The sequence below is a fragment of the Streptomyces sp. NPDC019937 genome (assembly GCF_040631655.1).
Classification (GTDB): domain Bacteria; phylum Actinomycetota; class Actinomycetes; order Streptomycetales; family Streptomycetaceae; genus Streptomyces.
This window is the reverse complement of the sequence record NZ_JBEYAL010000005.1, coordinates 170,534-227,184: the sequence shown is the minus strand read 5'-3', so window position 1 is coordinate 227,184 and position 56,651 is coordinate 170,534. Positions and strand designations below refer to the sequence as shown.

The 56,651-nt window shown below is 71.3% G+C and carries 51 protein-coding genes and 1 pseudogene (2 of these 52 running past the window's edge); 24 read left to right on the top strand and 28 right to left on the bottom strand.

The genetic code is table 11. The features are described from left to right. From ABZ562_RS06775 to iolC, 9 genes are all read right to left on the bottom strand, one after another. Positions 1–1,551 carry the 5' portion of an AAA family ATPase gene (locus ABZ562_RS06775; protein WP_361474940.1) on the bottom strand. Its footprint begins 1,272 nt before the window's first position, so the window shows 1,551 of its 2,823 coding nt (coding positions 1–1,551); it begins with the start codon at positions 1,549–1,551; its stop codon lies beyond the left edge, outside the window. 121 nt (positions 1,552–1,672) lie between these two features. Beyond that, on the bottom strand, positions 1,673–2,434 hold the full coding sequence (locus ABZ562_RS06770) for an alpha/beta fold hydrolase (protein WP_361474986.1): 762 nt from the start codon (positions 2,432–2,434) through the stop codon (positions 1,673–1,675). Between the two features lie 134 nt (positions 2,435–2,568). Beyond that, positions 2,569–4,689 (bottom strand): FUSC family protein, encoded by a 2,121-nt coding sequence (locus tag ABZ562_RS06765; protein WP_361474938.1) that lies wholly within the window; start codon positions 4,687–4,689, stop codon positions 2,569–2,571. Positions 4,690–4,772: 83 nt separating this feature from the next. Next, complete coding sequence (locus ABZ562_RS06760) at positions 4,773–5,237, bottom strand: hypothetical protein (RefSeq protein ID WP_361474936.1); 465 nt, start codon at positions 5,235–5,237, stop codon at positions 4,773–4,775. A gap of 147 nt (positions 5,238–5,384) precedes the next feature. After that, positions 5,385–6,881 (bottom strand): CoA-acylating methylmalonate-semialdehyde dehydrogenase, encoded by a 1,497-nt coding sequence (locus tag ABZ562_RS06755; protein WP_361474934.1) that lies wholly within the window; start codon positions 6,879–6,881, stop codon positions 5,385–5,387. 27 nt (positions 6,882–6,908) lie between these two features. Beyond that, entirely contained in the window at positions 6,909–8,786 is a 1,878-nt protein-coding gene (gene iolD / locus ABZ562_RS06750) for a 3D-(3,5/4)-trihydroxycyclohexane-1,2-dione acylhydrolase (decyclizing) (protein ID WP_361474932.1), read from the bottom strand. Further along, positions 8,783–9,697, bottom strand: coding sequence for a 5-deoxy-glucuronate isomerase (gene iolB / locus ABZ562_RS06745; RefSeq protein ID WP_361474930.1), 915 nt, complete (start codon positions 9,695–9,697; stop codon positions 8,783–8,785). Before iolB ends, iolD begins: the two co-directional genes overlap by 4 nt. Positions 9,698–9,730: 33 nt before the next feature. Further along, a complete protein-coding gene (locus ABZ562_RS06740) occupies positions 9,731–10,609 on the bottom strand; it encodes a hypothetical protein (protein WP_009717808.1) in 879 nt (292 codons plus the stop codon). A 43-nt stretch (positions 10,610–10,652) separates the two neighbouring features. Further along, the gene (iolC, locus tag ABZ562_RS06735) at positions 10,653–11,600 is read right to left on the bottom strand and encodes a 5-dehydro-2-deoxygluconokinase (protein WP_361474928.1); all 948 of its coding nucleotides are present in this window, start codon (positions 11,598–11,600) and stop codon (positions 10,653–10,655) included. A gap of 291 nt (positions 11,601–11,891) precedes the next feature. Between iolC and ABZ562_RS06730 the strand changes: the two genes are divergently transcribed. The 8 genes from ABZ562_RS06730 to ABZ562_RS06695 all read left to right on the top strand — a co-directional run bounded on the left by ABZ562_RS06730 (position 11,892) and on the right by ABZ562_RS06695 (position 19,442). Further along, the gene (locus tag ABZ562_RS06730) at positions 11,892–12,902 is read left to right on the top strand and encodes a sugar ABC transporter substrate-binding protein (protein WP_361474926.1); all 1,011 of its coding nucleotides are present in this window, start codon (positions 11,892–11,894) and stop codon (positions 12,900–12,902) included. A gap of 7 nt (positions 12,903–12,909) precedes the next feature. After that, positions 12,910–13,980: an ABC transporter permease gene (locus ABZ562_RS06725; RefSeq protein WP_361474924.1), complete on the top strand. Its 1,071-nt coding sequence runs from the start codon at positions 12,910–12,912 to the stop codon at positions 13,978–13,980. A 5-nt stretch (positions 13,981–13,985) separates the two neighbouring features. Further along, positions 13,986–14,858, top strand: coding sequence for an ATP-binding cassette domain-containing protein (locus ABZ562_RS06720; RefSeq protein ID WP_361474922.1), 873 nt, complete (start codon positions 13,986–13,988; stop codon positions 14,856–14,858). Positions 14,859–15,043: 185 nt separating this feature from the next. Next, positions 15,044–15,964 (top strand): sugar phosphate isomerase/epimerase, encoded by a 921-nt coding sequence (locus ABZ562_RS06715; RefSeq protein ID WP_361474920.1) that lies wholly within the window; start codon positions 15,044–15,046, stop codon positions 15,962–15,964. 85 nt (positions 15,965–16,049) lie between these two features. Further along, entirely contained in the window at positions 16,050–17,069 is a 1,020-nt protein-coding gene (locus ABZ562_RS06710) for a Gfo/Idh/MocA family oxidoreductase (RefSeq protein WP_361474918.1), read from the top strand. Positions 17,070–17,164: 95 nt separating this feature from the next. Next, positions 17,165–18,022, top strand: a complete 858-nt coding sequence (locus tag ABZ562_RS06705; RefSeq protein ID WP_361474916.1) for a sugar phosphate isomerase/epimerase — start codon at positions 17,165–17,167, stop codon at positions 18,020–18,022. Positions 18,023–18,056: 34 nt separating this feature from the next. Continuing rightward, a complete protein-coding gene (locus ABZ562_RS06700) occupies positions 18,057–19,079 on the top strand; it encodes a Gfo/Idh/MocA family oxidoreductase (RefSeq protein ID WP_361474914.1) in 1,023 nt (340 codons plus the stop codon). Between the two features lie 150 nt (positions 19,080–19,229). Then, positions 19,230–19,442, top strand: a complete 213-nt coding sequence (locus tag ABZ562_RS06695) for a MerR family transcriptional regulator (RefSeq protein ID WP_361474912.1) — start codon at positions 19,230–19,232, stop codon at positions 19,440–19,442. A gap of 34 nt (positions 19,443–19,476) precedes the next feature. On the opposite strand, the gene ABZ562_RS06690 is transcribed toward ABZ562_RS06695, so the two are convergent. Beyond that, positions 19,477–21,849: an MMPL family transporter gene (locus tag ABZ562_RS06690; RefSeq protein WP_361474910.1), complete on the bottom strand. Its 2,373-nt coding sequence runs from the start codon at positions 21,847–21,849 to the stop codon at positions 19,477–19,479. Positions 21,850–22,016: 167 nt separating this feature from the next. On the opposite strand from ABZ562_RS06690, the gene ABZ562_RS06685 reads away from it, so the two are divergent. The 3 genes from ABZ562_RS06685 to ABZ562_RS06675 all read left to right on the top strand — a co-directional run bounded on the left by ABZ562_RS06685 (position 22,017) and on the right by ABZ562_RS06675 (position 25,310). Continuing rightward, positions 22,017–22,667, top strand: a complete 651-nt coding sequence (locus ABZ562_RS06685; protein WP_361474908.1) for a TetR/AcrR family transcriptional regulator — start codon at positions 22,017–22,019, stop codon at positions 22,665–22,667. 139 nt (positions 22,668–22,806) lie between these two features. Next, positions 22,807–23,028, top strand: a complete 222-nt coding sequence (locus tag ABZ562_RS06680; RefSeq protein WP_361474906.1) for a cation transporter — start codon at positions 22,807–22,809, stop codon at positions 23,026–23,028. Beyond that, positions 23,025–25,310, top strand: a complete 2,286-nt coding sequence (locus ABZ562_RS06675; protein WP_361474904.1) for a heavy metal translocating P-type ATPase — start codon at positions 23,025–23,027, stop codon at positions 25,308–25,310. The genes ABZ562_RS06680 and ABZ562_RS06675 overlap by 4 nt, the downstream gene beginning before the upstream one ends. A 408-nt stretch (positions 25,311–25,718) precedes the next feature. Here the strand turns inward: ABZ562_RS06675 and ABZ562_RS06670 are convergent, their stop codons facing one another. Both ABZ562_RS06670 and ABZ562_RS06665 read right to left on the bottom strand, forming a co-directional pair. After that, the gene (locus ABZ562_RS06670) at positions 25,719–27,008 is read right to left on the bottom strand and encodes a citrate synthase (RefSeq protein ID WP_361474902.1); all 1,290 of its coding nucleotides are present in this window, start codon (positions 27,006–27,008) and stop codon (positions 25,719–25,721) included. Between the two features lie 186 nt (positions 27,009–27,194). Continuing rightward, positions 27,195–29,402, bottom strand: coding sequence for an ATP-dependent RecD-like DNA helicase (locus tag ABZ562_RS06665; RefSeq protein ID WP_361474900.1), 2,208 nt, complete (start codon positions 29,400–29,402; stop codon positions 27,195–27,197). Between the two features lie 209 nt (positions 29,403–29,611). On the opposite strand from ABZ562_RS06665, the gene ABZ562_RS06660 reads away from it, so the two are divergent. From ABZ562_RS06660 to rbsD, 5 genes are all read left to right on the top strand, one after another. After that, complete coding sequence (locus ABZ562_RS06660) at positions 29,612–30,628, top strand: LacI family DNA-binding transcriptional regulator (RefSeq protein ID WP_361474898.1); 1,017 nt, start codon at positions 29,612–29,614, stop codon at positions 30,626–30,628. After that, positions 30,625–32,244, top strand: coding sequence for a sugar ABC transporter ATP-binding protein (locus ABZ562_RS06655; protein ID WP_361474896.1), 1,620 nt, complete (start codon positions 30,625–30,627; stop codon positions 32,242–32,244). Before ABZ562_RS06660 ends, ABZ562_RS06655 begins: the two co-directional genes overlap by 4 nt. Next, positions 32,234–34,183, top strand: coding sequence for a substrate-binding domain-containing protein (locus ABZ562_RS06650; protein WP_361474894.1), 1,950 nt, complete (start codon positions 32,234–32,236; stop codon positions 34,181–34,183). Before ABZ562_RS06655 ends, ABZ562_RS06650 begins: the two co-directional genes overlap by 11 nt. A 158-nt stretch (positions 34,184–34,341) precedes the next feature. Then, positions 34,342–35,268: a ribokinase gene (locus tag ABZ562_RS06645; protein ID WP_361474892.1), complete on the top strand. Its 927-nt coding sequence runs from the start codon at positions 34,342–34,344 to the stop codon at positions 35,266–35,268. Then, on the top strand, positions 35,265–35,663 hold the full coding sequence (gene rbsD, locus ABZ562_RS06640) for a D-ribose pyranase (protein WP_361474890.1): 399 nt from the start codon (positions 35,265–35,267) through the stop codon (positions 35,661–35,663). The genes ABZ562_RS06645 and rbsD overlap by 4 nt, the downstream gene beginning before the upstream one ends. Before the next feature lie 159 nt (positions 35,664–35,822). Here rbsD and ABZ562_RS06635 read toward each other — a convergent pair whose 3' ends face one another. Further along, a complete protein-coding gene (locus ABZ562_RS06635; protein ID WP_361474888.1) occupies positions 35,823–36,989 on the bottom strand; it encodes a serine hydrolase domain-containing protein in 1,167 nt (388 codons plus the stop codon). Positions 36,990–37,250: 261 nt separating this feature from the next. On the opposite strand from ABZ562_RS06635, the gene ABZ562_RS06630 reads away from it, so the two are divergent. From ABZ562_RS06630 to ABZ562_RS06615, 4 genes are all read left to right on the top strand, one after another. Then, complete coding sequence (locus ABZ562_RS06630) at positions 37,251–37,694, top strand: hypothetical protein (protein ID WP_361474886.1); 444 nt, start codon at positions 37,251–37,253, stop codon at positions 37,692–37,694. 71 nt (positions 37,695–37,765) lie between these two features. Then, complete coding sequence (locus tag ABZ562_RS06625; RefSeq protein ID WP_361474884.1) at positions 37,766–38,416, top strand: sigma-70 family RNA polymerase sigma factor; 651 nt, start codon at positions 37,766–37,768, stop codon at positions 38,414–38,416. After that, entirely contained in the window at positions 38,413–38,760 is a 348-nt protein-coding gene (locus tag ABZ562_RS06620) for a hypothetical protein (protein WP_361474882.1), read from the top strand. The genes ABZ562_RS06625 and ABZ562_RS06620 overlap by 4 nt, the downstream gene beginning before the upstream one ends. A 102-nt stretch (positions 38,761–38,862) precedes the next feature. Further along, complete coding sequence (locus ABZ562_RS06615) at positions 38,863–39,231, top strand: signal peptidase I (RefSeq protein WP_361474880.1); 369 nt, start codon at positions 38,863–38,865, stop codon at positions 39,229–39,231. Between the two features lie 44 nt (positions 39,232–39,275). On the opposite strand, the gene ABZ562_RS06610 is transcribed toward ABZ562_RS06615, so the two are convergent. From ABZ562_RS06610 to ABZ562_RS06560, 11 genes are all read right to left on the bottom strand, one after another. After that, positions 39,276–40,106 carry a sugar phosphate isomerase/epimerase family protein gene (locus tag ABZ562_RS06610; protein WP_361474878.1) on the bottom strand — a complete coding sequence of 277 codons (831 nt, stop codon included), beginning with the start codon at positions 40,104–40,106 and terminating at the stop codon, positions 39,276–39,278. After that, positions 40,103–41,260, bottom strand: coding sequence for a dihydrodipicolinate synthase family protein (locus ABZ562_RS06605; RefSeq protein ID WP_361474876.1), 1,158 nt, complete (start codon positions 41,258–41,260; stop codon positions 40,103–40,105). The genes ABZ562_RS06610 and ABZ562_RS06605 overlap by 4 nt, the downstream gene beginning before the upstream one ends. Next, positions 41,257–42,417, bottom strand: a complete 1,161-nt coding sequence (locus ABZ562_RS06600) for a Gfo/Idh/MocA family oxidoreductase (protein WP_361474874.1) — start codon at positions 42,415–42,417, stop codon at positions 41,257–41,259. The genes ABZ562_RS06605 and ABZ562_RS06600 overlap by 4 nt, the downstream gene beginning before the upstream one ends. Before the next feature lie 161 nt (positions 42,418–42,578). Further along, the gene (locus ABZ562_RS06595; protein ID WP_361474872.1) at positions 42,579–44,372 is read right to left on the bottom strand and encodes a hypothetical protein; all 1,794 of its coding nucleotides are present in this window, start codon (positions 44,370–44,372) and stop codon (positions 42,579–42,581) included. Further along, positions 44,369–44,956 (bottom strand): hypothetical protein, encoded by a 588-nt coding sequence (locus tag ABZ562_RS06590; protein ID WP_361474870.1) that lies wholly within the window; start codon positions 44,954–44,956, stop codon positions 44,369–44,371. Before ABZ562_RS06590 ends, ABZ562_RS06595 begins: the two co-directional genes overlap by 4 nt. Before the next feature lie 6 nt (positions 44,957–44,962). Beyond that, on the bottom strand, positions 44,963–45,838 hold the full coding sequence (locus ABZ562_RS06585) for a carbohydrate ABC transporter permease (RefSeq protein ID WP_361474868.1): 876 nt from the start codon (positions 45,836–45,838) through the stop codon (positions 44,963–44,965). Then, positions 45,835–46,797 carry a sugar ABC transporter permease gene (locus tag ABZ562_RS06580; RefSeq protein ID WP_361474866.1) on the bottom strand — a complete coding sequence of 321 codons (963 nt, stop codon included), beginning with the start codon at positions 46,795–46,797 and terminating at the stop codon, positions 45,835–45,837. The genes ABZ562_RS06585 and ABZ562_RS06580 overlap by 4 nt, the downstream gene beginning before the upstream one ends. Further along, the gene (locus ABZ562_RS06575) at positions 46,794–48,083 is read right to left on the bottom strand and encodes an ABC transporter substrate-binding protein (protein WP_361474864.1); all 1,290 of its coding nucleotides are present in this window, start codon (positions 48,081–48,083) and stop codon (positions 46,794–46,796) included. The genes ABZ562_RS06580 and ABZ562_RS06575 overlap by 4 nt, the downstream gene beginning before the upstream one ends. A 64-nt stretch (positions 48,084–48,147) precedes the next feature. Then, a complete protein-coding gene (locus ABZ562_RS06570) occupies positions 48,148–48,897 on the bottom strand; it encodes a cupin (RefSeq protein WP_361474984.1) in 750 nt (249 codons plus the stop codon). 5 nt (positions 48,898–48,902) lie between these two features. Further along, positions 48,903–49,868, bottom strand: coding sequence for a PmoA family protein (locus ABZ562_RS06565; RefSeq protein ID WP_361474862.1), 966 nt, complete (start codon positions 49,866–49,868; stop codon positions 48,903–48,905). Positions 49,869–49,875: 7 nt separating this feature from the next. Then, positions 49,876–51,042: a Gfo/Idh/MocA family oxidoreductase gene (locus tag ABZ562_RS06560; RefSeq protein ID WP_361474860.1), complete on the bottom strand. Its 1,167-nt coding sequence runs from the start codon at positions 51,040–51,042 to the stop codon at positions 49,876–49,878. 224 nt (positions 51,043–51,266) lie between these two features. On the opposite strand from ABZ562_RS06560, the gene ABZ562_RS06555 reads away from it, so the two are divergent. Then, entirely contained in the window at positions 51,267–52,325 is a 1,059-nt protein-coding gene (locus tag ABZ562_RS06555; protein ID WP_361474858.1) for a LacI family DNA-binding transcriptional regulator, read from the top strand. Between the two features lie 16 nt (positions 52,326–52,341). Next, positions 52,342–52,824 (top strand): annotated as a pseudogene (locus tag ABZ562_RS06550) (GNAT family N-acetyltransferase); the annotation flags it as partial. Here the strand turns inward: ABZ562_RS06550 and ABZ562_RS06545 are convergent. Then, a complete protein-coding gene (locus ABZ562_RS06545) occupies positions 52,821–53,528 on the bottom strand; it encodes a lytic polysaccharide monooxygenase (RefSeq protein WP_361474856.1) in 708 nt (235 codons plus the stop codon). The pseudogene ABZ562_RS06550 and the gene ABZ562_RS06545 sit on opposite strands and share 4 nt — an antisense overlap. A gap of 214 nt (positions 53,529–53,742) precedes the next feature. Here ABZ562_RS06545 and ABZ562_RS06540 point away from each other — a divergent pair, with 214 nt between their 5' ends. Together ABZ562_RS06540 and ABZ562_RS06535 are read left to right on the top strand one after the other, a co-directional pair. Further along, the gene (locus ABZ562_RS06540; protein ID WP_361474854.1) at positions 53,743–54,084 is read left to right on the top strand and encodes a type II toxin-antitoxin system RelE/ParE family toxin; all 342 of its coding nucleotides are present in this window, start codon (positions 53,743–53,745) and stop codon (positions 54,082–54,084) included. After that, positions 54,081–54,425, top strand: a complete 345-nt coding sequence (locus tag ABZ562_RS06535) for a helix-turn-helix transcriptional regulator (RefSeq protein WP_361474852.1) — start codon at positions 54,081–54,083, stop codon at positions 54,423–54,425. Before ABZ562_RS06540 ends, ABZ562_RS06535 begins: the two co-directional genes overlap by 4 nt. Positions 54,426–54,451: 26 nt before the next feature. Here ABZ562_RS06535 and ABZ562_RS06530 read toward each other — a convergent pair whose 3' ends face one another. The 3 genes from ABZ562_RS06530 to ABZ562_RS06520 all read right to left on the bottom strand — a co-directional run. After that, positions 54,452–54,922 (bottom strand): GNAT family N-acetyltransferase, encoded by a 471-nt coding sequence (locus ABZ562_RS06530; protein ID WP_361474850.1) that lies wholly within the window; start codon positions 54,920–54,922, stop codon positions 54,452–54,454. 123 nt (positions 54,923–55,045) lie between these two features. Continuing rightward, complete coding sequence (locus tag ABZ562_RS06525; protein ID WP_361474848.1) at positions 55,046–55,837, bottom strand: ABC transporter permease; 792 nt, start codon at positions 55,835–55,837, stop codon at positions 55,046–55,048. Further along, on the bottom strand, positions 55,834–56,651 hold the 3' portion of the coding sequence (locus tag ABZ562_RS06520) for an ATP-binding cassette domain-containing protein (protein ID WP_361474846.1). Its footprint extends 145 nt past the window's final position; the window shows 818 of its 963 coding nt (coding positions 146–963); its start codon lies beyond the right edge, outside the window; its stop codon occupies positions 55,834–55,836. The genes ABZ562_RS06525 and ABZ562_RS06520 overlap by 4 nt, the downstream gene beginning before the upstream one ends.

Below are 56,651 nucleotides of genomic sequence, written 5' to 3'. Positions count from 1 at the left end.
GCCGAGGGTGGGGAGGCGGTCGCGCAGCGGCGGGCTGAGCATCGTCAGCCACTGGACGGAGGCCGAGAGGGCGGCGCACATCGCGGGGTCGCCGCCGTCGCCGGCGCCGGGGCCCGCCGTGCGGCTCAGCGCGGTGACGGCGTCGGCGGCCGCGTCCAGCCGCCCCGACCAGGCGAGGTAGGAGGTGATGGGGGCGATGTCGCGCGGGGCGAGCCAGCCCTTCTCGGCCTCCTCGGTGAGCGAGGGCAGATACCCTTCCGCGACGGCCGGGCCGACCCGCCAGGCGACGCTGACGAGCCGCGCCTTGAGGGCGGTGCGCGTGGGTCCGGGCTCACACGCGCGGTGGGCGTGTTCGAGGCAGCGGAGCGCGACGTCGAGTTCCTTCTGCACCAGCGCGTATTCGGCGGCCTCGCGCAGCACCGGAACGGTCCAGGGCTCGCCGTCCTGGCGGGCGCGGACCAGGTGGCGGGCGACGTCGAGCGCGGAGGCGCCGTCGGCGTGCAGCAGCCGGGCGGCCCGGGTGTGCAGGTCGTGGCGTACGGCGGCGGGCGCCGCGTCGAGCACGGCGGTACGGGCCACCTCGTCGCGGAACCGGCCGTGCTCCAGGACGGCGCATTCGTGGAGGTCCTGGACGCCCTGTTCGACGGTGCCGACGCTCAGGTCGAGCAGGCCGCTCAGCAGCCGGGGGGACCGGGCGTCGCCGAGGACGGCGACACCGTGGGCGATCGTCGCCACATCGGGCTCGCCGCGGTACAGACAGCCGATGACGGCCTGGGCGAACGCCTCGCCGGGCGTGGGGCGTTGCAGCGCCTCGCCGTGGTCGCCGCCGGCCCGCCAGTCGTCCAGCAGGGCGCGCAGCAGCAGCGGGTTGCCGCCGGAGAGGCGGTGGCATTCGGGGGCGAGCCGGGAGGCGACGGTGGCGGACAGGGTGTTCGACAGCGCCTCGGCGACGCCCGCCTCGGTGAGCATGTGCAGCCGCATGCGCACGCAGTTGGGCTGGCGGAGCAGTTCGGCGTGGAAGGTGAGCTGCCGCTGGCGCAGCCGGGGGGATTCGGTGAGGACGATGAGCACCCTCGCCTGGCGGACCCGGCGGGCGAGGTGGAGCAGGAATTGCAGGGAATGGTCGTCGCCGCAGTGCACATCGTCGACGGCGATCACGAGGGTGCGTTCGTCGACCAGCCGCAGCAGCACCGAGGAAATCTGGGACATCACATGCATGCGCGCCGCGGCGGTGCTCTCCGGACCGATACCGGAAAGCAGGGCGACCGCCTCGGCTCGGACTTCCGGGGGCATGGCGGCGTTATCGAAGATCTTCCGGAGAATGCCGAAGGGCAGGTCGCGTTCGGCCCGCGAACCGGTCACTTCGAGGAGCAACGCGCCGCTGTCGATCGCGTGTTCGGCAAAGCTGTCCAGCAGCCGGGTCTTACCGCTGGCCACCGCGCCGCTGATGAGCGCCAGCCGGCCCCTGCCCTGCGTCGCGCCGTGCAGCATTTCGCGCAGGACGGAGAGACGGCTCTCCCATTCGAAAAGGTTTGCGGGCACAGAATTCATCCCCCGATGACGCATCACCTCATGCCCTCGGCCGGTGGTGCCGAGGGCAGAAAGGCGACGTGTGGCATTTCGTTTTGCGTTGCGATCGTGCTGACGAACCGCCCCCCGGGCGAGGACCGGGTCAGGGCCTCGGTGCCGAAAGCGCCTCGGACAGCAGACTCGTAATCTCCGCTTGATGGTTGGCCAAGAAGAAATGACCGCCGGGGAACACCCGGATGTCGAACGCGCCGGTGGTGTGCGCCCGCCACGCCTCCGCCTCCTCCAGGCTGGTCCTGGGGTCGCTGTCGCCGGTCAGCACGGTGATCGGCGCGCGGACGGCGGCGCCCGGCTCGGAGCGGTAGGTCTCGATCGCCTTGTAGTCGCCGCGGATCGCGGGCATCACCATGCGCAGGATTTCCTCGTCCCCGAGGACCCGGGCGTCGGTGCCGCTGAGCACCTTCATTTCGCGCACGATGCCGTCGTCGTCACGGCGGTGCACATTCTCGTCCCGGTAACGGGACGGCGCCCGGCGGCCCGACGCGAAGAGGGCGACCGGGGAGAACTCCGGGTCCGCCGCCTCCAGTCGGCGCGTCACCTCGAACGCGAGTACGGCGCCCATGCTGTGGCCGAAGAAGGCGATCGGCAGATCGAGCCAGGGCTTCAACTCCGCGGCGATGGCGTCCGCGTACTCGCCGATGTTTTCGATCCGCGGGTCAAGACGCCGGTCCTGACGCCCCGGATACTGCAGCGAGAGGACGTCGATGTCCGGCGAAAGCGCCTGGGACACCGGGAAGAAGAACGATGCCGAACCCCCGGCGTGCGGCAGACAGACCAGCCGCACACGGCTGTCGGGTGCCGGATGAAATCGTCGTATCCAGACGCTGTCTTCTCGCTGAGCACCCATGTACGTGAAAAGTCTTTCCCTCATCAGCTTCGCCGTCGCGAACAGCCGCTCAACACACCCGCACGCTTCGGAAGACGAGTCGGAACAGGCTGCCCCTAAATGTTCTAACACGACAATTGATGTAGGGGGCACCCCTAATGTGAGGGGTCACCCCCACGGGTGGGGTCCTGGAGCGCGGGCTGCTGCCGCGCGCCCCCAGCGAGCGCCTGCGCCAGGTCGTCCAGCGCCTCCACCAACAGGTCGGCGCTGCGCACCGCCACCCCCTGCCGCTCCCCGGCGCGCTCCTGCCAGTGCTCCAGCGACTCCTGTACGGCGGTCCAGTCCAGCGGCCGCCGCTCCCGTATCGCGTCCACGGCCTTCGGGACCGCCGTCCGCAGCGCCGCCGCGAACTCCTCGGCCTCCTTCGACGGGGCCGCGTCACGGTCCGGCAGATGCGCCTCCAGCAGCATCGTGACCCGGCCCGTGGTGGACAGCGCGGTCTGCGCCGCCTGTGCCGCCCGGCGGCCGAGACCGCGGTGGCGCACCGGTTCCCGGCGGGCCCGGGCCTCCAGCTGCTCGTAGTCGGTCCGCGCCGCCCGCGCGTCCAGCAGCGCCTCCCGCACCTGGCGGGGGCGGCGCTCGGCGGGGCGGGCGTGGGCGTCGAAGACGGCGATGGCGTACTGGCCGTTCCTGGCCAGCCAGTCGGCCAGCCGATCGCGCAGCAGCGGGGTCTCCCAGGCGGGGAAGAGCACGTACGCGGCCATCGCCACGAGCCCGCCCAGCAGCGTCAGCGCCACCCGCGCCTGGACGGTCTGGCCGACGGCCGCGCCCGCGATGCCGAGCAGGAAGACGACGTAGGCGCTCACACACGCGGAGGCCACGATGAAGCCGGTGCGCAGCAGCAGATACATGAAGGCGGCGCACACCACGGCCAGCGCCGCGCTGACGTACGGACCGGGGTGGGCCAGCGACACCACCACCCCGCCGATCAGCACCCCGGCCAGGGTGCCGCAGAAGCGGGCGACGCCGCGCGAGAAGGTCTGGCCGAAGTCCGGGCGCAGCACCATCACCGAGGTCAGCGGCGCCCAGTAGCCGTGCCCGAACGGCAGCACGGCGCCCAGCAGATAGCCGCCGACCGCCACCACGCTCAGGCGCACCGCGTGCCGCAGGATCCGCGAGTCCCAGCGGGCCTCGCGGCGCAGGGCGCGCAGCGCCACCGGTATCAGTCCGGGGACGGTGGGGCGGGGCAGATGACGGCGGTCCTTGGTGCCCTCGGCGGTCACCGCCTCCACCCGCTCGTCCGAGGACTCCACGACGTCGTTCACCAGGGCCATCAGCCGCAGCGCGGCGCGGCGGGCCGCCCCGTTGAGCATCGGGCCGCTCTCGGGCACCTCCAGCACGGCCATCGCTTCGGGCGGCAGCCGGACCGGCTTGCTGCGGCGGATGGCGTGGGCCACCGCGTCCAGCACGGTGGCGGTGGCGGCCAGCAGCTCACGCACCCGGTCGCGCTCGGGCCCCAGCATCGGGGCGCCGACCACCGGGTCGGCCATCGAGGCGAGCACCGGCCGGATCCGCTCGGCCAGCAGCCGGTAGCCGCGCAGCTGGCGCGGGCGCCGCTTCGCCGCGCGCGCCGTGACGGCGGCGGCGCTGCGGGCGTCCATCAGCGGCTGCGGGTCGAACGGTGCCTGCGGGTCGTGGCGCAGCCGCCGGGCGTAGTCGGCGACGGCGGCGAGCGCGTCCGCGAGGGCGTCGCGCTGCACACCCCAGGGCCGCACCGGGAGGAGCACGATCAGCACGGCCTGGACGACCCCGCCGAGGCCGATCAGCGCGGCGTGCTCCAGGGCGCCGAGCACCGAGGTGGGGAGGGTGACGGTGACCAGCATCACGGCGACCATCTGGGTCGACACCAGCCCGGAGACCGGGCCGACCGCCCACGACATGCCGGTCAGCAGCGTCCACACGGCGAGCATCACGACGAAGGTGACGGTGTGGGCGGCGGCCAGATAGCCGAGAAAGGTGGAGACCGCGAGCAGGGACGCCGCGGCCAGCGCCAGCTCCGGGCGCGGCCGCCAGCTCTTCTGGAAGGTGGCGATCCCGGCGGAGAACGCGCCGAACGCCGACGACACCGCGAGGGTGGGCGAGCCGAACCAGAGGGTCAGTCCGATGACGATGGCCACCCCGCAGGCCCCGCGGGCGGCGACCAGCGGCTCCAGCCGGATGCGCTCGATCGTCAAACCCGTCCGGGCCGTCTGCTTCAGCGCGTGTGACCAGCTCATACGGCGAGACTACGACCTTGATCTGCAAGCGAGGAACCAGCCGTCTTTGGCCGATTCCTCGCGTACCGCCCTTTCGGCCCTCGTCAGCCTTCGGGTGTCGCGCAGTCCACATTCAGCAGCTGGATGGGCCGGGACGCGTCGAGGTCGACGTACGCGGTGAAGGAGCTGGGCGAGCCCTGGCCCCAGTACGTGGTGATCGTCGCCCAGCCGACCCGCGCGGACTGGGCCGTGGTCACCTCGCCGACCTCGATGTCCCGCGGCTCGTTCTGGGCGCACAGCAGCAGGTCGTAGTCGGGCGTCTGGGCGATCCGCTCCTTGAGGTAGTCGGAGACCAGGTGCTCGCGCTCCCAGGGGCGGGGCCCGTGGTTGCCGTAGAAGCCCTCCAGGAAGTGGTGGATCTCCTCGGCGGTGAAGCGGCCGTTCGGATCGGTCTTCACGCCGTGGGACGCGGCGACCGCGGGCGAGCCCGCGGCCAGCACGATCCCGAGGCCGAGCGCGGCCGCGCAGCTTCCGGCGACCGCGGCGGAGCGACGAAGGGTACGAAGCATAGGAGATCCCCCTGAATGTGGTCGTGTGCCCATGGTTCGGGCGAACACTCAAGAAGACCTACAGGAGGGGTGGATGGTTGCACGGTGATGCGTGGGAACCCTCGCCGGCCGATGACCGGCGAGGGTTCCCGGTGCGCGCTGCCCGGGTCAGTGGTTCTTGGGGAACCCCAGGTTGATGCCGACCTCTTCCGACGGCTCCGGCCAGCGGGTGGTGACGACCTTGCCGCGCGTGTAGAACTGCACGCCGTCGTTGCCGTAGATGTGCTGGTCGCCGAAGAGCGAGTCCTTCCAGCCGCCGAAGGAGTGGTAGCCCACCGGCACCGGGATCGGCACGTTGACGCCGACCATGCCCGCCTCCACCTCCAGCTGGAAGCGGCGGGCGGCGCCGCCGTCGCGGGTGAAGATCGCGGTGCCGTTGCCCCACTTCGAGGAGTTGATCAGCTCGATGGCCTCGTCGTAGGTCTCGGCGCGTACCACGCACAGCACCGGGCCGAAGATCTCGTCGCGGTAGGCGTCGGCGGTGGTGGGGACCTTGTCCAGCAGCGAGACGCCGATGAAGAAGCCGTCTTCGTGCCCATCGACCGTGTAGCCGGTGCCGTCCACGACCACCTCGGCGCCCTGGGCGGCGGCCCCGTGGACGTAGGAGGCGACCTTGTCCCGGTGCTCCTTGGTGATCAGCGGGCCCATCTCGGAGGACGGGTCGTTGCCGGGGCCGATGCGGAGCTTGGCGGCACGGTCGGCGATCTTCTTCACCAGGTCGTCGCCGATGTCGCCGACGGCGACGACGACGGAGACCGCCATGCAGCGCTCACCGGCCGACCCGTAGGCCGCGTTGATCGCGTTGTCCGCGGCGAAGTCCAGGTCGGCGTCGGGCAGCACCAGCATGTGGTTCTTGGCGCCGCCGAGCGCCTGCACCCGCTTGCCGTGCTCGACGGCCTTGGACTGGATGTACCGGGCGATCGGGGTGGAGCCGACGAAGCTCACCGCGGCGACGTCCGGGTGCTCCAGCAGCCGGTCCACGGCCACCTTGTCGCCGTTGACGACGTTGAGCACACCGTCCGGCAGCCCCGCCTCGGCCGCCAGCTCGACCAGCCGGTGGGAGGCCGACGGGTCCTTCTCGCTGGGCTTGAGGACGAAGGTGTTGCCGCAGGCGATGGCCACCGGGAACATCCACATCGGCACCATGGCCGGGAAGTTGAACGGCGTGATGCCCGCGACGACACCCAGCGGCTGGCGGATCGAGGAGACGTCGACACCGGTGGAGACCTGGGTGGACAGCTCGCCCTTGAGCTTCTCCGCGATACCGCAGGCCAGCTCGACGATCTCCAGCCCGCGGGCCACCTCGCCGAGCGCGTCCGAGTGCACCTTGCCGTGCTCCGCGGTGATCAGCTCGGCGATCTCGTCGCGGTGGGCGTCCAGCAGCTCGCGGTACTTGTAGAGGATCGCGGTGCGCCTGGACAGCGAAATGGTGCCCCAGGACCGGAACGCCTCCTTCGCGGCGGCGACGGCCGCGTCGACCTCCTCGACCGAGGCGAGGGCGACCCGGGTGTCCTGGGCGCCGGTGGCCGGGTTGAACACCGGGCCATAGGTGCCGGACGTGCCCTCGACGGACTTCCCGCCGATCCAGTGGTTGACGGTCTTCATGGGTGCGGAGCCTTTCTCTCGAAAACGTCAGAGGTGGCGGCGGCGGCCGGCGGCGTGCCGGTCGTACTCCTCGCGGGCCTTCACGGCGGCCGGGCGGGTCGCGGTCTCGGCTACGGGCACATCCCACCACGCCTGTGCGTCGGGGGCGCCCGACACTGTGTCGCCCGTTTCCGTCTCCACATAGACACATGTGGGACGGTCCGAGGCGCGGGCCGCGGCAAGCGCCTCCCGCAGCTCGGCCACGCTCCGGGCACGCAGCACGTCCATGCCGAGCGAGGCGGCGTTGGCGGCCAGGTCCACCGGGAGCGGATCGCCGGTGTACGTGCCGTCGGCGGAGCGGAAGCGGTAGGCGGTGCCGAACCGCTCGGCGCCGGTCGTCTCCGACAGGCCGCCGATCGAGGCGTAGCCGTGGTTCTGGAGGAGGACGACGTTGATGTTGATGCCCTCCTGGACCGCGGTGACGATCTCGGTCGGCATCATCAGGTACGTACCGTCCCCGACCAGCGCCCACACCGGGCGGTCGGGGGCCGCGAGCCGTACGCCGATGGCGCCCGGGATCTCGTAACCCATGCAGGAGTAGCCGTACTCCAGGTGGTACTGGCGGGGCGAGCGGGCCCGCCACAGCTTGTGCAGGTCGCCGGGGAGCGAGCCCGCCGCGTTGATCACCACGTCGTCGTCGCCGACCACCGCGTCCAGCGCGCCCAGCACCTGGGTCTGGGAGGGGCGCACCGAGGCGTCCTCGGCGGCGTACGCGGCGTCCACCCGGCGCTCCCACCGGGCCTTGCCGGTCCGGTACTCGGCCTCGTACGTCTCGTCGACCCGGTGACCGGCCAGCTCGGCGGTCAGCGCCTCAAGACCGGCGCGGGCGTCGGCGACCAGCGTGGTGGCGCTCAGCTTGTGGGCGTCGAAGCCGGTGATGTTGAGGTTGAGGAACCGGACGTCCGGATGGGCGAAGAGGGTCGCGGAGGCGGTGGTGAAGTCGCTGTAGCGGGTGCCGACCCCGATGATCAGGTCGGCGGTGCGGGCCAGGTCGTCGGCGACGGCGGTGCCGGTGTGCCCGATGCCGCCGATGTCGGCGGGGTGGTCGTAGCGCAGCGACCCCTTGCCCGCCTGGGTGGAGGCCACCGGGATGCCGGTGGCGTCGGCGAACGCCCGCAGGGCGCCCTCGGCCTCGCTGTGGTGGACGCCGCCGCCCGCGACGACCAGCGGCCGCCGGGCCGCGCGGATCGCCCGTGCGGCGGCCTCGGTCTCGGCCGCTTCGGGTACGGGGCGGCGCACCCGCCACACCCGGTCGGCGAAGAACTCCTCCGGCCAGTCGAACGCCTCCGCCTGCACGTCCTGGGGCATGGCCAGGGTGACCGCGCCGGTCTCGGCCGGGTCGCTGAGCACCCGCATCGCGGAGAGCGCGGCCGGGATCAGCGCCTCGGGGCGCACGACGCGGTCGAAGTAGCGGGAGACCGGGCGCAGCGCGTCGTTGACGGACACATCGCCCGCGTACGGCACCTCCAGCTGCTGGAGCACGGGGTCGGCGGGCCGGGTGGTGAAGATGTCACCGGGCAGCAGCAGCACCGGCAGCCGGTTGACGGTGGCCAGCGCGGCACCGGTGACCAGGTTGGTGGCGCCGGGGCCGATGGAGGTCGTGACGGCCTGCGCGGCGAGCCGGTTGGACTGCCGGGCGAAGCCGACCGCGGCGTGCACCATCGACTGCTCGTTGCGGCCCTGGAGGTAGGGCATGGTGTCCTGCCCGGCCTCCAGCAGCGCCTGGCCGAGCCCGGCCACATTGCCATGGCCGAAGATGCCCCAGGTGGCGTTGATCAGACGGTGCCGCTGACCGTCCCGCTCGGTGTACTGGTGCGCCAGGAACTCCACCAGGGCCTGGGCGACGGTGAGGCGGCGGGTGGTCATCGGGCGTCTCCTGCGGGAGCTTCAGGGGCTTCGTACAGCGGAAGGCGGGGGTCGACGGGCTGGTCGGGCCAGGTGGAGCGGATCCAGCCGTGGTCGGGGTGGTCGCAGATCAGCCAGGCGCGCTCCTCGCCGGGGCCCGCCATGACGTTGAGGTAGTACATGGCGTGGCCGGGCGCGGCGATGGACGGCCCGTGCCAGCCGTCCGGGATCAGCACGGCGTCGCCGGAGCGGACCTCGGCCAGCACATCGGTGCCGCGGCCGTGGCCGGAGGGCGAGACCCGCTGGTAGCCGACGCCCTCGTTGCCGTGGGCCTCGGCGATCTCGAAGTAGTAGATCTCCTCCAGCTCGCTCTCCTCACCGGGGCGGCACTCGTCGTGCTTGTGCGGCGGGTACGAGGACCAGTTGCCGCCGGGGGTGAGCACCTCGACGGCGATGAGCTTGTCGCACTCGAAGACCCCGGCGGCGCCGAAGTTGTTGACCTGGCGCGAGCAGTTGCCGGTGCCGCGCAGCTCGACGGGGACGGCGGAGGCGGGCCCGTAGCGGGCGGGCAGCCGGCGCTCGCAGCGGGCGCCGGTGAGCGCGAAGCGGCCCCCGGCGCCGCTGGCGATCGTGGCGTGCGCGTCGCGCGGGACGTACGCGAAGTCGCTCACCCCGCTGAACACGCTTGTCCGGCCGTGCAGTTCGAAGGTCTCGCCCTCGGTGATCACCGTGCAGCCGCCGCTGAGCGGCAGCACGATCCACTCGCTGTCGCCGGTGACCAGCTGGTGCGAGCCGCCGGGCGGCAGGTCGAGCACGCGCAGGCTGGAGTAGCCCCAGCCGGCCCGCCCGGGATCGATGTCCAGGACGTACGGACCGTCGGCGCCCTTACCGGCCTGCACATGGAAGCCGAGGGACGATTCGTTGGTGGTCATGGCGTCAGTGTTTCCTCCGGTTCCGGGGCCGATTCACAGCAGGCCGACGGCGGTGTCCACGGCGGTCTCCACGCTGCCCTCCGCCGGGTAGAGCAGCGAGCGGCCGACGACCAGGCCCTGGACGGTGGGCAGACGCAGCGCCTTGCGCCACTTCTCGTACGCCCCCTCCTGATCCTTCCCCACCTCGCCGCCGAGCAGCACCGCCGGCAGCGTGCTCGTCTCCATGACGGCGGCCATCTCGTCCGGGTCCTCGGTGACCGGCACCTTCAGCCACGTGTACGCGGAGGTCCCGGCGAGCCCGGAGGCGATCGCGATGGACTTGGTGACGGCCTCGGCGCTCAGATCGTTGGAGACCCTGCCGTCTATCCGGCGGGAGATGAACGGCTCGACGAACACCGGCAGCCGCCGCTCCGCCATCTCGTCGATGGCGCGGGCCGTGGTGAGCATGGTGTTGAGCGACCCGGCGTCGTCGTAGTCGACCCGCAGCAGCAGTTTCCCGGCGTCGAAGCCGAGCCGGGCGATGTCCTGCGGGCGGTGGCCGGTGAAGCGGTCGTCCAGCTCGAACGAGGCGCCGGCCAGCCCGCCGCGGTTCATCGAGCCCATGACGACCTTGCCGTCGAGGGCCCCGAGCAGCAGCAGGTCCTCCAGGATGTCGGCGGTGGCCAGCACCCCGTCGACACCCGGGCGGGACAGCGCCACGCACAGCCGCTCCAGCAGATCGGCCCGGTTGGCCATGGCCAGCTTGTGCCCGCCGACGGCGAGGGCGCCGCGCGCCGGGTGGTCGGCGGCCACGATCATCAGTCGGCCGCTGTCGCCGATGAGCGGGCGGCGGACCCGGCGGGCGGCAGCCTCGGCGATGGCCTCGGGATGCCGGCTCCGTACCGTCACGAGGTCGGAGATGCTGATGCTCAAGGAAAGCTCCCTATTTTTTGAGGCTCGGACGCGGGCGCCCGCGTCACTCGTGGCTGAGCAGGGCCTCGACCTCGGCCTGGGTGGGCATCGCGGAGGAGCAGGCGAGGCGGGACGCGACGATCGCGCCCGCGGCGTTGGCGTACCGCATGATCCGCTCCGGGTCCCAGCCCGCCAGCAGCCCGTGGCACAGGGCGCCGCCGAACGCGTCGCCCGCGCCGAGTCCGTTGACGACGTCGACCGGGACGGGCGGGACCTCGGTGGCGGTGCCGTCCCGGTGCACGGCGAGGACCCCCTTGGGGCCCTGTTTGACGACGGCCAGCTCCACGCCCGCGTCCAGCAGGGCCTGGGCGCATGCCTTCGGTTCCCGTACACCGGTGGCGATCTCGCACTCGTCCACGTTGCCGACGGCGACGGTGGCGTGGCGCAGGGCCTCGGCGTAGAAGGGGCGCGCCGTCTCGGGGTCCTTCCAGAACATGGGGCGCCAGTCGAGGTCGAAGACGGTGGTGCCGCTCTTGGCGCGGTGGGCGAGGGCGGTGAGGGTGCTGCCGCGGCTGGGCTCCTCGCTGAGGCCGGTGCCGGTCATCCAGAAGATCCGGGCGGCGCGGATCGCGTCGAGGTCCAGCTCGTCGGGGTGGATCTCCAGGTCGGGGGCCTTGGGGCGGCGGTAGAAGTAGAGCGGGAAGTCGTCGGGCGGGAAGATCTCGCAGAAGGTGATCGGGGTCGGGTAGTCCTCGACCGGTGTGACGAAGCGGTCGTCCACGCCGAACCCCTGGAGTTCCTGGTGGATGTACTCGCCGAACGGGTCCGCGCCGGTACGGCTGATCACCGCGGAGCGGTGGCCGAAGCGGGCGGCGGCCACCGCGACGTTGGTCGCCGAGCCGCCCAGGAACTTTCCGAACGACTCGACCTGCGGCAGCGGCACTCCGGTCTGCAGCGGGTAGAGGTCCACTCCGATGCGGCCCATCGTGATCAGGTCGTACGGCTCACTCATGCGTGCCCCTTCGGGAAATTCGGGAAAGACGCAGCTCAGGATTGTCGTGGGCGAACACCGGGTCCCGCCCGGCCCCTTCAGGTCTAGACGTGCTCACGGCCTGCTGTCAAGGATTTGTCATTACATTCGGACGTAACCACGAGAGCCCGCGCGGGATGCGTTATCGCCTCGTTACGTCCAGATGAAATGTTGTCATGACAAACTCTTGACAGGCGGCGGCCACGAGGAGTTGGCTCCCCCTCATGCAACGGCTCTGTTAACACGGACCTGGCTTGAGAGGTGCTGGAACAGATGGACCTCAGATTCGACCGACGCCACCGAGTGCGACTCGCCACCATCGCCGCCGTAACGGTTCTCCTCGCAACGGGCTGCAGCAGCCAAGGGGGGAAGAAGGCCCAGGACGCCGCGGACGACATCTCTGCAGGCAAGGCCAACACCCCCCGGATGAAGATCGCGATGATCACCCACGCCGCCCCCGGCGACACCTTCTGGGACACGGTCCGCAAGGGCGCCAAGGCGGCCGCGGCCAAGGACAACGTCGATCTGGTCTACTCCAGCAACCCCAACGGCGGCGACCAGGCCAACCTCATCCGGAACGCGATCAACCAGAAGGTCGACGGCATCGCCGTCACCCTCGCCAAGCCCGCCGCGATGAAGGGCGCGATCGCCAAGGCCGAGAAGGCCGGGATCCCCGTCGTCGGCTTCAACTCCGGCCTGGAGGACTGGAAGTCCCAGGGGCTGCTCGAATACTTCGGCCAGGACGAGAACCTGGCCGGACAGGCCTTCGGCAAGCGCCTCAACCAGCTCGGCGCCAAGCACAACATCTGCGTCATCCAGGAGCAGGGCCATGTCGCCCTGGAGGCCCGCTGCGCCGGCGTGAAGAAGACCTTCAAGGGCAAGACGGAAACCCTCTACGTCAACGGCACCGACATGCCGTCGGTCAAGTCCACGATCTCCGCCAAGCTCAAGCAGGATCCGAGCATCGACTACGTCGTCACGCTCGGCGCGCCGTTCGCGCTGACCGCCGTGCAGTCCGCCAAGGAGGCGGGCGGCAAGGCCAAGGTCGCCACCTTCGACCTCAACAAGGACCTCATCGCCGCCGTCAAGAGCGGGGACGTGCAGCTCGCGGTGGACCAGCAGCCCTATCTCCAGGGCTATCTGGCCCTCGACTCCCTGTGGCTGTACAAGAACAACGGCAACTTCAGCGGCGGTGGCGAGGCGCCCGTGCTGACCGGACCCGCGTTCGTCACCAAGGACAACGTGGAGAAGATCGCCAAGTTCGCTGCGAAGGGCACGCGGTGATGCGGCCATGACCCAAGCAGCCCCGCCCGCCGCCGCCATGCCACCGGCCGCCCCGGCGGCGAGCCCCAAGAGCCGCACCACCGAACGCTCGCTGGCCCGCCGGGTCCTCGCCCGGCCGGAGATCGGCGCCCTGGTCGCCGCGGTCGGCGTCTACGTCTTCTTCTTCGCCGTCGCCCCCACCTTCCGCCAGGCGGACTCGTTCGCCACCGTGCTCTACCAGGGCTCGACCCTGGGCATCATGGCGCTCGCCGTTTCCCTGCTGATGATCGGCGGCGAGTTCGACCTGTCGGCCGGTGTCGCCGTCACCTCCTCGGCGCTGACCGCGAGCCTGCTCAGCTTCCAGCTCACCGCCAACGTCTGGGTCGGCGTCGGGGTGGCCCTGGTCCTTTCGCTCTCGGTGGGCCTGATCAACGGCCTGCTGCTGATCAAGACCGGGCTGCCCAGCTTCCTGGTCTCGCTCGCCAGCTTCCTGATGCTCCAGGGCCTGAACCTGGCCATCACCAAGCTGCTGACCGACAACGTCGCCACCAACACCATCAACGACATGGACGGCTTCGACTCGGCCAAGGCGGTCTTCGCCTCCGACGTCCCGGTCCTCGGCGTCGATGTGAACATCACCGTGTTCTACTGGCTGGGCTTCGCCGCCCTCGCCACCTGGGTCCTGCTGCGCACCAAGTTCGGCAACTGGATCTTCGCGGCCGGCGGCTCCAAGGAGAGCGCCCGTGCGGTCGGGGTACCGGTGAACCTCACCAAGATCGCCCTCTTCATGACGGTGGGCTTCGCGGCCTGGTTCGTCGGCATGCACCTGCTCTTCGAGTACAACACCGTGCAGGCCGGTGAGGGCGTCGGCAACGAGTTCTACTACATCATCGCCGCGGTGATCGGCGGCTGTCTGCTGACCGGCGGCTACGGCTCCGCGATCGGCGCGCTCCTCGGCGCGTTCATCTTCGGCATGGTCAACCAGGGCATCGTCTACGCCAACTGGAACCCGGACTGGTTCAAGTTCTTCGTCGGCGTGATGCTGCTGCTCGCGACGCTGGTGAATCTGTGGGTGCGCCGTCAGGCCGCCAGGAGGTGATGGGAATGTCCGCCAACGACCTCACGAAGCCCACCCCCGCCGCCGAGGACGGGACGGAGCCGGTCGTCCAGCTCAAGGGCGTCGGCAAGCTCTACGGCAACATCCGGGCCCTGGAGGGCATCGACCTCGACGTCCGGCCGGGCCGGGTGACCTGCGTACTCGGCGACAACGGCGCCGGGAAGTCCACCCTCATCAAGATCATTTCCGGGCTGCACCAGCACGACGAGGGCGAGTACATCGTCGACGGCAAGCCGGTGCGGCTGCACAACCCGCGCGAGGCCCTGGACCTGGGCATCGCCACCGTCTACCAGGACCTGGCCACGGTGCCGCTGATGCCGGTGTGGCGGAACTTCTTCCTCGGCTCCGAGCTGACCCGCGGCCCCTGGCCCATCCGCCGGCTCGACATCGAGCGGATGAAGGAGACCACCCACGCGGAGCTGTCCGCCATGGGCATCCACCTGGACAACCTCGAACAGCCCATCGGCACCCTCTCCGGAGGCCAGCGGCAGTCCGTGGCCATCGCGCGGGCGGTGTACTTCGGCGCCAGGGTGCTGATCCTGGACGAGCCCACCGCGGCGCTGGGCGTCAAGCAGTCCGGCGTCGTCCTGAAGTACATCGCGGCGGCCCGCGAGCGGGGCCTGGGCGTCATCTTCATCACCCACAACCCGCACCACGCGTACATGGTCGGCGACCACTTCTCGGTACTGAGACTCGGCGCCCTGGAGCTGAACGCCACCCGGGAGGACGTCAGCCTGGAGGAACTGACCAACCACATGGCCGGCGGCACGGAGCTGGCCGCTCTCAAACACGAGCTCGCACAGGTGCGCGGGGTCGATGTGGAGGAGCTTCCCGAGGTCGTCGAGGCCCCCTCGTCCTGACCATCCACCGGACATTCCTCCTGACATTACGTCCGAATGTCCTGACGAACTCTTGACGGCTACCGGCCCGGCCCGTAAAGCTGCCCAAACCAGCATGAAACGCGGGCCGGGACACCACCCGGAGTAAGCGACCCGCACTGCCCCCTTCCCCGGTCCCCAGGACCGGCGAGAGGAGACCCTCTTCCATGACTGCCGCCGCCTCCCCCGTCCCCGCCCTGGACCGCATCCGGGTCGGCTCGGCCCCCGACTCCTGGGGGGTGTGGTTCCCCGATGACGCGCAGCAGGTCCCCTGGCAGCGCTTCCTCGACGAGGTCGCGGAGGCCGGCTACGAGTGGATCGAGCTGGGCCCGTACGGCTATCTGCCGACCGACCCCGCCCGGCTCACCGAGGAGATCACCCGCCGGAACCTCACCGTCTCGGCGGGCACGGTCTTCACCTCACTGCATCGCGGCCCCGAGGTCTGGGACGCCACCTGGGAGCACGTCTCCCAGGTGGCGGAGCTGACCCGGGCCATGAACGCCAAGCACCTCGTGGTCATCCCCTCCTTCTGGCGCGACGACAAGACCGCCGAGATCATCGAGCCGCCCGAGCTGACCGCCGAGCAGTGGCGCCACCTGTCCACCGGCATGGAGCGCCTGGGCCGTGAGGTGCGCGAGCGCTTCGGGCTCGACATCGTCGTCCACCCGCACGCCGACACCCACATCGACGGCGAGGAGAACGTGGCCCGCTTCCTCGACGCCACCGACTCCGACCTGGTCAACCTCTGCCTGGACACCGGCCACTACGCCTACTGCGGCGGGGACAGCGTCAAGCTCATCGAGACCTACGGCGAGCGCATCGGCTACCTCCACCTCAAGCAGGTCGACCCGGAGATCCTGGCCGACGTGGTCAAGAACGGGGTGCCGTTCGGCCCGGCCGTCAAGCGCGGCGTGATGTGCGAACCGCCCAAGGGCGTCCCGGAGCTGGGACCGGTCCTGGCGGCCGCCCAGAAGCTGGACGTGGACCTGTTCGCCATCGTCGAGCAGGACATGTACCCCTGCCCGCCCGACCAGCCCTTCCCGATCGCCGAGCGCACCCGCCGCTTCCTGCGCTCCTGCGGCGCCTGACCTCCCGCCTCCTCCGATCCCCTTTCGATCCCCCTTCGATCCCCCTTCGATCCGCCGCACGAGCAGAAAGAGAAAAGAGACACCTATGAGCCAGCAGGGCACGCTCGGGATCGCCGTCATCGGGACCGGCAAGATGGGCGCCGACCACGTCCGCCGCATCAACGACGTGATCAGCGGCGCCCGGGTGGCGGCCGTGGTCGACATCGACGAGGCGCGCGCCAAGGCCGTCGCCGACCTGTCCGAGGGCTGCCAGGCGTTCACCGACCCGGCCGCCGCCATGGCCGCGCCGGGCGTGGACGCGGTACTGATCGCCTCGCCCGGCCCCGCGCACGAGGCCGCGCTGCTCAGCGCGTTCGAGCACGATCTGCCGGTGCTGTGCGAGAAGCCGCTGACCCCGGACTCGGAGTCCGCGCTGCGGGTGCTGGAGGCCGAGCAGCGGCTCGGCCACCGCCGGGTCCAGGTCGGCTTCATGCGCCGCTACGACACCGAGTTCATGAAGCTCAAGTCGCTGCTGGCCTCCGGTGAGCTGGGCCGCCCGCTGCTGATGCACTGCCGCCACCGCAACGCCTCGGTGCACTCGTACTTCACCACGGAGATGCTGATCAACGACTCCGTGGTGCACGAGATGGACCAGTCGCGCTGGCTGCTGGAGCAGGAGATCGCCAACGTCACCGTGCTCAAGCCGACCCCCAACTCGCACGCCCCCGAGGGGCTTGCCGACCCCCAGCTGGTGATCTTCGAGACCACGGGCGGCGCGATCGTCAACGTCGAGATCTTCGCGAGCTGCGGCTTCGGCTACCAGGTCCAGGCCGAGGCGGTCTGCGAGCGCGGCACCGCCCGCGTCGGCGACGCCCACGGCATGCTCGTCAACCGCCCCGGCACCTGGGGCGGCGAGATCGCCCCCGACTTCGTGGCCCGCTTCGAGGAGGCGTACGACCGCGAGGTGCAGGCCTGGGTCAACGCCACCAAGCGCGGCGAGGTCGAGGGCCCGAGCGCCTGGGACGGCTACGCCGCGGCCGCCGTGTGCGAGGCGGGGGTGCGGGCGCAGACCACCGGTGAGCGCACGCCCGTCGACATGATCGTGCGCCCCGCCTTCTACGCCTGACGGCTACGGGCGGGCGGGCCGCCGCCACCGCCGGCCCGCCCTCCCCTTTCCGTACACCCGCACGTTCTCCCTGTTCGAAAGGTTTCTTCTTCCTCATGAAGATCGCACTCGACCCACACATGCTGCGCAAGGGGCCCCTGCTCGAACTCCCGGCCCTCGTCGCCGAGCTGGGCTTCGAGTACATCGAGCTGTCTCCCCGGGACGACTTCATTCCCTTCTTCAAGCACCCGCGGGTGGACGACGGCACGGTGCGCCGGTTCCGCAAGGCGCTGGACGCCGCCGGGGTGAAGATCTCCTCCGTACTGCCGCTGTTCCGCTGGTCCGGACCGGACGAGGACGAGCGCCAGGCCGCCGTCCGCTACTGGAAGCGGGCCATCCAGATCACCGCCGATCTGGGCGTGGACAGCATGATCTCGGAGTTCAACGGCCGCCCCGAGGACCCCAGCCGCAGCGAGGGCCAGTTCTGGCGGTCGATCGAGGAACTGCTGCCGGTCTTCGAGCGCGAGTCCATCAAGCTGACGCTGGAGCCGCACCCCGATGACTTCATCGAGGAGGGGTACGAGGCGATCAACATGATCCGGGGCATCAACCACCCCCTGGTCTCCTACCTCTACTGCGCCCCGCACACCTTCCATCACGGCAATGACGCCCCCGGCCTGATCAAGCACGCGGGCGATCTGCTCACCCATGTGCATCTGGCCGACACCTTCGATCACACCGCGTCCTCGGGGTTGCGCTACATCATCAACCCGCCCGGTTCGACGGCCCGTATCCACCAGCACCTGGACATCGGGCAGGGCGAGGTCGACTTCGACGCGCTGTTCGGCGCGCTGCGTGACAACGACTTCGACGGCACGCTGACCTCCTGCGTCTTCGCCTGGGAGGACCGGGCCCGCGAATCGTCCCTCTTCATGCGCAAGAAGATCGACGAATACCTCTCCACCTGGAAGTAACACCGGACGTCACGACAGACGGGAACACACCTTCATGCGCATCGGATTCCTCGGCGCGGGCCGCATCGGCGCCTTCCACGCCGCCGCCCTGGCCGATACGGACGGGGTCGACGACCTGCTGATCGGTGACGCCGACGCCGGGCGGGCCGCCGAGGTGGCCGAGCGTGTCGGCGCCCGGGCCGCCGTGTCGGTGGACGCGGTCTTCGAGGGCGGCATCGACGCCCTGGTGATCGCCACCCCGACCGTCACCCACGCCGAGCTGATCACCCGGGCGGCGCGCGCCGGGCTGCCCACGTACTGCGAGAAGCCCATCGCCCTGGACCTCGCGGGCACGGTCCGCGCGCTGGGCGAGGTCGAACGGGCCGGGACCATGCTCCAGATGGGGTTCCAGCGCCGGTTCGACGCCGGATATCTGGCGGCGCGGGAGGCGCTGCGGGACGGGCGGCTCGGCCGGGTGCACACCCTGCGGGCGATCACCTCCGACGCCGCGCCCCCGCCGCCGGAGTTCCTGCCCCACTCGGGCGGGCTCATCCGGGACTGTCTGGTGCACGACTTCGACGCCGTGCGCTGGCTGACGGGCCGCGAGGTGGTGGAGGTGTTCGCCTCCGGTTCGGACGGCGGCGCTGCCTTCTTCCGCGAGGCGGGCGACGTCGACACGGCGGCGGCGCTGCTCACCCTGGACGACGGCACGCTGGTCACCGCGACGGCCACCCGCTACAACGGGGCGGGCTACGACGTACGGATGGAACTGTCCGGGGACCGCGACCAGTTCGTGGTCGGCCTGGACGACCGTACGCCCTTCACCTCGGCCGAACCGGGCGGTCCCCCCGGGCCCGCCCGGCCCTGGGCCAACTTCCTGGAGCGGTTCGAGGCCGCGTACCGGGCGGAGCTGGCGGCCTTCGTCTCGGCGGCCCGGGGCGAGGCGCCCAACCCGTGCTCCGGTCGGCAGGCGCTCTCCGCCCTGCTGGTGGCCGAGGCGTGCGAGCTGTCCCGGCTGGAGCACCGCCCGGTGCGGCTCGCCGAGATCACCAAACGGATGTCCGAGCTGGAGCACTGACCCCCGGGCCGGCCCCCGGGCCCGCGCGTCACCCGGCGGTCACAGCCGTCACATCTCCGCGCGGCTTACGTCACAGGTGTTCAACAGCCCCTAGCCGCCCGTCACCCGGCGTCGTTCACCGGACACAGGCCGAGTGAAAGGGCGCGAGTGATGACCGATCGAAGGCTGTGGTCCTACAAGGAGATCGCCGCACATATCGGTGTGCGGACCGACACCGTACGGTCCTATCGCAAGCACGGTCACATGCCGCCCCCCGACCTGGTGGAGGGCGGCAAGCCGTATTGGTACGCGGACACCATCCGGGCCTGGGTGGCCCGCAGACCCGGCAACCGCCGCGCCCGCCGCGAGGGCAAGGACCAGTGAGTGGCTTGCGGATCGCGCCGGGCGCCGCGGTGGGTCAGCGGGCGCTCACCCGGTCCCGGCGGCGGCCCTTCTCCCCGGAGGCCGCGCCCCCGTCCGCCTTCCCGCCGGGGTCTTCGGAGGTGCCGTCCGGAGAGCCGCCGCCGCCCGGGGAGCCACCGGAGGGAGCGCCGGACGAGGGCGCGGACTCCCCTTCGCTCAGCCCGAACCGGGTGTGCAGCCGCCGCAGCGGGCCCGGGGCCCACCAGGTGGCCCGGCCGGTCAGCTTCATCACCGCCGGTACCAGCAGACTGCGCACCACCATCGCGTCCATCAGCACGGCCAGGGCGATACCGAGGCCGAGCATCTTGGTGTTGGTGACCCGGGAGGTGCCGATGGCCACCATGACCACGGCCAGGATCAGCGCCGCCGCGGTGATCAGCCCGCCGGTGCGCCGCAGTCCGAACTCCACCGCCGCCTCATGGTCCCCCGTGCGCTCGTACTCCTCCTTGATCCGGGAGAGCAGGAAGACGCCGTAGTCCATGGAGAGCCCGAAGGCGACGCAGAACATCAGCACCGGCAGGGTGGTCTCTATGTCGCCGGAGCTGGTGAACGACAGTGGCCCGGACAGATGCCCCTCCTGGAAGACCCACACCATGGCGCCGAACATCGCGGTGAGGCTGAGCGCGTTGAGCAGCACGGCCTGGAGCGGGATCAGCACGCTTCCGGTGAGCAGGAAGACCAGCAGCAGGGTGACGGCGATGATGATCGCGCCCGCCCAGGGGACGCGGTCGCCCAGGGACTCCTTGGTGTCCACCAGGACGGCGGCGGTGCCGGTCACCGAGGTGCGGAACGGGGGATTCTGGGCCCGGATGTCCCGCACCAGGTCCTGGGTGGCGGGCTCCACGCCCTCGCCCTTGGGCTGCACGCTGAGATACGCCGCGCCGCCCGCCGCGCGCGCCGCCTCGGCCGGGCCGGGCCTGCCCACCTGGCGGCCGTCCGCGAAGTGCCCGGCCGGGCTGTCCACCCGCAGCACTCCGGGGAGGGCGGAGACCTTGGCGCTGTAGTCGGCGAGCGCGGCGGCACCGGGCTCGCCCTCGGCGAGGATCTCCACCCCGCCGCCGGGTCCGCCCGCGAAGCCGTCCCGGATGTGCTGCTGGACCACGTGGGACTCGGCGCCGGAGGGCAGCTGGCGGTCGTCCGCGGTGCCGAACTCCACCCGCAGGAAGGGCAGCCCCAGCGCCACCAGCCCGGCGACGGTGGCCAGCGCGAAGACCGGGGCGCGCCGCATCACCAGCCGGGCGAACCGCCCCCAGCCCGCGCCCGGTTCGGCCCGGTCGGCGGCGGCCCCGGCGGGGCGGCCGCGGCGCAGCAGCCGGGTGAGGTCCCACTTGTTGACCCGGTCGCCGAGCAGGACGAGCGCGGCGGGCAGCACGACCAGGGCGGCGGCCGCGGCGATGAGCACCACGGCGATGCCCGCGTAGGCGAAGGAACGCAGGAAGTACTGCGGGAAGACCATCATCGCGGCGAGCGAGACGGCGACGGTCAGCGCCGAGAAGAGCACGGTCCGCCCGGCGGTGCGCAGGGTGGCGGCGACGGCCGGAAGCGTCTCCCCGCCCGCCGCCAGCTCTTCGCGGAAGCGCCGCACGATGAACAGGGCGTAGTCGATGGCGAGCCCGAGGCCGAGCGCGGTGGTCAGGTTCTGTGCGAAGACCGAGACATCGGTGAACTCGGTGAGCACGCGCAGCACGGCGTCGGTGCCCAGGATGGCGATGACGCCGATGCCGAGCGGCAGCAGGGCGGCCACCGCGCTGCCGAAGACCATGACGAGCAGCACCAGGGTGACGGGCAGGGCCATCATCTCGGCGCGCAGCAGGTCTTCCTGAATGGTGGTCTGCATCTCCTGCTTGACCGCGACCGGTCCGCCGACGGAGACCTCGACCGGTCCGTGCTGTCCGCGGTAGTCGGGGGCGATGCGCTCCAGCGCCTTGCCCGCGGCCGTCTCGTCGCCGGTGATGCGCGCGGCGATGATCGCCTCACCGCGGTCCTTGCTGCGCAGGGCGGACGCGCCGGTGTCCCAGTAGGAGGTGACGCCGGTGACCGCCTTCTCACCCGCGAGCTTCTTGCCGAGCGCCCGGGCCTCGGCGGCGACCGCCGGGTCGTCCACCTTCTTGCCGCCGCTGTCGACGAGCAGGATGAGGTTGGGCTGGGAGGCGGGGAAGCGCTTCTCCAGCGCCTTGGTGGCGTACGAGGACTGGGACGCCGGGTCCTCCCAGCCGCCGCCGGACAGCCGGTCGGCGACTCCGCTCCCGGCCACGACGGCGAGCGCCGTGAAGAGCAGGGCGACCAGCAGGGACAGCCGCGGCCTGGCGGTGACGAGGCGGGTCCATCCTCCGATCCGCTCGCCGGGCGGCCGATTGACATCGGTCATGACGCGGTGTCCCCTTCACCTGTGCCCATGCGGCCGGCCCCGCTCGGGCAGGCAGGCAGCATGGGTCGCTGATTGCCACGAACGGCAAACACGAGCGACCGCTCGCATTTCTCAAGAATGCGAGCGGCCACTCGTGTTTGTCAATCGCACATGGGAAGCTGTGGATTGTGACCGAGAGCCAGGCAGACCGACCCGCGAACCCTCGCCGCAGGCAGGCGCGCGGTGAGCGCCGGATCCAGCAGCTGCTGGACGCCGCCGCCAGCGTCTTCTGCCGCACCGGCTACACCTCCGCGAGCACCAACGCGATCGCCCGCGAGGCCGGGGTCTCCCCCGGCACGCTGTACCAGTTCTTCCCGAACAAGGAGGCCATCGCCGTCGAGCTGGGCGACCGGCTCACCCGGCGGATGCGGGACGCCCACGGCGTGGCCTTCACCGACGAGAACGCCGCCCTGCCGCTCGGCGAGATGCTGGACGTGGTCCTCGACCCTTTGATCGAGTTCAACCGCGCCAACCCCGTCTTCCTCACCCTGATCTGCTCCTCCGACACCCCGGGCGTGGTCGCCGAGGAGCACGCCGCGCTCCACACCGCGCTGCAGGCCCGGGTCGAGGAGCTGATCGGCACCTACGCCCCCGAGCTGCCCGCGGAGCGCCGCACGCGCATCGCGACCATGGCGTTCGCGTTGTTCAAGGCCGGGCTGGAGCTGATCCTCTCCCACGAGGGCGAGGAGCAGGCGGCGTACATCTCCGAGATGAAGGCCTGCCTCTACGGGTACCTGGCCCCCGCCATCGGCACCGAGGCGGCGTCCGCCCGGCACTGACGCCCCCCTGTCGAGGGCGGGCACACCCCCGGCTTCCGGGAATACCCCCTAGGGGTATAAAGTTGAAAAGGTCAGGAGGCGCTGCGCCAACCGGCGCCCCTCGCGTACCGTCAGCCACTCCCCCACAGAGGAGAAATCCATGAGCCCCGAGGCGAACACCGTCACCGCCGTCTACCAGGTGACCGGCATGACCTGCGGCCACTGCGAGGGTGCCGTCGCCGAGGAAATCGGCGCCCTCGACGGCGTCAGCTCCGTCAAGGCCGTGGCCTCCACCGGCCAGGTCACCGTCGTCTCGGCCGCCCCGCTGGACGAGGCGGCGGTCCGCGCCGCCGTCGACGAAGCGGGTTACGAGCTCGCATGACCATCACGGCTCCCGCCGCCGGGCACGAGGCGCGGGTCGAGCTGGCCATCGGCGGCATGACCTGCGCTTCCTGCGCGGCGCGCATCGAGAAGAAGCTCAACCGGCTGGACGGCGTCACCGCCACGGTGAACTACGCCACCGAGAAGGCGCAGGTGTCCTACGGCAGCGGCGTCGAGGTCGCGGACCTCATCGCCACGGTCGTCAAGACCGGCTACACCGCCGAGGAACCGCCCCCCGCCGAGCCGGAACCCGAGCCCGGCAGCGCCGAGGCCACGGCCCCGGCGCCGGGCGAGCACGACCCGCTGCGCCACCGCGTGCTCGTCTCGCTCGTCCTGTCCCTGCCCGTCGTGGTGCTGGCGATGGTGCCCTCGCTCCAGTTCGACAACTGGCAGTGGCTCTCCCTCACCCTCGCCGCGCCCGTCGTCGTCTGGGGCGGGACCCCCTTCCACAAGGCCGCCTGGACCAATGCCCGGCACGGCGCGGCCACCATGGACACCCTGGTCTCCCTGGGCACCCTCGCGGCGCTCGGCTGGTCCCTGTGGGCCCTGTTCTTCGGCGACGCGGGCATGACCGGCATGCGGCACGGCTTCGACCTCACCGTCACCCGCGCCAACGGCTCGTCCTCGATCTATCTGGAGGCGGCCGCCGGGGTCACCACCTTCATCCTCATCGGCCGCTATCTGGAGGCGAAGTCCAAGCGGCGGGCGGGGGCGGCGCTGCGCGCCCTGCTGGAGCTGGGCGCCAAGGACGTCGCCGTCCTGCGCGGAGGCGAGGAAGTACGGATCCCCGTGCGCGACCTGGCGGTCGGGGACCGCTTCGTCGTACGCCCCGGCGAGAAGATCGCCACCGATGGCACGGTGGCCGAGGGCAGCTCCGCCGTCGACGCCTCGATGCTGACCGGCGAATCCGTACCGGTGGACGTCGCGGTCGGTGACACGGTCGCGGGCGCGACCGTCAACACGGCGGGCCGCATCGTCGTGGAGGCCACCCGGGTGGGCGCCGACACCCAGCTGTCCCGGATGGCCCGCCTGGTGGAGGACGCGCAGAACGGCAAGGCCGAGGTGCAGCGGCTCGCCGACCGGGTCTCCGGCGTCTTCGTGCCGATCGTGCTGCTGATCGCCGTGGGCACCCTGCTGGTCTGGTGGCTGACGACGAACGACGCGACCGCCGCCTTCACCGCCGCCGTCGCCGTCCTGATCATCGCCTGCCCGTGCGCCCTGGGCCTGGCCACCCCGACCGCGCTCATGGTCGGCACCGGCCGCGGCGCCCAGCTGGGCATCCTCATCAAGGGCCCCGAAGTGCTGGAGTCGACCCGCCGGGTGGACACCGTCGTCCTCGACAAGACCGGCACCGTGACCACCGGCAGGATGCGGCTGCACCAGACCATCCCCGCCCAGCGCACCGGCGAGGACGAGCTGCTGCGGCTCGCGGGCGCCGTGGAACACGCCAGTGAGCACCCCATCGCCCGCGCCATCGCGGACGGCGCGGCCGAGCGCACCGGGGCGCTCCCGGCGCCCGAGAGCTTCGGGTCCGTGCCCGGGCTCGGCGTCCAGGGCGTCGTCGAGGGACACGCGGTGCTCGTCGGCCGCGACACGCTGCTCGCCCAGTGGTCCATCGACCTGCCGGAGGACCTGGCGGCCGCCAAGGCCGCGGCCGAGGCGGAAGGCCATACGGCGGTCGCCGTCGCCTGGGACGGGCACGCCCGCGGCGTCCTCACCGTCGCCGACGCCGTCAAGGAGACCAGCGCCGAAGCCGTCGCCCAGCTGCGCGCCCTCGGCCTCACCCCGGTGCTGCTGACCGGCGACAACCGGCGCGTGGCCGAGTCGGTCGCCCGTGAGGTCGGCATCGACGAGGTCATCGCCGGCGTCCTGCCGCAGGACAAGGTCGACGTCGTGAAGCGGCTGCAGGACGAGGGCCGAACGGTCGCCATGGTCGGCGACGGGGTCAACGACGCCGCCGCCCTGGCCACCGCCGACCTCGGCCTCGCCATGGGTACCGGGACGGACGCGGCGATCGAGGCCGGTGACCTCACCCTCGTCCGGGGCGACCTGCGCGTGGCCGCCGACGCGATCCGGCTGGCCCGCCGGACCCTCACCACCATCAAGGGCAACCTGTTCTGGGCGTTCGGCTACAACGTCGCCGCGCTGCCGCTCGCCGCGGCCGGTCTGCTCAACCCGATGATCGCGGGCGCCGCGATGGCGTTCTCCTCCGTGTTCGTCGTGAGCAACAGCCTGCGACTGCGTTCCTTCACGGCGTCCACGGTCTCCACCAAGTCCCCATAAGCCGCACAACACCCATACACAAGAGCCTCGAATTTTGAATCGGGGCTCTTGCCCTTTTACGCCCCCATATGGCAAGAGACGCAGATCACAGACAACCCAACGTAACCATTGAGGGGGGTCGCGAGTCTAATGGGGCGGTGGGGATACGTCTTGGGGGACGCATCCTGCTACGCGTGGCCGGGGCGACGTACCCGGGGAGCTTTGAGCGGCCCTCCCGTACGTACGCGTCCCGGCAGATCGCGTCCGTACGAGCCCGTACGGCCCACAGAACGCCCGGGCCGGATCCCGTGGGGGGAATCCGAACCGGGACAAGGGAAGCGCCCCGCTCCGACCCGTGGGGGGATCGGCAGCGGGGCGCTTCTCGCTTTGTTCGGCGCCGCCTGTCAGGGCCGCGCTTCAGCGCTGTCTCTAGCGCTGCTCCACCGGGATGAAGTCACGCTCGACGACGCCCGTGTAGATCTGGCGCGGGCGGCCGATGCGGGAGCCCGGCTCCTTGATCATCTCGTGCCACTGGGCGATCCAGCCCGGCAGCCGGCCGAGCGCGAACAGCACGGTGAACATCTCGGTCGGGAAGCCCATCGCCCGGTAGATCAGACCGGTGTAGAAGTCCACGTTCGGGTAGAGCTTGCGCTCCACGAAGTAGTCGTCCGCGAGCGCGTGCTCCTCGAGCTTGAGCGCGATGTCGAGCAGCTCGTCGGACTTGCCGAGCGCGGAGAGGACATCGTGCGCCGCCGACTTGATGATCTTCGCCCGGGGGTCGAAGTTCTTGTAGACGCGGTGCCCGAAGCCCATGAGCTTCACGCCGTCTTCCTTGTTCTTCACCTTGCGGATGAAGGTGTCGACATCGCTGCCGGACGCCTGGATGCCCTCCAGCATCTCCAGCACCGACTGGTTGGCGCCGCCGTGCAGGGGGCCCCACAGGGCGTTGATGCCCGCCGAGATGGAGGCGAACATGTTGGCCTGCGAGGAGCCGACGAGCCGGACCGTCGAGGTCGAACAGTTCTGCTCGTGATCGGCGTGCAGGATCAGCAGCTTGTCGAGCGCGCTGACCACGACCGGGTCCAGCTCGTACTCCTGCGCCGGGACCGAGAAGGTCATGCGCAGGAAGTTCTCCACGTAACCGAGGTCGTTGCGCGGATAGACGAACGGGTGGCCGACCGACTTCTTGTACGCGTACGCCGCGATGGTCGGCAGCTTGGCCAGCAGCCGGATCGTCGACAGGTTGCGCTGCTTCTCGTCGAACGGGTTGTGGCTGTCCTGGTAGAACGTCGACAGCGCGCTGACCACGGAGGACAGCATCGCCATCGGGTGCGCGTCCCGCGGGAAGCCGTCGTAGAACCGTTTGACGTCCTCGTGGAGCAGCGTGTGGCGGGTGATGTCCTCACGGAACGCGGCCAGTTCGTCGACCGTCGGCAGCTCACCGTTGATCAGAAGGAAGGCCGTCTCCAGGAAGGAGGCGCGCTCCGCCAGCTGCTCGATGGGGTACCCGCGGTACCGCAGAATGCCCTGCTCACCGTCCAGGTAGGTGATGCCGGACTTGTACGCGGCGGTATTGCCGTAACCGGAGTCCAGGGTCACCAGACCGGTCTGGGCGCGCAGCTTGCCGATGTCGAAGCCCTTGTCGCCGACGGTGCTGTCGACCACCGGGTAGGTGTATTCGTCGTCTCCGTACCGCAGTACTACAGAGTTGTCGCTCACGTCATCCCTCACCGACGTCTGGTTCTCTTCCTCGAGGTGCCCTGACTCCCCCCACCTTCCCCTACTCGGGTGATGAACGTGCACTCGGGGTCGACTGAAGGGCCTTTTGGCGGCACTCAGTGCCGCCTCCACGGCCATCCTGCCCCGTTCGTCACCGTTCGGAAACCCTCTTGACACACTCGACTCCTATGCCCCGCCGAGCCGGTGATCCAGCGCCGTACAGCGTCGGCCCGCCGAGACGGTACGCACCGCCTGCCCGAGCGCGCGGCGCGATCCGACCAGCACCACAAGGCGCTTGGCCCGGGTCACCGCCGTGTACAGCAGGTTCCGCTGCAACATCATCCAGGCCCCGGTGGTCACCGGGATCACGACGGCCGGGTACTCACTGCCCTGGGAGCGGTGGATGGTCACCGCATAGGCGTGAGCCAGCTCGTCCAGCTCGTCGAAGTCGTACGGCACCTCCTCGTCCTCGTCCGTCCGCACGGTCAGCCGCTGCTCGTCGGTGTCGAGGGAGGTGACGACTCCAACCGTGCCGTTGAAGACCCCGTTGGCCCCTTTCTCATAATTGTTGCGGATCTGCGTCACCTTGTCGCCGACACGGAAGACCCGGCCGCCGAAACGCCGCTCCGGCAGGTCCGGCCGGGCCGGGGTGATGGCCTGCTGCAACAGTCCGTTGAGGGTGCCCGCGCCCGCCGGGCCACGGTGCATCGGGGCGAGGACCTGCACGTCACGGCGGGGGTCGAGGCCGAACTTCGCGGGCACCCGGCGGGCCGCGACATCCACCGTGAGCCGCCCGGCCTCCTCCGTGTCGTCCTCCACGAAGAGGAAGAAGTCCGACAGGCCCTGCGTGATCGGCGGGGCGCCGGAATTGATCCGGTGGGCGTTGGTGACCACCCCGGACTGCTGTGCCTGGCGGAAGATCCGGGTCAGCCGGACGGCCGGCACCGGGCTGCCGTCGGCCAGCAGATCCCGCAGCACCTCCCCGGCGCCGACGCTCGGCAGCTGGTCCACATCCCCCACGAACAGCAGATGGGCGCCCGGCGGGACCGCCTTGACCAGCTTGTTGGCCAGCAGCAGATCGAGCATCGACGCCTCGTCGACGACCACCAGGTCGGCGTCCAGCGGGCGGTCCTTGTCGTACGCGGCGTCCCCGCCGGGCTTCAGCTCCAGCAGCCGGTGCACCGTGGACGCCTCGGCCCCGGTCAGCTCGGCGAGCCGCTTGGCGGCCCGGCCGGTGGGGGCCGCGAGCACCACCTTGGCCTTCTTGGCGCGGGCCAGCTCCACCACGGACCGCACGGTGAAGGACTTGCCGCAGCCGGGGCCGCCGGTGAGCACCGCGACCTTCTCGGTGAGCGCGAGCCGCACCGCCTCGCGCTGCTCGGAGGCCAGGTCGGCGCCGGTGCGCTTGGCGAGCCAGCCCAGCGCCGCGTCCCAGTCCACGCCCTGGAAGGCGGGCATCCGGTCCTCCTCGGTGCGCAGCAGCCGCCGCACCTGACCGGCCAGCGAGATCTCGGCGCGGTGGAAGGGCACCAGATAGACCGCCGAGACCGGCTCGCCGTCCTCCGGGCCCGGCACCGGCTCGCGCACCACGCCCTCGTCCTCGGCCGCCAGCTCGCCCAGGCAGTCGATGACCAGCCCGGTGTCGACCTGGAGCAACTTCACGGCATCGGCGATCAGTTGCTCCTCGGGGAGGTAGCAGTGGCCCTGGTCGGCGGACTGGGACAGCGCGTACTGCAGACCGGCCTTGACCCGGGCGGGGCTGTCGTGCGGGATGCCGACCGATTGGGCGATCTTGTCGGCTGTGAGGAAGCCGATGCCCCAGACGTCGGCGGCCAGCCGATACGGCTCGTTCTTCACTATCGCGATCGACGCGTCGCCGTACTTCTTGTAGATCCGCACCGCGATGGAGGTGGAGACGCCGACGCCCTGGAGGAAGACCATCACCTCCTTGATGGCCTTCTGCTCCTCCCAGGCCGCGGCGATCATCTTCGTCCGCTTGGGGCCGAGGCCGGGGACCTCGATCAGCCGCTTCGGCTGCTCTTCGATGACGTCGAGGGTGTCGACGCCGAAGTGCTCGGTGATCCGGTCGGCGATCCGGGGGCCGATGCCCTTGATGAGGCCCGATCCGAGATAGCGCCGGATGCCCTGCACGGTGGCGGGCAGGACGGTCTGGTAGTTCTCGACGGTGAACTGTTTGCCATATTGCGGATGGGAACCCCAGCGGCCCTCCATCCGCAGCGACTCGCCCGGCTGTGCGCCCAGCAGCGAGCCGACGACGGTCAGCAGATCGCCCGCACCACGGCCGGTGTCGACCCGGGCGACCGTGTACCCGTTCTCCTCATTGGCGTAGGTGATCCTCTCCAGAACCCCTTCGACCACCGCGAGTTTGAGCATGCACCGACCGTACCGCCGGGGGCGGACACCGGGTCAGGGCGCGAAGCGAGCCTGTGGACATCCCGGAGGGCCCGCGGTGGCGGTTCGGGCGGAGTGGAACATCACGATCCGATTGCGGCCCGCTCCGGCATCTTGCCCCGCCCGCGTGTAATCGATTCCAATCTCCCTCGGCGTCATCGATGTAATCGATTCCACGAGGAGGTGGGGCGATGCCGGCCATCAAGGACGTGGCGCGGCGCGCCGGGGTCTCCGTCGCGACGGTCTCCCGGGTGCTCAACGACCACCCGTCCGTCCGCACGGACACCCGGGACAGGGTGCTCGCCGCCGTCGCCGACCTCGGCTACCGGCCCAACGCCGTCGCCCGCTCGCTGCGCACCCATCAGACCCGCGCCCTCGGGCTGGTCATCAGCGATGTGCTGAACCCTTTCTTCACCGAGCTGGCCCGCTCGGTCGAGGACGCGGCCCGGGACCGGGGCTACAGCGTGGTCATCGGCAACGCCGACGAGCGGCCCGAACTCCAGGACCACCACGTCCGCACCCTGGTGGACCGCCGCATCGACGGCCTGCTGGTCAGCCCCACCGACGGCGGCTCCCCGCTGATGCTGGACGCCGCCCGCACCGGCACGCCCATGGTCTTCGTCGACCGCTGGATCGAGGGCGAGGGGCTGGACGAGGTGCCCGTCGTGCGCACCGACGGCCGGGGCGCGGTCCGCGATCTGGTCGCCCATCTGCACGCCCTCGGCCACCGCCGGCTCGCCATCATCGCGGGCCCGGCCGCCACCACCACCGGGCGCGAACGGGTGGACGCCTTCCGCTCCGCCCTGCGCGAGTTCGGCCTCGCCCTGCCCGCCGACCACATCGGCCAGGGCGACTTCCAGGCCGACAGCGGGCGGCGGGTGACCGCCCGCTTCCTCGATCTGCCCGACCCGCCGGAGGCGATCTTCGCCGCCGACAATCTCATGGCGCTCGGCGCGATGGACGAGATCCGCTCCCGCGGGCTGCAGGTGCCCGACGACGTGGCGCTCGCCGCGTTCGACGACATCCCGTGGTTCGTCCACACCGATCCGCCGATCACCGCCATCGCCCAGCCCACCGGAGACCTCGGCCACGCCGCCGTCGGCGCGCTGATCGACCGCGTGGAGGGGCGGACCGCCGCATCGGTGACCCTGTCCGCCCGCCTGGTCCCCCGCCGCTCCTGCGGCGAGCCCGAAGGGAGCACGCCATGACCACGACGCCCAGCCCCGAGCCGGAACCGGCGGACCACGGGGCGGAGATCCTTCGGATGGAGGGGGTCCGCAAGACGTTCCCCGGCGTGGTCGCGCTGGACGGCGTCGACTTCGACCTCCGCCGGGGCGAGGTGCACGTCCTCCTCGGCGAGAACGGAGCGGGCAAGAGCACGCTGATCAAGATGCTGTCCGGCGCGCACCGCCCCGACGGTGGACGCGTGCTGGTCGACGGCGGTCCGGTCCGTATCCAGGGCGCACAGGACGCCGAGCGGTTGGGCATCGCCACCATCTACCAGGAGTTCAACCTCGTCCCCGATCTCAGCGTCGCCGAGAACATCTTCCTGGGCCGTCAGCCGCGCCGCTTCGGGCTGATCGACCGTACGGCGATGGACGAGCGGGCCGCCGAACTCCTCGCCCGCGTCGGCGTGGACGTCTCTCCCCGTACGCGCGTCCGCGACCTGGGGATCGCCCGGCTGCAGATGGTCGAGATCGCCAAGGCGCTCAGCCTGAACGCCCGCGTCCTGATCATGGACGAGCCGACCGCCGTGCTCACCACGGAGGAGGTCGACAAGCTCTTCCGGATCGTCCGCACCCTGCGCGCGGACGGGGTGGGCGTCGTCTTCATCACCCACCACCTGGAGGAGATCGCCGCCCTGGGCGACCGCGTGACCGTCCTGCGCGACGGCCGCAGCGTCACCCAGGTCCCGGCCACCACCGATCAGGACGAACTGGTGCGGCTGATGGTCGGGCGGTCCATCGAGCAGCAGTACCCGAGGGAGCGCCCGGCGTCCGGCAGCGCATCCGGCAGTGCGGGCGAGCCGCTGCTGAAGGTCCGGGGGCTCGGCCGCGGCGGCAGCTTCCAGGACATCGACTTCGACGTGCGTGCCGGGGAGGTGGTCGGCCTCGCCGGTCTCGTCGGGGCGGGCCGCACCGAGGTCGTACGGGCCCTCTTCGGCGCCGATCCGTACGACACCGGCACCGTCGAGGTCGCGGGCGTACCGCTGCCCCGCCATGACGTGGTCGCCGCGATGGACGCCGGGATCGGCCTCGTCCCCGAGGACCGCAAGGGCCAGGGGCTCGTCCTGGACGCGTCCGTGCAGGAGAACCTGGGCCTGGTCACGCTGCGCGGCGCCACCCGCGCCGGGTTCGTCGACCGGGCCGGGCAGCGCCGCGCGGCGGAGCGGATCGCCGAGCAGCTGGCGGTCCGGATGGCCGGGCTCGACCAGCACGTGCGCACCCTCTCCGGCGGCAACCAGCAGAAGGTCGTCATCGGCAAGTGGCTGCTCGCCGACAGCAAGGTGCTCATCCTCGACGAGCCGACCCGCGGCATCGACGTGGGCGCCAAGGTCGACATCTATCAGCTCATCAACGAACTCACCGCCTCCGGCCACGCCGTCCTGATGATCTCCAGCGACCTCCCCGAGGTGCTGGGCATGAGCGACCGGGTCCTGGTCATGGCGCAGGGCCGGATCGCCGGAGAGCTGACCGCGCGGGAAGCGACCCAGGACGCCGTCATGGCCCTGGCGGTGAAGGACGTCAAGGGCGTCGAAGGAAGCACAGACGGCGCCGACGAAGGAGTCGGCGCCAACGAAAAGGAGGGCTCCCGTGGCCACTGACACGCTCGCGTCCACGAAGGACCCCGGGGGCCCGGCCGTACTGCGCCGCGTGCTGCTCGACAACGGCGCGCTGAGCGCCCTGGTGCTGCTGGTGGCGGCGATGTCGCTGCTGTCCGGCGACTTCCTCACCACCGACAATCTCCTCAACGTCGGCGTCCAGGCGGCGGTCACCGCGATCCTCGCCTTCGGCGTCACCTTCGTCATCGTCTCCGCGGGCATCGACCTGTCGGTCGGCTCGGTGGCCGCGCTGTCCGCCACCGTGCTCGCCTGGTCGGCCAGTTCGCAGGGGCTGCCGGTATGGCTCGCGGCGCTGCTCGCCGTCGCCACTGGCGTCGCGTGCGGCCTGGTCAGCGGGGCGCTGGTGTCGTTCGGCAAGCTGCCGCCGTTCATCGCCACGCTCGCGATGCTGTCGGTCGGCCGGGGCCTCGCCCTGGTCATCTCGCAGGGCAGCCCCATCTCCGTCCCGGACTCGGTGTCCGGCCTCGGCGACACCCTCGGCGGCTGGCTGCCGGTCCCGGTGCTCGTGATGATCGCCATGGGCCTGATCACCTCCGCGGTGCTGGGCCGCACGTACGCGGGCCGCGCGATGTACGCGATCGGCGGCAACGAGGAGGCGGCCCGGCTCTCCGGCATCCGGGTGGGCCGTCAGAAGCTGGTCATCTACGCCCTGTCCGGCGGCTTCGCCGCGATCGCGGGCATCGTGCTCGCCTCCCGGCTGTCCTCCGCGCAGCCGCAGGCGGCGGTCGGCTACGAACTGGACGCGATCGCCGCGGTCGTCATCGGCGGCGCGAGCCTGTCCGGCGGCGTCGGCAAGGCGTCCGGCACGCTCATCGGCGCGCTGATCCTTGCCGTGCTGCGCAACGGGCTCAACCTGCTGGAGGTCTCCGCCTTCTGGCAGCAGGTCGTCATCGGTGTCGTCATCGCGCTCGCGGTGCTGCTCGACACGGTGCGGCGGCGCGCCGGGGCCCGCCCCGCGGCGCCGGGAGCGTCGGCGGGCGGTCCGTCCGGTGGCGGCCGTAAGGCGGCCGTGAACGCCGGGAAGTTCGCGGTGGCCGCCGTGGTCGTCGCCGCGTTCGCCTTCGGCTCGTCCCTGTGGCACTCCGGTTCCGACAGCGGCGCGAAGACCAAGGTGGGCCTGTCGGTCTCGACCCTCAACAACCCCTTCTTCGTCCAGCTCAAGGCGGGCGCGCAGGCCGAGGCCAAGCGCGCCGGGATCAGCCTCACCGTCACCGACGCCCAGAACGACGCCTCCCAGCAGGCCAATCAGATACAGAACTTCACCAGCCAGAACATGAAGTCGATCATCATCAACCCGGTCGACTCCGACGCGGCGAGCCCGTCCGTCAAGGCGGCCAACAAGGCCGGTATACCGGTGCTCGCGGCGGACCGCACCGTCAACAAGGCGGACATCGCCTCCCTGGTGGCCTCCGACAACATCGCGGGCGGCAAGCTCGCCGCCAGGACGCTGGCCGAGCGGCTGGGCGGCAAGGGCCGGATCCTGGTCCTCCAGGGCGTCGCCGGTACGTCCGCCTCGCGCGAGCGCGGCCAGGGCTTCGCGGAGGGGCTGAAGGCGTACCCGGGCATCAAGGTCGTCGGCAAGCAGCCCGCGGACTTCGACCGCACCAAGGCCCTGGACGTGACCACCAACCTGCTCCAGGCCCACTCCGGCGTGGACGGCGTCTTCGCCGAGAACGACGAGATGGCGCTCGGCGCGATCAAGGCGCTGGGATCCAAGGCGGGCAAGTCCGTCAAGGTCGTCGGCTTCGACGGCGAACCGGACGGCCTCAAGGCGGTACGGAACGGCACGCTCACCGCGACCGTCGCCCAGCAGCCCGAGCAGCTGGGGCGGCTGGTCGTACGGAACGCGATCAAGGCGGCGAAGGGCCAGAAGATCGCCGGCGCGGTCAAGGTCCCGGTGAAGGTCGTCGCGGCGAAGTGAACGGCTCACCGGCTGACACGTAACAGATGACAGGTGTCGGCTGACCACTGACGGATGACGGGGATCGGCTGACAGGTATCAGCTGACAAGTGACGGCTGACAAGTAACAGCTGACGAGTGACGGCTGACAAAATCGCCCGTCTGAAAGGACATACCGCATGCACGACTACGACCTGCTGGTCGTGGGCTCGGCCAACGCCGATCTGGTGGTCGGCGTCGACCGCCGCCCCGGGGCCGGGGAGACCGTCCTCGGCTCCGACCTGGCCGTCCACCCGGGCGGCAAGGGCGCCAACCAGGCCGTCGCCGCCGGCCGGCTGGGGGCCCGTACGACCCTGCTGGCCCGGGTCGGCGACGACGCCTACGGCCGGCTGCTGCTGGACTCGCAGCGGGAGGCCGGGGTCGACACCGCCGGGGTCCTGGTCGGCGGCGCGCCCACCGGGGTCGCGCTGATCACGGTGGACCCCTCGGGCGACAACAGCATCGTGGTCTCCCCCGGTGCCAACTTCCGGCTCACCCCCGAGGACGTGCGCGCTTCCGGGAGCCTGCTGGCCGCCGCCCGCGTCGTCTCCCTCCAGCTGGAGATCCCGCTGGAGACGGTCGCCGAGGTGGTGCGCGCCGCGGACGCGGGCTTCGGCGGCCGGCCCGGGCCGCGCGTGGTGCTCAACCCCTCACCGCCCGCGCCCCTCCCCGCCGAGGTGCTGGCCGCGTGCGATCCCCTCGTCGTCAACGAGCACGAGGCGCGGTATCTGCTGAGCGGCGATCCGGCCGGGGACGCCACGGACCCCGAGGCGTGGGCGTCGGCGCTGCTGGCGCGCGGCCCGCGCTCGGTGGTGGTCACCCTGGGCGGCGCGGGCGCGCTCGTCGCCGACGGCGACCGTACGGTCCATGTCCCCAGCCTGCCGGTCGACGCCGTGGACACCACGGGCGCCGGTGACGCCTTCACCGGCGCGCTCGCCTGGCGCCTGGGCATCGGCGACGACCTGGAGACCGCGGTCCGGTACGCCGTGCGCGTCGGCGCGGCCGCGGTGACCCGGGCCGGGGCGCAGGTGTCGTTCCCGACCGCCGACGAGGTGGCAGCCCTGTGAAGCGTGCGGGGATCCTCAACCGTCATCTGAGCGCGGGCATCGCGCTGCTGGGCCACACCGACACGGTGATGGTGTGCGACGCGGGCCTGCCCATACCGTCCTCCGGTCCCGTCGTCGTCGACCTCGCCTTCAGGGCGGGCGTGCCGTCCTTCGAGCAGGTGCTGACCGGGCTGCTGGACGAGTTGGTGACCGAGGGGGCGGTCGCGGCGCAGGAGGTGAGCGAGCACAACCCGGCGGCGATGGCCCTGCTCGACGCCTGCTTCCCGTACCCCGCGCTGGATCTGGTGTCCCACGAGGAGCTGAAGTCCCGGACGGCCACGGCGAAGCTGGTCGTACGGACCGGCGAGGCGCGGCCGTACGCGAACGTGCTGCTGCGGTGCGGCGTGCCGTTCTGACGGTGCCCGGACGCGTTTCGAGGGGCCCGGTCCGTCGACCAGGCCCCTCGTTTCCCCTCCCCCAGGGCTTCCTCTGAAATCCCCCCAGATCCCCTCCCAGGAAGCCCGATGCCAGGTACGACCGGCCAGGGTGCGGAAGGGTTGCACGATTTTCGGAAGTTATTGATCCGTTACTTCAGGGCCGCAGAACTCCGCCTCGATCACCTTGAAGTAGCGGGACGAGTCCGGGAGCCGGTCGCCGTTGGCGTTGAACGTCAGCTGATGCGTGCCGTCCTCCGTGCCCACCACCGCCGACAGCGAGCCATTGGTGCGACCGGTCTTGCCCACCACGGTCACCCCGCAGGACAGGGTGGCCACTTCGACCCCGAGCCCGTACCCGATACCGCCCTCCGAGGGCACCTCGTTCAGCATCTCGTCCAGCTGGGCGCGCGGCAGCAGTCGGCCGCGCATCAGGGCGCGGTCGAAGCGGTTGAGGTCACCGGCGGTGGATATCAGCTCGCCCGCAGCGCCCAGCCAGCTCATGTTCTGCTCGGTGGCGTCGTGGACCGGGGCGCCGGGGGAGTCGTCGTGGAGCCATGAGTACGCGACGGGGTGCGGCCTGGGCATCCGCGGGCCGGTGCCGGGGAACGACGTTTCGCGCAGCTTCAGCGGTTTGATGATCCGCCGCGTCGCCTCCCGCGCGTAGGAGTGCCCCGTCACCTTCTCGATGACCATCCCCGCGAGGACGTAGTTGGTGTTCGAGTACCACGGCTCCCCGCCCGGCGCGGAGTGCGGCGGATGCTTCATCGCGACCGCCACCAGGTCCTCGGGCGTGTAGGTGGCGTAGCGATGCTCGGGGAAACCGCTGCCGGAGGTGTTGACCTGCAAGTCCGGGTCGTCGGTGTAGTTGTAGAGGCCGCTGGTGTGGTTGAGCAGGCGCCGCAGGGTGATCCCGCCGCCGTCGTTGCCATTGCCCCGCACCAGCCCGGGCAGCCACTTCTCGACCGAGTCGTCCAGGCTCAGCCGTCCCTCCGCCTCCAGTTGGAGGAGAACGGTCGCGATGAACGGCTTGGTAATGCTCGCCGCCCGGAAGTGGTCACCGAGCGACCGTTTCCGACCGGTGTCGGTGTCCGCGTACCCCGCCGACCCGAACCAGGTCTCCCCGCCGTCCCGCACCGTGGCCGCCACCCCGGGCATCCCGCCCTCCTCCACCCACTCCCGCAGCGCGTCACGCGTGGCCTCGTGGCCGTCCGTCGTGGCGGCGTGCGCGGGCGTGAGGGTGGCGGCGCCCACGGCCAGGCTCACCACCAGGGCGCAGAAGCCGCCGCGTGCCGTTCTCTGTCTCATCCGCAGACCTCCGGGTCGCCGAGGGGGCCTGGGTGGCCCCCGTGGTGTGAGTGACGCGGCCCGCGCGCCGGGGGTTGATCGGCTTGCCCCGGCGCGTCGGAGAGGCGGCCCCGCCCCCGCGGGAAAATTTCCGCGTGGCCGCGACAACCCCGGGTGGGGCCGCACGTCTGGTGGGGTGAAGGCGGGTTTCCGGGACGGGTCTTCCGGCCCCCGGCGCCGCCTGACCCATCAACGTTCCCTCGACCTCTTGGAGTCGTCCCTATGCGGCACATCCGCGCACAGAAGCCGAACCGCCCCGCGCGCACCTGGGTTCTGGGGTCGGCCGCCGGTATCGCCCTGCTCGTGGGCGGCGGCATGGCCGCCCAGGCGGCCACCGCCGACCACTCGCGACCGGCCACCACATCGAGCACGTCCACCCCGGTGCCGGTACCGTCCGCCCCGGGTGACACCGAGCCCAAGCCCGTGCCGTCCGCCCCGGGTAACACCCAGCCCCAGCCCGTGCCGTCCGCCCCGGGTGACACCCAGCCCAAGCCCGTGCCGTCCGCCCCGGGTAACACCCAGCCCAAGCCCGTGCCCTCCGTCCCGGGTAACACCCAGCCCAAGCCCGTGCCCTCCGTCCCGGGTAACACCCAGCCCAGGCCCGTCCCCTCCGTCCCCGGCTCCGCGCACCCCAAGCCGGTGCCCTCCACTCCGGCCCACCGCTAGCCGTCAGTCCCCGATGGGTCGGGGCCGGATCCGGAGCCGGCCCCGACCCACCGATGAGGTGAACGAGGACGATGCAGCTCACTCATGTCCTGCCGTGGTGGGTCCGGCTGCTCCGCCGCACCCGGACGACCGCCTCGCCGCCGGGCGTCGAACCGCCACGCGCCCGGCGGCGGTTCCGGCTGCTCAAGCCGGTGGACGGCCAGGACGGCCGGGACGGCGGGGGCGGCCGGGAGCCGAGCCCCACGCTGGCCGATCTGTACCGGGCCCGGCGGCTGGACATGGTCCGGCTGGCGGTGTTCCTGGTGGACGACCAGCACACCGCCGAGGACGTCGTCCAGGACGCCTTCGCCGCGGTGTGCCGCAGACACGGTTCCGCGTTGGACAGCCTGGAGGACGCGCACGCCTATCTGCACACCGCCGTCGTCAACGCCGCCCGCTCCGTGCTGCGCAGACGCCGCACGGCGCGCGCGTACACCCCGCCCCACCAGGGGCAGGGCGCGCCGGTCGACGAGCGGCTGCTGCTCGCCGAGGAGCACCGCGAGGTTCTGGACGCGCTGGCGAAACTCACCCGGCGTCAGCGTGAGGTACTGGTGCTGCGCTACTGGTCGGATCTGACCGAGGCGCAGATAGCGGAGACCCTGGGCGTGTCCCGTGGAACGGTGAAGTCCACCGCGAGCCGCGCGCTGGACACCCTCGAGAAGCTGCTGGAGGCGGCCCGATGACAACGAGGCGTCACGTCGTCGAACGACGGCTGCGCACCGCCCTCGACGCCCGTGCGCGGCTCATCACCACCCACGACCTGTCACCGGCGCGGCCTCCCACGGGCCGGGCCTGGGGGACCCGCCGGATCCGGCGGACCGCGTCCCTCGTCGTCGCGGCCGCGGCCGCCACCGCCGTCCTGTGTTTCCTGCTCCTTCCCGGTTCGCCGGGACGAAGCCGTCCGGAGCCACCGGCCCATCACCCCCGCGTCTCCGACACCCCCACTCCCACCCCCACCTCCACCCCGAGCGACAGCACCCGCCCCCGGCCGTCCCCCTCGAAACCGGCCCCGCGACTGCCGCGCTGACCCGTGGCCTCGGCGGGAGGGCACGATGCCGGAGTTACGGACGTCAGGCGCCGTAGAGCCATGACCGCACCCCATCCGGCCCACCTGCTAGCTTCCGGAAGCGTGAACGACAACGTGTACGTGGGCAACGCGGGCAAGGACGCGGCACTGGACCGGGGGTGGATCCTCGGGCACTTCAAGGACGCCGACGACCCCCGCCACAGCGAGGACGTGGAGATCAAGTGGGGCGTCCACCCGCCCGGGGACGAGCGGGCGGAGTGGGTGCGGGGCGAGGAGCGGACGGCTCTGCTGGTGCTCATCAGCGGCCGCTTCCGCGTCGAGCTGCCCGGCCGCAGCGTCCTCCTGGAGCAGCAGGGTGATTACGTCGTGTGGGAGCGCGGGGTCGACCACTCCTGGCGCGCGGAGGAGGAGTCGGTGGTGTTGACGGTGCGGTGGCCGTCGGTGCCCGGCTACGCGGTGCCCCAGCGGTGACCCAGCGGTGACCCCATAGGCGAACGGGCAGCCGACGGCGGTCGCTACAGCACCAGCGCGCGGTAGCGGTCGGCCACCTCCGCCAGGACCTCGGCGCCGTCGCGGGCCCAGAGGTCCGGGTTGAAGATCTCGACCTCGATGGGGCCGTCGTAGCCGGTCGCGTCGACCTGTTCGCGGAACCAGCGGAAGTCGACCGCGCCGTCGCCGAGCTGGCCCCGGCCCAGCAGCACGCCCTCCGGCAGCGGTGTGATCCAGTCGGCGAGCTGGAACGCGGCGATGCGGCCTTCCGAGCCCGCGCGGGCGATCTGGCCGGCGATGGTGTCGTCCCACCACAGGTGGTAGGTGTCCACGACCACGCCGACCTGGTCGGCCGGGAAGCGGATCGCCAGGTCGAGGGCCTGGGCGAGGGTGGAGACCACGCAGCGGTCGGAGGCGTACATCGGGTGCAGGGGCTCGATGGCCAGGCGGACGCCGCGCTCGGCGGCGTACGGGCCCAGCTCGCCCAGGGCGTCGGCGATGCGCTCGCGGGCGGCGAACAGGTCGCGGCTGCCGGGCGGGAGGCCGCCGGAGACCAGGACCAGGGTGTCGGTGCCGAGGGTGGCGGCCTCGTCGATGGCGGCGCGGTTGTCGGCGAGGGCGGCGGCGCGCTCACCGGGGTCGAGCGCGGTGAAGAAGCCGCCGCGGCACAGCGAGGTGACGGTCAGGCCCGCGTCGCGGATGAGCCGGGCGGCGGCTTCCACGCCGTACTTCTGGACCGGTTCGCGCCACAGGCCGACGCCCGTGACGCCCGCCTTGACGCAGCCCTCCGCCAGCTCCGGCAGCGACCACTGCTTGATCGTTTCCTGGTTCAGGCTCAGGCGCGGCACGGAACTCATTGGGCGACTCCATGGACGGACAGCAGGTGCTTCATACGGGACTCCGCCAGGGCCGGGTCCGGGAACAGGCCGAGGCCGTCGGCCAGTTCGTACGCCCGCGCCAGGTGCGGCAGCGAACGGGCCGACTGCAGGCCGCCCACCATGGTGAAGTGCGACTGGTGGCCCGCCAGCCAGGCCAGGAAGACCACGCCCGTCTTGTAGTAGCGGGTCGGGGTCTGGAAGAGGTGGCGGGAGAGTTCCACGGTGGGGTCGAGCAGGGCGCGGAAGCCCGCGGTGTCGCCGGTGTCCAGGCGGCGTACGGCCTCGGCGGCGAGCGGGCCCAGCGGGTCGAAGATGCCCAGCAGGGCGTGGCTGAAGCCACGGTCGTCGCCCGCGATCAGCTCGGGGTAGTTGAAGTCGTCGCCGGTGTAGCAGCGCACCCCCTGGGGGAGCTTGCGCCGCAGGTCGATCTCGCGCTGCGCGTCGAGCAGGGAGACCTTGATGCCGTCGACCTTGTCGGGGTGGGCGGCGATCACGTCGAGGAAGGTGCGGGTGGCGGCGTCCAGGTCGGCGCTGCCCCAGTAGCCCTCCAGGGCCGGGTCGAACATCGGGCCCAGCCAGTGCAGGACGACCGGTTCGGTGGCCTGGCGCAGCAGATGGCCGTAGACCTCCAGGTAGTCGTCCGGGCCCTTGGCGGCGGCGCACAGGGCGCGGGAGGCCATCAGGATCGCCTGGGCGCCGGAGGCCTCGACGACGGCGAGCTGTTCCTCGTAGGCGGCGCGGACCTCGTCCAGGGTGCGGTCCCCGGGCGGCAGCTGGTCGGTGCCGACGCCGCAGGCGATGCGGCCGCCGGCCGCCTTCGCCTCGGCCGCCGAACGGCGGATCAGCTCGGCGGCGCCCGCCCAGTCCAGGCCCATGCCGCGCTGTGCGGTGTCCATGGCCTCGGCGACGCCGAGCCCGTGCGACCACAGGTGGCGGCGGAAGGCGAGGGTGGCGTCCCAGTCGACGGCGGCGGGGCTGTCGGGGCTGACGTCGGCGTACGGGTCGGCGACCACATGGGCGGCCGAGAACACGACGCGGGAGGTGAGCGCGGCCCCGGTCGTCGGGGAGAGCGGTTCGGTGCGGGGCTCGTAGGGGCGGGTGGTGCCGCCCGGCCCGGGCAGGTGGAGGGTCACAGGCTCAGCTCCGGTACGTCCAGCCGGCGGCCCTCCGCCGAGGACGCGAGGCCCAGCTCGGCGAGCTGGACGCCGCGGGCACCGGCCAGCAGGTCCCAGCGCCAGGGCTCGTCCAGGGCGACGTGGCGCAGGAACAGCTCCCACTGGGCCTTGAAGCCGTTGTCGAACTCCTCGTTGTCCGGGATCTCCTGCCACTGGTCACGGAAGGACTCGGTGGCCGGGAGGTCGGGGTTCCAGACCGGCTTGGGGGTGGCCGAGCGGTGCTGGACGCGGCAGTTGCGCAGGCCCGCGACGGCGGAGCCCTCGGTGCCGTCGACCTGGAACTCGACCAGCTCGTCGCGGTTGACGCGGACCGCCCAGGAGGAGTTGATCTGGGCGATGGCGCCGCCCTCGAGCTGGAAGATGCCGTAGGCCGCGTCATCGGCGGTGGCGTCGTACGGCTTGCCCTGCTCGTCCCAGCGGTGCGGGATGTGGGTCGTGGTCTGGGCCGAGACGGTGCGGACCGGGCCGAACAGCTCGTGCAGGACGTACTCCCAGTGCGGGAACATGTCGACGACGATGCCGCCGCCGTCCTCGGCGCGGTAGTTCCACGAGGGGCGCTGGGCGCTCTGCCAGTCGCCCTCGAAGACCCAATAGCCGAACTCGCCGCGGATCGAGAGGATCTTCCCGAAGAAGCCGCCGTCGATGAGGCGCTTGAGCTTCAGCAGCCCCGGCAGGAAGATCTTGTCCTGGACGACGCCGTGCTTGACGCCGGCGGCCTGGGCGAGCCGGGCCAGTTCGAGGGCGCCGTCGAGGCCGGTGGCCGTCGGCTTCTCGGTGTAGATGTGCTTGCCCGCCGCGACGGCCTTCTTGATGGCCTCCTCGCGGGCGGCGGTGACCTGCGCGTCGAAGTAGATGTCGACGCTGTCGTCGGCGAGCACGGCGTCCAGGTCGGTGGAGACGTCGGCGACGGGGTCGAGGCCGTGGCGCTCGGCCATCTCCTTCAGGACGTGCTCGCGGCGGCCGACGAGCAGCGGTTCGGGCCACAGCACACTGCCGTCGCCGAGGTCGACGCCGCCTTGTTCGCGGATGGCGAGGAGCGACCGGACGAGGTGTTGGCGGTATCCCATCCGGCCGGTCACACCGTTCATGGCGATCCGCACGGTCTTACGTGTCACGTGGCTTCGTCTCCTCACCAAGGTCACCAGAGGTGGTAACAGCATCGTAGTAAGCGCTTCACAGTAAGCGCTTACTAATGGCTACGCTAACTCCCCCGGCCACCCCTGTACAGAGCGGGCACAGGGGCGGCACAGGGGTCAGTCAGCGCTTCACCGCGGAGTCACCGCAGAGTCAAGCGATACGCGAGCGGTGAACGCCCGGTGATCAGCACGCGCAGCCCGGACACCGGCAGATCGCCGCCCATCCAGGTGTAGCGCTCCCCCGGGTCCACGACGGCGGGCTGGCGCGGGCCGCTGCCGTTGCCCGGGCCGAAGGTGATCACGTCATCGCCGGAGGTGTACGTCCCGTACCCCTTGACCAGCTGATACGTGTCCTTCTGGCCGGGCACGGGCTCGACGCCGGTCAGCGTGCCCCCGGCGCGGAAGCACAGCTCCAGGGCGAGCGGGACCTCGGACTCGCCGACCTCGACGTCCAGGTTCCAGCCGCCGTCCGCCTCGGCCGCCCGCACCTCGGTGTGCAGGGTCCGCCACTGCTTGGGACGGTGCGGGAAGTCCATCGCGGACCAGAAGCGGCCGTCGTCGGTCAGCGGATAGCGGCCGTCGGGGCGGCGGTGCTGCGGGGGCAGCGGCAGGTGGTATCCGGCGCGGACGTCCGCCCACAGCCGCCAGCCGTCCGCCGTGCGCTCGACGTTCTCGGCGCGGAAGTGGCCGAGCGAGAAGAACTGCGGGGACAGCCGCAGCGAGTCCAGGATCGCGGCGCCCTTGCGCCACTTGAAGAAGGTCGGGTTGGTGGACAGGCCCGAGGAGATCGCGTGGACGTCGGGGAAGTCCGTGCCGCCGAACAGCGACGTACGGGTGGCGCCCCGGCCGATCCGCACCAGCCCGCTGTCCTTGTCGTGCCAGGTGAACTCCGACGGCGCGGCGGTGGCCTTCGGCAGCGGCGCGGCCAGCTCCGGCTCGTCCAGCACCTCGGCGAGGAAGTCCCCGAGCGGGGTCTCGTCGAAGGTCTGGTCCGCCCCGCGCCGCTGGACGGTCTCGGCCATGGCCGCGAAGCGCCCGTCCTTGTCCCGGATCGCCAGCGCCCGGTACTGCAGCCAGTACTCGGACAGGTGCTTGACCGTCTTCTGGTCCTGGCGGCGCGAATGCACCGTCTCCACATCGCCGTTGGGCTCCACGAGGTGGAGCGTGGCCTCCAGGTTGCGCCGCACGTTCTCGTACAGCTTCGGGCGGTCGGTGAGCCGGGCGAGGGTCAGCAGCGCGGGGTTGGTGACGATGGGCGCGTAGGTGGCGCTGCGCTCGCTGTACTGGCCCGCCTCGTACTGGTCGATGCCCTCGGCCAGCCAGGCGTCGATGCGGCGGGTGTAGCGGTCGTCGGGCCAGAAGGCATTGATACGGGCGAGCGCGGCGCACACCTTCCAGCGGTGGTTGGGGGTGTGCAGCCCGCCGGTGGAGAGCCCCGCCCCGGCCTTGCGGAGGATCTTCTTCAGGGTGGCGCGGACCTTCGCGGTGGACGGGTGGTCGTCGTCGTCCAGCAGGCCGTACAGCAGGCCCAGGTCCACGATCGAGAAGGCGGTGTCCGGCGGGGAGTGCACCGCGCCCTGGTCGAAGAGGCCGTCGTCGAACTGGGCGGCGGCCAGCGCGTCGGCGAGCCGGGTCATGGGCGCGATGAGCGCCGCGTCGTGATGGTGCTCGGCGTCGGCCCATACGTGGACGGAGGTCAGCAGGCGCAGGCTGCGGGCGGCGGGGCGGGCCTGGCCGAGGTTGTTCAGCTGGGCGAGAGTGGCGTCGAGCCCGTCGACCACTTCGGCCACCCGCTTGTCGGCGGCCTTGGTGAGCAGCTCCAGGAACGGCGTGTCGGTATGGCCCGCGGCAGCGGCCGGGGACGCACCGGCGGCGGCGAGGAACCCGCCCGCGGCCGCGGATCCGGCGAGGAAGTGACGTCGGGGCAGGCTCATAGGTGGTGCTCCGTGGCTCTGGCGGCGATCGCGAGCGGACCGGGGACGAGGAAGAGAAGGGGCGGATAAGCCCAGGCACAGACGGCGGCGGTGGCCACGGCCAGCAGCAGCACGAGGCTCGCGCGCGGGGTGCGCACACTGGCGTACGCGGCCGAGCGTAGCGCGGTGCGCCAGCTCGTCGCCGATTCGGGGCGGGCGCAGGCCCGCAGCAGGACGACGGTGAGCAGCCCGGCCACGACGAGCAGCGCCGGCCGGAAGGCGACCGCGCCGGGCAGGCCCGCCCCGGACGCGAGCGCGTTGAACAGCAGCAGCGCGCCGCCGGCCAGCATCCCGGCCCCGGCCAGCAGGTCGCCGGTGCGCAGCCGGGCCCGCAGGGCGCGGAAGTAGCCGCCCGCGGTGGCGGGGGCGTCCTCCCGCACCCGCCGGTCCAGGACGGCGCAGGCCGTGGACATGGCGGCGGGGGCGGTGATCAGCGGCAGCGAGGCGGCGGCCGTGGCCAGGCCCACCGCCAGGACGTCGGCGAAGAGGGCGAAGCGCGGGCCGGTCAGCTCGCCGGGTTCACGGGTGGTCGCGGAGGACGGCATGGCGGCTCACCCCTTCAGCCCGGAGCTGGCCATGCCCTCGACCAGGAACCGCTGGAAGGCGAGGAAGAAGAGCACGATGGGCAGCAGGGCGAAGACCGACATCGCGAACATCGGGCCGAACGCCGACTGGCTGGAGGCGTCCACGAAGGAGCGCAGGGCCAGGGTCAGGGTGAACTTCTCCGGCTCGAAGAGGTAGATGAGCTGGGTGAAGAAGTCGTTCCAGGTCCAGATGAAGGTGAAGATCGCGGTGGTGATCAGCGCGGGCCTGGTCAGCGGCAGGATGACGCTGAAGAAGGAGCGGAAGGGCCCGCAGCCGTCGATCCGGGCCGCCTCCTCCAGCTCGCGCGGCAGCCCGCGCATGAACTGGACGATGAGGAAGACGAAGAAGGCGTCGGTGGCCAGGAACTTCGGCAGGATCATCGGCCAGTAGGTGTTCACCATGCCGAGCTGGTTGAAGATGATGTACTGCGGGATGAGGATCGCGTGGTGCGGCAGCATGATCGTGGCGATCATGAAGGCGAACAGCGGTCCGCGCATCCGGAACCGCAGCCGGGCGAAGGCGTACGCGGCGAGCGAGCAGCTGATGACGTTGCCGAGGACGGCGCCGCACGCGATGAGCAGCGAGTTCCACAGCAGCCGGCCGACGCTGACCTCGTTCACGCCCTCCAGGGCGGTCGAGTAGTTGCTCCATTCCAGGTGGCTGGGGAGCAGCTTGAGGCTGGCGATGACCTCGTCGGCCGGTTTGAACGAGGTGGCCACCAGCCAGGCCAGCGGATACAGCATCACCAGCAGGACGGCGATCAGGCAGACGTGCAGCGCGATCCGGCCCGCGGGCCGCCGCTGGGCCACCGGGGCGTCGGCGGTGATCGGGGCGGTGGTCATCGGGCCCCCTCGTTGTTGTCGTTGGCGTAGAAGACCCAGGCCCGGGAGGTCCGGAAGAGCACCGCGGTGACGGCGCCGATGGCCAGCAGCAGCGCCCACGCCATGGCGGAGGCGTAGCCCATGTGGGAGGCGGTGAAGGCGCGGTCGTAGAGGTAGAGGGTGTAGACGAGGGTGGAGTCGGCGGGGCCGCCCTTGCCCGCGCTGACCGCGAAGGCCGGGGTGAAGACCTGGAACGCCTGGATCATCTGGAGCACCAGGTTGAAGAAGAGCACGGGCGAGAGCATCGGGATGGTGATGGAGCGGAACTGCCGCCACCAGGACGCCCCGTCGACCGCCGCCGCCTCGTACAGCTCGGCGGGGATCTGCTGGAGCCCGGCGAGGAAGATCACCATGGGGGCGCCGAACTGCCAGATGGTCAGCAGCGCGACCGACAGGATCGCCCAGCCCGGCTTGTTGATCCAGCCGCCGATGTCGATGCCGACGCCGGAGAGGAGGTTGTCGACGGTGCCGCCGTCGTTGAAGATCGCCCGCCAGACGAGCGCGATGGACATCGACGCGCCGAGCAGCGAGGGCGCGTAGAACGCCGAGCGGTAGAAGCCCTTGCCGCGCTTGACGGACTTCAGCGCGATCGCGACGGCGAGGGCCAGCACCAGCTGCAGCGGCACCGCGATCACGACGTACGTCAGCGTCGTGATCACCGACCGCCAGTAGCGGGGGTCCTCCGTGAACATCTGCGTGTAGTTACGGAGGCCCACCCACCGCGGGGCGTCGAACATGTCGTAGTCGGTGAACGACAGATACAGCGAGACGGCCATCGGCAGCAGCGTCAGCACGGTCGCGCCGATCACCCATGGGGACAGGAACACCCAGGCGGCGCCCTGCCTCTCGCGCTTCGGTGCCCGCTTGGCGCGCGCGGCGGGCGGCGCGTCGTCCTGGGGGCGGGTCGCGGTCGCGGTCATTGCCTCAGCTCCGCCTTCGCCTCGGTGATGTAGTTCTCCGCCGCCTCACGCGGCGACATGCGCTCGTACGACACCTGGTCGTAGTCGCGGCTGAAGGTGGACTGCAGCGAGGCGTCGCCCTTGGGCGGCGCGGCGGGCGGATCCTTGAGCTTGCCCTCGAACTGCTTCTGGTAGGCGGAGACGACCTGGTCGAAGCCCTCCAGCTTGGGCAGCACCTTGTCGCGGATCGCGTCGTTGGCCGGGATGCCGCGGGTGGCGCCGAGGATGGCCCCGGCCGCCGGGTCGTTGAGCAGGAAGTCGATGAACTGGGCGGCCTGCTTGGGGTGCTGGGTCTTGGCGGAGGCCCCGAAGAACATCGACGGCTTGTAGTACAGGGCGGGCTTGCCGTCGTCCCCGGCGGGCAGCGGGGCCAGCTTCAGTCCCTTGCCCACGATCGGGTCGTAACCGCTGGAGGGCGCGTCCCAGTTGAAGTCGGAGACCGACTTCAGGCGGCCGAGCGGGGTGTTCTCCACCGTGCCGTCCATCTGGCTGGTCTGCTCGGCGGGGGCCACCACGCCCTCCTTGCGGAGCTTGGTGCAGAACTCCCAGAAGCGGGTCAGATCGTCGGCCGTGAAGCCCAGCTTGCCATCGTCGCCGTACAGGGCCTTGCCCCGGCCGCGCAGCCAGATCTCGAAGACGTCCTCGCTCTGGCCCGGGTCGGTGGAGCCGACCCGGCCGCCGGTGGCCTTGGACTTCGTCAGCTTGCGCATCGCGTCGGTCCAGTCGTCCCACGTCCAGTCGACGGTCGGCTCGGGGACGCCCGCCTTGCGCCACAGCGCCGCGTCGTACGCGATGGTCTCGGCGCCGCGGGCGACCGGCAGCGCGTACTGCTTGCCGTCCACGACACCGGTGTCCAGCAGCCCCTTGTCGATGTCCGCGGTGCGCAGCTCACGGTGCTTACCGAGGTCGAGCAGGATGCCGGAGGTGGCGTACTGGTTGATCTGCCGGTAGTCCAGCTGCATCACATCGGGTGCGTCGCCGCCCGCGGCCTGGGTGGCGAGCTTCGCCTTGTACGTGTCGAAGCCCGCGAAGGACGTGCTGATGTCGATGTCGGGGTGGCGCTTCTCGAACAGCTTGACGGCCTTGTCCGTACGGGCCGCCCGGTCGGGGTTTCCCCACCAGGTGAACCGCAGGGTGACCTTGCCGCCCGAGCCGCCGCCCTCACCGCCGCCGCAGCCCGTCAGGGTCCCGCCGAGTGTGAGGACGAGAGCCAGTGCGCAGGACACCGTTGTCCCTTTTTTGCGCATCGCCGGACCGACCTCCCTCCTGTGATGTGCCGATGTGCCTGTCCATGTGGGGGGATGCCGGTGCCTATTCGCCGTAGTACGGGAGCGTGGCGCCGGGCAGTTCGTATTCGTCCCGCCGTCCGCACATGCCGTAGCCGCCGCGGCGGCTGGGCCCGGTCGCGGTGACCCGCGCCTCGGCGAGGTGGGCCGGGTCGCCCGCGGCGAGCGCGGTCAGCTGCTCACCGGTGCGCTGGGCCGCGGCGAGCGCGCCGTCCCGCCAGCGCGGCTCCCAGTCCTCGACCTTGGGCGCGACGATCCGCACCGCGGCCTCGTGGAAGGCGCGCAGCGGCGCGTCGTCGCCCTTCTCGGCGGCGGCCCGCAGCGTGAGGTAGCCCTCGATCGCGAGGTCCCGGCGGCGCCGGGCGGCCGCCTCCGCCGCCGGGCCCTCCTTGGCGGGCAGCGCGGCGGCCGCCGCGTAACGCCCGGGGTCGGCCAGCACCTCGGGCGGGAACGTGAACACCGCGTCCCCGGCCTCGGGCAGCCCGCTGTTCTGCATCAGCACGGTCACCTTCAGGCCGCCGCCCTGCACCATGCGGTGCACGGTGCCCGGGGTGAACCACACCACCGCGCCCGGCTCCAGCGGCGTCTCGGTGAAGCCGTCGGCGACGGTCAGGGTCTGGACGGCGCCGCGCCCGGCGGTGACCACGTACGCCTCGGTGCAGGCGAGGTGGAGGTGGGGGCTGCCGCCGCACACGCCGTCGGCGGCCTCCCAGTCGTACGCGCTGATGTGGGACATCCCCACGCCACCCGGCAGGGGGGCGGGCATCGCGGTCATCTCGCTCACCACCCGTGGTTCTTGAGGTAGCTCTCGGCGCGCGTACGGTCCCACGCGCCGTCGGCGACCACCACGCGGTAGCGGTAGCCGAAGGACTCCCCCGGCGGCAGCTCGAACTCCTCGAAGAACGCCCACGAGGGGGCCACCGAGGGGATCGGCTCGGAGCGCACGAACCAGTGGGAGGCGTGGATCGCGTCCGCGTTCTCGGGAGCGTGCGCGAACAGCAGCGTCGAGTGCGCGTCGATGGCGTCGTGCTCGCCGGTGAAGGCGACCCAGGGGGCGTCGGCGGCCGGGGTGCCCATCAGGTCCGAGGCACCCTTCTCGCCCTCGCCGCCGCGCCCGTCCGGGCCGAAGGCGTCGCCGCCGATGAAGTCGCGGGGGCCGCGCCAGTTCAGCCCGGTGTACCCGGCCATCTCGCGGCCCGCGGTGGTCGGGGAGCCGAAGTGCAGCGCCTCGCCGCGGATGTTGGTGAGGTGGATGGACCAGTCCAGGGCCCAGGTGCCCTCGTCCGGCTCGACCGAGTGCAGTTCGATGGTGCGCAGCTCGCGCGCCCACTCCTGGCCGCCGCTGTGTTGAATGGAAGGATTGGCCACCCAGGTGAGCTTCTCGGTGAAGCGCAGCCGGTCGTCGGTGACCGTGAACTCCTCGAACCCGTCGTGCCGCATGGAGCCGACCCGCTCCTCGACCCGCTGGTAGCCCTGGTCGGGGCCGAGGTAGGAGTTGCCGCCCCAGAAGTTCTGGCCGGACAGATGGCTGGAGGTCATCTGCAGGCCCTTGTGCCAGCGGTGGTCGTTCGGCCGGTAGCCGGAGACCGGGCTTCCGGCGAGGGTGCGCAGCGGGTGGGCGTACGGCTTGCGGGCCTCGAAGGCGTCCGGGTCGGGCGCGTAGACGTAGGCCATCAGCTCGACGCCGCCGGAGGCGACCGAGATCCGTGTCCCGTGGGTGTGGGTGACGGTGATCTGCTGGGTCATGACGGCCTCAGCTCTCCTTCTTCGCGGCGTTCGTGGCCTGGGGTGCCTTCGGTGCCCACTCGGGGTGGTTTCCGTGCATGGCGTCGTAGTACGGGTCGCCGGGCGCGATCTCTCCCGCGTGCACGGGCCGCCCGGTGAAGGCCGCCTTGTAGAGCGCGGCGATGAATTCGAGGGTGCGGCGGGCGTCCGGGCCGCTGCCCGGCGGCCGTACGCCGTCCCGCATGGCGTCCAGCAGCCCGGTCAGCTGGGCCGCGTGCGAGCTGGGCAGATCGGCGGCGGGGGTGCGCCAGTGCTCCTGCCGGGCGGGCTCGTCGCGGACGTGCGGGGCGGGGGTGTAGACCCAGTCGTCGTTGCGGTGCCCGTAGAGGTGGGTCAGCTCGACGGTGGCGTCCGCGCAGTCGATGCGGATGCGGCTGACCTCGTCGGGCGAGAGCACGCTGTTGACGACGGTGGCCATGGCTCCGTTCTCGAAGCGGACCAGCGCGGTGGACACGTCCTCGCTCTCCACGTCGTGGACCAGCCGCCCGGCCATGGCGCGGATCTCGGTCCAGTCGCCGAGGAGGTGGAGCAGCAGATCCATCTGGTGGATGCCGTGGCCCATGGAGGGTCCGCCGCCCTCGCTGTCCCAGCGGCCGCGCCAGGGCACGGCGTAGTAGGCGGTGTCCCGGTGCCAGGTGGTCTGGCAGTGGGCCACCAGGGGGCGGCCGAGCGCGCCGGTGGTCAGCAGGTCCTGGGCGTGGACGGCGCCCGAGCCGTAGCGGTGCTGGAAGACGACGGACGCGTACGGCCCGCCCGCCTCCGTTTCCGCCTGTGCGATCTCGTCGTACTCGGCGAGCGTGAGGCACAGCGGCTTCTCGCACAGCACCCACGCGCCCGCCTCGAGCGCCGCCACCGTCTGCTCGCGGTGCAGGGAGGGCGGGGTGCCGATGAGGACCAGGTCGGGGCGCTCGGCCTCCAGCATCGCGGCCACATCGGGATAGCCGGTGACGGTGAATCCGGCGCTCTCGGCCGCCGTCGCGCGGAAGGCGTCGAGCCGGTCGGCGTCCACATCGACCGCGGCGACCAGCTCGACGCGGTCGGCGTGATCGCGCAGGGCGGGCAGATGGCTGCCCGTGACGATGGCTCCCGTGCCGATGACTGCGGCACGGATACGGGCGGTGGCTGCTGCGGCCATGGAGTGAGGCTCCTCGCCAACGGGACGGAAAGCGCTTGCTGGGGGTCGACCCTAGGCACGGTCCGGATGTCAGGACAAGACCCCGGCGAACAGATTCCCGCACCCGTTCCCGCTTCGATACGCGATAGCCGCGGCGCCCCTGACCAGTGAGAGCATTGACCCGGCCCCACCAGCGCACGCGGTGTCCCACCAGACGACCCAGGTGACCATCCAACGGAGGAAACATGGCAGTGACCCTGGCCGATGTGGCCGCACGGGCTCGGGTCTCGGCGGCCACCGTGTCGCGCGTCCTGAGCGGCAACTATCCGGTCGCCGAGTCGACCCGGGCCAGGGTGCTGCGTGCCGTGGAGGATCTGGAGTACGTGGTCAACGGACCGGCAAGCGCTCTCGCCGCCGCCACGTCCGATCTGGTCGGGGTGCTGGTCAACGACATCGCGGACCCCTTCTTCGGCATCATCGCCGGCGCCGTGCAGTCCGAGATGGGCGCCCCGGGCGGCACCGGCACCGAGCCGGGGCGGGGCGCCGAGAAGCTGGCCGTCATCTGCAACACGGGCGGCTCGGCCGAGCGCGAGCTGAACTACCTCACCCTCCTCCAGCGCCAGCGCGCCGCCGCCGTCGTCCTCACCGGCGGCGCGGTCGAACACCCCGACCACGCGGCCGCCGTCGCCACCAAGGCGTCCCGGCTCGCCGCCTCCGGCACCCGGGTGGTGCTGTGCGGACGGCCCCCGATCGAGGACGCGATCACCCTCACCTTCGACAACCGCGGCGGCGCCCGGCGGCTGACGGAGCATCTGCTGACCCTCGGCCACCGCCGCATCGGCTACGTCGCGGGCCCCGCCGACCGCACCACCACCCGCCACCGGCTGGAGGGCCACCGCGAGGCCCTGACCGCGGCCGGACTCGACAAGGGCGCGGAGCAACTGACCGTCCACGGCCTCTACGACCGCGCCTCCGGCTACGACGCCACCCTCGAACTCCTGCGCCGCGACGCCGACTTGACCGCCGTCGTGGCCGCCAACGACACCATCGCCCTCGGCGTCTGCGCGGCCCTGCGCGACCAGGGCCTGCGCATCCCCGACGACGTCTCGGTGGCGGGCTTCGACGACCTCCCCTTCAGCGCCGACGCCGTCCCCGCCCTGACCACGGTCCGGCTGCCGCTGCACGACGCCGGGGTACGCGCCGGACGGCTCGCCCTCGGCCGCGAACCACAGCCGCCGGGCGGCGTGGCCATGGTGCGCGCCGAACTCATGGCCCGCGCCTCGACGGCCCCGCCCCGGCGCTGAGGGGGACGGCATGTCCGACGTACGACTGCGCGCCCCCGGCCCCGGCGACCTGGGGTGGATCGTCCACCGGCACGGCGTCGAGTACGCCCGGGAGTACGGCTGGAACACCGAGTTCGAGGCCCTGGTGGCCCGTATCGTCGGCGACTTCGGCACCCGGCACGACCCGGCGTACGAGCGCGTCTGGATCGCCGAGCGCGACGGCCGCCCCGTCGGCTCGGTGATGTGCGTACGGGACGAGGCACCCGCGACGGCCCGGCTGCGGCTGCTGTTCGTCGAACCGGACGCGCGGGGCCTGCGGCTCGGCGAGCACCTGGTCGCGGCCTGCGTCGACTTCGCCCGCGCGGCGGGCCACCGTGATCTGGTGCTGTGGACCACCGACGTCCAGGCCGCCGCCCGCCGGATCTACCAGCGGGCGGGATTCGAGCTGACCGCCGAGGAGCCGCACCCCGGGTACGGCGCGGGTCCGGTGATGGCGCAGGACTGGCGGCTGGCGCTCTAACCGCCCGGGAAGATCACGTCACTGCACGAGTAGAACGTCTGGTCGAAGTGGCTGGCCTGCCAGATCATGAACACCACATGGCGCCCGGTGCGCCCGGGCGCGTTGACCGGGATCGAGACCGTGACCCCGTTGAGGCTCGGATCACTGGACGGCTCCCCCACCCCGGGCGCGATCTTCCCGGTCTGCGCGACGAGTTCGAGGTTGCTCCAGCGCAGCGGCTGGGTCGTGGGGTCGTAGCCCTGCTTGGTGACGTAGATGCGGTAGTAGTCCGCGCCGTGCTTGGCCTGGTCGTGGTTCTTGAACGTAAAGCTGTTGTTGACCGGGGTGGCCTCCCACTTCCCGGGCACGTCCATCGCGTTGTAGCGCCCGGACGAGGTGTGCCCGGCGCTGCACAGCTGCCCGTCGGGCAGCGCGGCCTGGTGATTGCCCGCGACCCCCTCGCGGTAGAGGCCGTTCCAGTTCCACATGGCGTTGGTGTCGGCCTGCCACGCCTGCCAGCACATGGGGTCCTTGGTCTTCATCTCCGGATTCTGGAAGTCGCTCCCCCAGCGCTTCCAGCACCCGTAGTTCCGCGACGCCGGCCCGATGGCCGACCCGTGGGCGTCGGCGGTGCCGACCAGCCCCACGGTGGCCAGCAGCGTCGCGGCCGAGGCGACGGCCGAGGCGCGAAGACCCCATCTACGAACATGCCCATGACAATTCACTGCGCCTCCAGATCCGCTTCGGGTAGGTGCGGGAGCGCTCCCATCGTAGGACGGGGATCATGAGGCGACCAGACGCATGACGGGAGGGGCTCCCGCTCATCCATCCACCCAGACAACCCACGTTCGAGTGACACACCGACTAAAGGGCCCGTGCATCTTTACAAGCAAATGCTTATACTCGCTCGTGACATGGTCAATCAATATCCATGATGAGGTGGCCGAGTGGTTCCTCGCCCTCTGCGCGGACGACCCGCATTCGGCCGACGCGGTGGAGCAGGCCGTAGAGCTCCTCGCGGAGGTCGGCCCGAGCCTCGGTCGGCCCATGGCCGACGTGATCCACGGCAGCCGGTTGCACAACCTCAAGGAGTTACGCCCCGGCTCTGCGGGACGGACCGAAATCCGCGTCCTCTTCGTCTTCGACCCCGACCGCGAAGGCATCCTTCTCGTCGCGGGCGACAAAGCCGGACACCGGCACCGCTGGTACGACGAGGCCGTCCCGCTCGCCGAAAAGCGCTACCAGCAATACCTCGACCACAAGGAGAAGGAGGCGGAATGACTGGATTCACCTCATGGGACGAGGTCAAGCGGCGAGCCGAACAGGCTCGCCGCGAGGCACATCCCGACATCGACGAGGCTGAGTGGACAGCGCGTAAGGAGGCGGCGCGCCTGGCCCAGGAGGCGCACCTCCTGGGCCACCACCTGCGGCAGCTCCGCAGGGAGCGCGGACTCACCCAGCAGCAGGCGGCCACACAGCTCGGGATCACCCAGGCCCGAGTCTCCCAGTTGGAGCAGGGCAAGGCCGTGGACCTCGCCGCCATGCGCGCCTACGCACAGGCGCTGGGTGCGCGGCTGACCCTCGTCCTCGAAGTCGACGACCAGCAGATCCGCATCGCCTGAGGCTGCTCAGAAAAGGAGGGCGTGGCTCACCACAGGTCCAGCTCGCCGACCGTCTGGTTCCCGCTCGTCTCGCCCGTCGGCTGGAAGCCGAGCCCGAGGTAGAAGCCCTCCGGGCCACCCTCGCCCGGATGCCAGGTGGTGGTCATGCGGGTGCCGCCGCGGCGGCGGATCTCGGCGGCTACGGACTCGACCGCGAAGCGGCCGTACCCCCGCCCCTGCTCGCCGGCGGCGATGTTGAGGCGCCAGAGGCCGGAGCGGATGTCGGTGCCTGTGCCGTCGCCCCGCCAGTCGATGTCGAAGAAGGCCATGAGGAAACCGACGGTCCGGTCACCGTCGAGGATGAGGCGGGGCCAGGCTGTGCCGGGATGGACGTACGCCTCGGCCAGGGACTTCACCACCGGCGCGACCAAGTGTTCCTGATCCGGACGGACCCGTAACCCGATCGCGGTGTCCAAGGTGTCCGGGGTGATCTTCTCCAGGCGGAGAGTGCTCGTCATGCACGGAACCATAGGCGGGAGTTCGGGGGCGCCGCGCGGTGCGGCGATGAGGAGGACGCCGACGGGGCGGCGTCCTCCGACGGGGTGTCGGGGGACGCCGCCCCGGGTGGGACGAGGTGCGGGTCACTTGGGGTCGCGCCTGAACGAGGCGGTCGACCAGCGATAGCCGAGCGCCGCGAGCACCAGGCACCAGGCGACCGCCAGCCACCCGTTGTGGCCGATCTCGGTGCCGAGCAGCAGACCGCGCACGGTCTCGATGGCCGGTGTGAAGGGCTGGTATTCGGCGATGGGCTGGAACCAGCCCGGCATCGCGTCGATCGGGGTGAACGCGCTGGAGATGAGCGGCAGGAGGATCAGCGGCATCGCGCCGTTGCTGGCCGCCTCGGCGTTCGGGCTGGCCATGCCCATCCCGACCGCGATCCAGGTGAGCGCCAGGGCGAAGAGCACGAGCAGCCCGAGCGCCGCCAGCCACTCCAGGGGCGAGGCGTCCGTGGAGCGGAAGCCGATGGCCACGGCGACGAGGCCGATGAGGGTCACGCTGGCGACCGACTGCAGGACGCTGCCGATGACGTGCCCGATGAGCACGGACCCGCGGTGGATGGCCATGGTGCGGAAGCGGGCGATGATGCCCTCGGACATGTCGGTGGCGACGGACACCGCGGCCCCGATGACGGTGCTGCCGATGGTCATCAGCAGGATGCCGGGGACGACGTAGGCGATGTAGCGAGAGCGGTCGGCGCCACCGCCGGCGATACCGGCGCTCATCACGTCACCGAAGATGTAGACGAAGAGCAGGAGCATCATGACCGGGGTGAGCAGCAGGTTCAGGGTGAGCGACGGATAGCGCCGGGCGTGCAGGAGGTTACGGCGCAGCATCGTGGTCGCATCGCGGACGGCGAGGGAGAGAGCGCTCATCGGACATCCTCCTTGGGCTGGTTGTTCTGGGCGGGCACGCCGGGGCCGGTCAGGGCGAAGAAGACGTCGTCGAGGTCGGGGGTGTGCACGGTCAGCTCGTTCGCCTCGATACCGGCGGCGTCCAGCCGGTCGAGAATGGCGCGCAGTTCGCGCTGGCTGCCGTCGCTGGGGATCTGCAGCGACAGCGCCTCGTCGTCCCGGGTCACGTCGCGCAGGGCGACGGTGGCGGACTGGTAGGCGGCCGGGGCGGTGAAGCGCAGCCGCACGTGGCCGCCCGGGATGAGCCGCTTCAGCTCGTCGGCGCTGCCCTCGGCGGCGATCCGGCCGTTGCTCAGGACCGCGATGCGGTCGGCCAGTTCGTCGGCCTCCTCCAGGTACTGGGTGGTGAGGAAGACGGTGACGCCGCCGGAGACCAGCTCGCGGACGATCCGCCACATGTTGTGGCGGCTGCGCGGGTCCAGGCCGGTGGTCGGCTCGTCGAGGAAGATGATCCGCGGGTCGCCGACCAGCGTCATGGCGATGTCCAGGCGGCGCTTCATGCCGCCGGAGTAGCCGGCGGCGGGCTTCTTCGCCGCCTCGACGAGGTCGAACCGCTCCAGCAGCTCGGCGGTGACCCGCCGCCCCTCGCGCCTGGACAGGTGGTGCAGGTCCGCCATGAGGAGCATGTTCTCCTCGCCGGTGATCAGCCCGTCGACCGCGGAGAACTGCCCGGTGACGCCGATCGCGGCACGCGCCGCCTGCGGGTCGGCGGCCAGGTCGTGGCCGCCGACGCGCAGGTCGCCGGCGTCGGCGCCGATGAGGGTGGAGAGGATCT

Bases quoted from the DNA above. Each gene is read 5' to 3' on its own strand.
- ABZ562_RS06680 (WP_361474906.1), top strand. From the start codon at position 22,807: ATGAGCCCCGAGGCGAACACCGTCACCGCCGTCTACCAGGTGACCGGC.
- ABZ562_RS06530 (WP_361474850.1), bottom strand. From the start codon at position 54,922: ATGACGAGCACTCTCCGCCTGGAGAAGATCACCCCGGACACCTTGGAC.
- ABZ562_RS06635 (WP_361474888.1), bottom strand. From the start codon at position 36,989: ATGAGACAGAGAACGGCACGCGGCGGCTTCTGCGCCCTGGTGGTGAGC.
- ABZ562_RS06535 (WP_361474852.1), top strand. From the start codon at position 54,081: ATGACTGGATTCACCTCATGGGACGAGGTCAAGCGGCGAGCCGAACAG.
- ABZ562_RS06725 (WP_361474924.1), top strand. From the start codon at position 12,910: ATGACCCAAGCAGCCCCGCCCGCCGCCGCCATGCCACCGGCCGCCCCG.
- ABZ562_RS06700 (WP_361474914.1), top strand. From the start codon at position 18,057: ATGCGCATCGGATTCCTCGGCGCGGGCCGCATCGGCGCCTTCCACGCC.
- ABZ562_RS06590 (WP_361474870.1), bottom strand. From the start codon at position 44,956: ATGCCGTCCTCCGCGACCACCCGTGAACCCGGCGAGCTGACCGGCCCG.
- ABZ562_RS06730 (WP_361474926.1), top strand. From the start codon at position 11,892: ATGGACCTCAGATTCGACCGACGCCACCGAGTGCGACTCGCCACCATC.
- ABZ562_RS06565 (WP_361474862.1), bottom strand. From the start codon at position 49,868: ATGACCCAGCAGATCACCGTCACCCACACCCACGGGACACGGATCTCG.
- ABZ562_RS06760 (WP_361474936.1), bottom strand. From the start codon at position 5,237: ATGCTTCGTACCCTTCGTCGCTCCGCCGCGGTCGCCGGAAGCTGCGCG.
- ABZ562_RS06625 (WP_361474884.1), top strand. From the start codon at position 37,766: ATGCAGCTCACTCATGTCCTGCCGTGGTGGGTCCGGCTGCTCCGCCGC.
- ABZ562_RS06675 (WP_361474904.1), top strand. From the start codon at position 23,025: ATGACCATCACGGCTCCCGCCGCCGGGCACGAGGCGCGGGTCGAGCTG.
- ABZ562_RS06655 (WP_361474896.1), top strand. From the start codon at position 30,625: ATGACCACGACGCCCAGCCCCGAGCCGGAACCGGCGGACCACGGGGCG.
- ABZ562_RS06595 (WP_361474872.1), bottom strand. From the start codon at position 44,372: ATGAGCCTGCCCCGACGTCACTTCCTCGCCGGATCCGCGGCCGCGGGC.
- ABZ562_RS06720 (WP_361474922.1), top strand. From the start codon at position 13,986: ATGTCCGCCAACGACCTCACGAAGCCCACCCCCGCCGCCGAGGACGGG.
- ABZ562_RS06585 (WP_361474868.1), bottom strand. From the start codon at position 45,838: ATGACCACCGCCCCGATCACCGCCGACGCCCCGGTGGCCCAGCGGCGG.
- ABZ562_RS06710 (WP_361474918.1), top strand. From the start codon at position 16,050: ATGAGCCAGCAGGGCACGCTCGGGATCGCCGTCATCGGGACCGGCAAG.
- ABZ562_RS06660 (WP_361474898.1), top strand. From the start codon at position 29,612: ATGCCGGCCATCAAGGACGTGGCGCGGCGCGCCGGGGTCTCCGTCGCG.
- ABZ562_RS06690 (WP_361474910.1), bottom strand. From the start codon at position 21,849: ATGACCGATGTCAATCGGCCGCCCGGCGAGCGGATCGGAGGATGGACC.
- ABZ562_RS06525 (WP_361474848.1), bottom strand. From the start codon at position 55,837: ATGAGCGCTCTCTCCCTCGCCGTCCGCGATGCGACCACGATGCTGCGC.
- ABZ562_RS06560 (WP_361474860.1), bottom strand. From the start codon at position 51,042: ATGGCCGCAGCAGCCACCGCCCGTATCCGTGCCGCAGTCATCGGCACG.
- ABZ562_RS06705 (WP_361474916.1), top strand. From the start codon at position 17,165: ATGAAGATCGCACTCGACCCACACATGCTGCGCAAGGGGCCCCTGCTC.
- ABZ562_RS06630 (WP_361474886.1), top strand. From the start codon at position 37,251: ATGCGGCACATCCGCGCACAGAAGCCGAACCGCCCCGCGCGCACCTGG.
- ABZ562_RS06770 (WP_361474986.1), bottom strand. From the start codon at position 2,434: ATGGGTGCTCAGCGAGAAGACAGCGTCTGGATACGACGATTTCATCCG.
- iolB (WP_361474930.1), bottom strand. From the start codon at position 9,697: ATGACCACCAACGAATCGTCCCTCGGCTTCCATGTGCAGGCCGGTAAG.
- ABZ562_RS06765 (WP_361474938.1), bottom strand. From the start codon at position 4,689: ATGAGCTGGTCACACGCGCTGAAGCAGACGGCCCGGACGGGTTTGACG.
- ABZ562_RS06570 (WP_361474984.1), bottom strand. From the start codon at position 48,897: ATGACCGCGATGCCCGCCCCCCTGCCGGGTGGCGTGGGGATGTCCCAC.
- ABZ562_RS06755 (WP_361474934.1), bottom strand. From the start codon at position 6,881: ATGAAGACCGTCAACCACTGGATCGGCGGGAAGTCCGTCGAGGGCACG.
- ABZ562_RS06645 (WP_361474892.1), top strand. From the start codon at position 34,342: ATGCACGACTACGACCTGCTGGTCGTGGGCTCGGCCAACGCCGATCTG.
- ABZ562_RS06610 (WP_361474878.1), bottom strand. From the start codon at position 40,106: ATGAGTTCCGTGCCGCGCCTGAGCCTGAACCAGGAAACGATCAAGCAG.
- iolD (WP_361474932.1), bottom strand. From the start codon at position 8,786: ATGACCACCCGCCGCCTCACCGTCGCCCAGGCCCTGGTGGAGTTCCTG.
- ABZ562_RS06580 (WP_361474866.1), bottom strand. From the start codon at position 46,797: ATGACCGCGACCGCGACCCGCCCCCAGGACGACGCGCCGCCCGCCGCG.
- iolC (WP_361474928.1), bottom strand. From the start codon at position 11,600: ATGAGTGAGCCGTACGACCTGATCACGATGGGCCGCATCGGAGTGGAC.
- ABZ562_RS06715 (WP_361474920.1), top strand. From the start codon at position 15,044: ATGACTGCCGCCGCCTCCCCCGTCCCCGCCCTGGACCGCATCCGGGTC.
- ABZ562_RS06555 (WP_361474858.1), top strand. From the start codon at position 51,267: ATGGCAGTGACCCTGGCCGATGTGGCCGCACGGGCTCGGGTCTCGGCG.
- ABZ562_RS06695 (WP_361474912.1), top strand. From the start codon at position 19,230: ATGACCGATCGAAGGCTGTGGTCCTACAAGGAGATCGCCGCACATATC.
- ABZ562_RS06665 (WP_361474900.1), bottom strand. From the start codon at position 29,402: ATGCTCAAACTCGCGGTGGTCGAAGGGGTTCTGGAGAGGATCACCTAC.
- ABZ562_RS06620 (WP_361474882.1), top strand. From the start codon at position 38,413: ATGACAACGAGGCGTCACGTCGTCGAACGACGGCTGCGCACCGCCCTC.
- ABZ562_RS06575 (WP_361474864.1), bottom strand. From the start codon at position 48,083: ATGCGCAAAAAAGGGACAACGGTGTCCTGCGCACTGGCTCTCGTCCTC.